This window comes from Methylobacterium sp. Leaf87 (assembly GCF_001422775.1).
GTDB lineage: Bacteria > Pseudomonadota > Alphaproteobacteria > Rhizobiales > Beijerinckiaceae > Methylobacterium.
This window is the reverse complement of record NZ_LMMI01000007.1, coordinates 109,561-164,890: the sequence shown is the minus strand read 5'-3', so window position 1 is coordinate 164,890 and position 55,330 is coordinate 109,561. Positions and strand designations below refer to the sequence as shown.

The window sequence follows — 55,330 nt, the reverse complement described above, 5'->3', positions numbered from 1 at the left end:
ATCCCAGAACAGGAACTCGCCCGCCTCCGAGCGGCCGAAGAAGCAGGCCCGCTCCACCACGGAGGGATCGTCGCCCTCCACCTCGAACCCATGGTCGGGACGATCCGACAGGACGGCGCCGATGCTGTGGGCCATGAGCTCCGCGCCGGTGACGAGGTCCGTCTCCGGAGCGGGACCGGGGATCAGGACGCGAAAATGACCGGCGGCCAGGCCTGCACCCCACCGCAGGCAGAAGTCCCGGTAGGAGGCGGGGAGGGGGAAGCCCAGCTCCGCCTCGGCGCGGGCGAGATCCGCCTCCCCCGAGACCGGTCCGGCCACACCCTGCGCGAACACCGTGTCCCACATGCCGTCGTCTCCGTGTCCATTAACCCTAAGCAAACGTCGCCCTGGCCTTGCCGGCACCGTCCGGTCATAGCATCGTTAACAAGGTGTTAACGTCGTGGGTGGTGCGTATGAACCTGTCCGGAACGAATCCCCCCGCCCCGGTTGCCCGCCGGACGATGCCGTTCCGGCACAAGCTGATGCTGCTCCTGGCCGTTGAGATCGTCGCCTTCGGCTTCCAGCAGGCCGAGCGCAACCCCCACAGGCCCGGCATCTCCGTGGAGGTGCCCGCCCGCGCCGGCCATATGATCGCCTGAGACGGGATCGCCCGGCGTTGCGAGCGCGCGAAGGCGGGTGCTATAGCCCGGCCGTGTTCCGTCGCGGTCGTCAAAGCCCCGGCGCATCCTCCTGGGGGCTCAAGGCAGCATGTCGGTCGACGCAACGACGGTGAGGCGCATCGCGCATCTGGCGCGCATCGCGGTGAGCGAGGACGAGGTCGCGCCGCTCCAGGGCGAGCTGAATGCGATCCTGGCCTTCGTCGAGCAACTCGGCGCCGTCGATGTGACGGGGATCGAGCCGATGACCTCGGTGACCCCCATGGCGATGAAGAAGCGCACCGATACGGTGACGGAGGGCGGCCACGCCGACGACATCGTCTTCAACGCGCCGGAGACCGAGGACCATTACTTCCTCGTTCCGAAGGTGGTCGAGTAGCGCCGCCCCTGTTTTCGTGATGCCTCCTGGCAGGATCGTTCGGCGCCGAGACCGGCGACGGGGTCCGTCGGGATCTTGAGGACCGAACGCCCATGACCACCTTGAACGAACTCACCCTGGCCGACGCCCGCGACGGGCTCAAGGCCAAGGACTTCTCCGCCACCGATCTCGCGAAGGCGCATCTCGCCGCCATGGAGAAGGCGCGCGGCCTCAACGCCTACATCCTGGAGACGCCCGAGCGCGCGCTCGCCATGGCGGAGGTGGCCGACACCAAGATCGCCGCCGGCGCGGCGCGCCCCCTGGAGGGCATTCCGCTGGGCATCAAGGATCTGTTCTGCACCCACGGCGTCGCCACCACCGCCGGGTCCAAGATCCTCGAAGGCTTCCAGCCGCACTACGAATCGGCCGTGACGCACAACCTCTGGCGCGACGGCGCCGTGATGCTGGGCAAGCTCAACCTCGACGAGTTCGCCATGGGCTCGTCCAACGAGACCTCGGCCTACGGCGACACGATCTCGCCCTGGCGGCGCAACGGGTCCGACACCAAGCTGGTGCCGGGCGGCTCGTCGGGCGGCTCCGCCGCGGCCGTCGCCGCCCACCTGTGCCTCGGCGCCACCGCCACGGACACCGGCGGCTCCATCCGCCAGCCCGCCGCCTTCACCGGCACGGTGGGCATCAAGCCGACCTACGGGCGCTGCTCGCGCTGGGGCACGGTGGCCTACGCCTCGTCCCTCGATCAGGCCGGACCCATCGCCCGCACCGTGCGCGACTGCGCCATCCTGCTCGGCTCCATGGCCGGTCAGGACGCGCGGGACACCACCTGCGCCGATCTTCCCGTGCCGGACTTCGAGGCGGCGGTGTCGCGTGGCGTGAAGGGCCTCACCATCGGCATTCCGAAGGAGTACCGGGTCGAGGGCCTCTCCGCCGAGGTCCAGGCCCTGTGGGACCGCGGGGCGGAGATGCTCAAGGACGCGGGCGCCACGGTGCGCGAGATCTCCCTGCCGCACACCCCCTACGCGCTTCCGGCCTACTACATCGTCGCCCCGGCCGAGGCCTCCTCCAATCTCGCCCGCTACGACGGCGTGCGCTACGGCCTGCGGGTGCCCGGCAAGGACATCGCCGGGATGTACGAGAACACCCGCGCGGCGGGCTTCGGCCGCGAGGTCAAGCGCCGGATCATGATCGGCACCTACGTGCTGTCGGCGGGCTATTACGACGCCTATTACGTCCGCGCCCAGAAGATCCGCACCCTGATCAAGCGCGACTTCGAGGAGGCCTACGCGTCGGGCATCGACGCGATCCTCACCCCCGCCACCCCGTCCGCCGCCTTCGGGCTCGGCGAGAAGGGCTCGGGCGACCCCGTCGAGATGTACCTGCAGGACGTGTTCACCATCACGGTGAACATGGCGGGGCTTCCCGGTCTCTCGGTGCCCGCCGGCCTCGATGCGCAGGGGCTGCCGCTGGGCCTCCAGCTCATCGGCCGGCCCTTCGACGAGGAGACCCTGTTCGCCGCCGCCCAGGTGATCGAGACGGCCGCCGGTCGGACCAAACTGCCGGCGGCGTGGTGGGCATGAAAGCGCGGCCATGACCGTCCCGGTTTATGCCTTCAACGAGTGGATCTGGGCCGCGTTCGATCCCGTTCTGATCGCCATCGCGCTGGTCATGGGCTGGAAGTCGGATCAGTTCGTGAAGGTCATCCTCGTGTCGCTGATGGCCTTCTCGGTCTCCGTGCTGGTGTCGTGGGGCGTCACGGCCATCGGCATCCCCTGGCCGGCCCCGGTGAGCCACGACGGACCGACCTTCTTTCCGATCCGCTGGATCGCCGGATTCCTGTGGGGTGCCCTGGGCTTCCTGGCGCACCAGCTCTATCGCCTGCGCGCTTGACCGCGCCGGCCGGCATTTCCACCTTCGATGACTTGCACCCTTCCGGCGCTCACCCGCGCTCCGCAACGCTGAACCTGGGCCATCATGACCGCAGCCGTGAACCCAAAAAAACTCATCAAGGGCGGCCTGCACGATTGGGAGGTCGTGATCGGCATGGAGATCCACGCCCAGGTCACGAGCCGCTCCAAGCTGTTCTCCGGCGCCGCGACGGAATTCGGGGGCGAGCCCAACGACCACGTCTCCCTGGTGGACGCGGCCATGCCGGGGATGCTGCCGGTGATCAACGAGGAATGCGTCGCCCAGGCCGTGCGCACGGGCCTCGGGCTCAAGGCGCAGATCAACCACCGCTCGGTGTTCGACCGGAAGAACTACTTCTACCCGGACCTGCCGCAGGGCTACCAGATCTCCCAGTTCAAGGACCCCATCGTCGGCGAGGGCACGGTGCTGGTCGATCTGCCCGATGGCGAGACGATCACGGTGGGCGTCGAGCGCCTGCACCTCGAGCAGGACGCCGGCAAGTCGCTCCACGACCAGAACCCGACCCAGAGCTTCGTCGATCTCAACCGCTCGGGCGTCGCCCTCATGGAGATCGTCTCGCGCCCCGACCTGCGCTCGTCGGAGGAGGCGCGCGCCTACGTGACCAAGCTGCGCACCATCCTGCGCTACCTCGGCACCTGCGACGGCGACATGGAGAAGGGCTCGCTCCGGGCCGACGTGAACGTGTCCGTGCGCCTGCCCGGCGACCCGCTCGGCACCCGCTGCGAGATCAAGAACGTCAACTCGATCCGCTTCATCGGCCAGGCCATCGAGGTCGAGGCAAGGCGCCAGATCGCCATCATCGAGGATGGCGGCACCATCTCCCAGGAGACCCGGCTGTTCGATCCGAGCAAGGGCGAGACCCGCTCCATGCGCTCCAAGGAAGAGGCGCACGATTACCGCTACTTCCCCGATCCCGACCTGTTGCCGCTGGAGTTCGACCAGGCCTACGTCGATCGGCTCGCCGAGGGCTTGCCCGAACTGCCCGACGCCAAGAAGGCGCGCTTCATCGAGGCCTACGGGCTCAGCCCCTACGACGCCGGGGTGCTCATCGCCGAGCGGTCCTCGGCCGATTATTTCGAGGCGGTGGCCAAGGGGCGCGACGGCAAGGCCGCGGCGAACTGGGTGATCAACGAGCTGTTCGGCCGCCTCAACAAGGAGGGCAAGGGCATCGAGACGAGCCCGGTCTCGGCGGATCAACTCGGTGCCGTGGTGGACCTCATCGGCGAGGGCGTCATCTCCGGCAAGATCGCCAAGGACCTGTTCGAGATCGTCTGGACCGAGGGCGGCGACCCGCGCGCGCTCGTCGAATCGCGCGGCATGAAACAGGTGACCGACACCGGCGCCATCGAGACGGCCATCGACGCGATCATCGCGAAGAACCCCGACAAGGTGCAACAGGCCAAGGAAAAGCCGACGCTCCTCGGCTGGTTCGTCGGCCAGACCATGAAGGCCACGGGCGGCAAGGCCAACCCGGCGGCGGTGAACGCCCTGCTGAAGGCGAAGCTCGGCATCGAGTAGGAGGCGCGCTGCCCTCCCCACGAGGGTAGGGCTGCAGATGGCGCGGGTGGGCGTGAAGGCCCTCGGTGCGCATTCCCTCTCCCCGCCAGCGGCCATTGTATCCACACATCTCAGCGCGATGCGGCCCTCCTCCCCCTGTGGGAAGAGGGCCGCGCCCTGCTTCTGGAAAAACGCAGTCGTGTGAATCCGGTAGCCGCAAGCGGGACGAGACCAGCTTCGTCGCGAGGGAATGACGCGTTGAGCCCGGCATCCGCTTTCACGATCCGCCATCTCGGCCGGCCGATACGCCGGCTTTCCACGCCGTGCGTCTCGATGCCTTACCCGGCACCCGGAGGCGTTCGGCGCGTCAGGGGAGGTGGAATCCAGACAGCCGCTCGCGTGGTTCGCCGTGACCCCTGGAGATCCAAGCCGTATTCGGTGCCTGGAGCGGGGAGGGCGGACCTGGTCGGAGGCGCGGCACTCTACGTGCCCGAGGCGCCCAAGCTCTGCTACCAACGGCACTTTGTGGGGGGCGCTTCGTGGGGCGTCTTCGTCAGCGCGGACGCACGCGGCGTCTGCGTTGGCATGCTGCTCATCGCGGCCGTGACCGCCTATGCGGAGACTTGCGTGGACGATGTGGGGTTGTCCGTGGAGGCCGCCAATCACGGCGCGATCCGGCCCTACGAAGCCGCCGGGTTCGTGCCATACGGCATCGAGCCGCGCGCTGAACATCGCCGACGTCTTCTACGATGAAATCTTGATGAACTTAGATCTCAGCCGCCAAGGCTGAGCAAGAGAAACCGGCGGCGGAAGCGGTCGAGATGGGGCATTTCGCGTGTTCGAAGTCGTGCCGTAAAGGCCGCTTCTGCGCCCCGGTGACCGCTTCCGTCCCGTGATTCGTGTCTTCGCTGCTCGGATCCGGATCGAATTAAGCTCGGATCGTCGCCGCAGCGTGCTGCTGGGGTGGAGTCATGCTCGTCTCCCACTCGGGGTTGGCCGCAATCGAACGTCAAACGTCGCTGCTGGTTACCTCGTTGCTTTGTCTGTGCTTGACTGGCGAAGCACAAGGACAGACTGCGACTGCCGGGGGGAAGCGTCAACCCCCTATTTGCCGGCTTTGTCGAAAGTCTCCGGTCGGAGTGAGGGAGCGCCGCGAAACGTCCTGAACGGTCAACGTCTTGGCGCCCGTCCCCACCCCACCCGCTTCACGGGTTCGGGGTCGGGACCGCCCAGCCCGAGACGCGCTGGCGCAGGGCCGCCCACCAGTTGCGTCCGTGGACGCTCGGCTCCCCCACGGAGACCGTGGCGGTCATGCCGGCCACCAGGGTCACGCCCGCGGGCACGTCCTCGATGCGCACCCGCACGGGCACGCGCTGGGCGAGCCGGACCCAGGTGTAGACGGGATCGACGCTGGGCAGCCCCTGCGTGCTCGGCGCCGCGTTGGCGATGCTGATGCCGAGCGTGATGCTCTCGACCCGGCCGCGGATGATCGGATCGTAACCGAGGAGCTGCGCCGAGACGGTGTCGCCCACATGGATGTGGGCCATCTTCGTCTCCTCGAAGTAGCCGTCGATCCAGAACGAATCGGTGTCGATCACCGCGATGTTGACGGTGCCGGTGGTGGCGTAGTCGCCGACCCGCAGGAGCAGGTTGGTCACCCGGCCGTTCACGGGCGCGCGCACCTCCGTGCGGGTGCGGTTGATCTTGGCCTGGGACAGCTGCGCCTTGGCCGAGGCGAGGGCGGCCTCGGCGATCTTGGCCGTGCCGGCGAATTGCTGCTTCTCCTCGACGGAGGTCGACAGGGTGGTGAGCGCCTCGCGCCGCGCGGCCTGGGTGCGCTTGACCTGGAGGTCGGCCTCGCGGTTGTCCATCTCGGCCTGGGCCGACGCGATGGCGACGTCGAAATCGAACGGATCGATGACGTAGAGCACGTCTCCCTTGTTGACCGCTTGGTTGTCGGTGACGCGCAACTCGACGATCTGGCCCGAGACCTGGGGCGCGACGCTCGCCACCTGCACGCGCACCCGGCCGTCGCGGGTCCACGGCGCGGTGACGTAGAATTGCCAGACCAGGGCCGCCGCCACGAAGGCGCAGGCCAGGATCAGGCCGGTGGCGAACAGGCGCAGGATCCGCCGGGGCCGGCCTACCGTCTTGGGAGCCTTGGCCGGCTGCGCCTTCCGGTCTGCGTCTTGGCGGGCATCTCGGGATTCGTCGGACATCGTCACAGGAACACGATCAGGAGGGCGAGGATGCAGACGTAGAGGCCGGCCTCCGCGAGCGGCGGATTGGCGACGTAGCGGCTGAAGCGGAGACGGTTGAAGGCGACGCGCAGGAGCATCAGGATCGCCAGGGCGCCGGCGGCGTAGGCGACGAAGGGCGAGACGAGAACGCCGCCGAAGTCGAGGTCCGAACGCATCAGGCGCCTTTCAGTCCGAGGCGGCGCAGGAACCGCCCCTGCGTCGCGGCGACGTTGGCGATGGTGGCGAGATCGCTCGCCGCCCGGGCGATGGCGAGGCGCGTGGTCCGCGCGGTCCCCCGCCCGGCGGCCAGCAGCGCGTGCGCCGCCGCCTCGATGGCCCGGCGGTCCACGGCCATGATCGCCTGCCGCGCCGCCCCGGCGGCATCCGCGAGGGCGGGGTCGCTCGCGAGACGCCTGAGCTCCGCATGAGCCCGGGCGGCGGCCGCCTCCATCCGGGCGAGATCGAAGGCCCGGTCGAGGCTTGCCGTCCGCACGGCGCCGCTCTTCGAGCTCCATTGCGCGAACTGGAGGAGGCGATCGCTGTTGAGGCTGGTCCGGGTGGTGGCATCGCCGCCCTCGCCGGCCAGGGCATCGACCAGGGCGCGCCGTGCCGAATCGAGGGCGAAGGCCCGGTGCTGGGAGGGCGAGATCGGCAGCACCACCCGCACGGTGACGAACAGGATGAGGGCCGCCATCACCACCAGCAGGGCGTTCGCGAAGAACGTCTGCGGATCGTAGGTCTGCGGGTTCGAGGGCGAGAGCAGGACGGGGAAGAACACCAGCAGGATGAAGCCGACACCGAAGGTCGGCGGATTGAGGCTGAGGAAGCAGGCCACGAACACCACGGGCGCGATGGCGATGGCGAGCAGCGGAAACCCCTGCACCCCGGCGAGCAGCCCGAACAGGACGAGTCCGGCGCACAGGGCGGCCAGCGGCATGCCGATGAGCACGCCCCGGGCGAACGCCTTCGGGTCCGGCGTGATGGAGGAGAGCGCACAGGTGGCGGCCACTTGGACCAGGGCGAAGGAGGTGGCCGGCCAGCCCGCGAAGATGAGAAGGAGGGCCGTCGTCCCGAACGCGATGCCGACCCGCGCGGCCCCGCGCAGGGCCACGGGGAAATCGCGATGGGTCGGCAGGGGCACGTCGCGCAAGGGACGCTTCCCGGTGTCGAGGGCCTCGGCGCCGTCCTGCGCGAAGGCGGCGTTCCGGGCGAAATCGACGGCGCGCTGCAGGGCCAGGACCTCGCCGAGATCGGCCCCGCGCCCGACGGTGTCGGCGAGACCGTCGCGCAGGCGTTCGGCCGCCCGGAGGGCCGCGTCCCGCGCGCCGTCGCGGGTGAGGTCGAGGCACAGGACACGGGCCTCCGCCACGGCGGGGCCGGGCGCGCGGTCGGCGGCGGTCCCGAAGGCACGGGCGGAGGCCGCCATGGCGTAGAGGGCCGCGATGGCGCTGCGGGCCCCCGCGGCCCGGTTGGGGCCGTCGTCGAGTTCGCCCGCGATGGCACTGGCGTCCCCCCGCATGACCGCGATGCGGCGGATGAGGGCGCCGGCGCGCTCCGATCCGGGATCGCCTGCCGTGAAGGTGTCGCGCGCGAAAGCCCGGGTCGCCTCCAGCGCGCCGTCCAGCGGCGTGCGCAGCGTGCGCCACGTGCTGGGGGAGGCGAGGGCATCGTTGATGAAGGTGATGGCGACGATGCCGATGGCGATCGCCGCCACCCGGTCGACGGCGGCCTCGAACACCGCCTGCGGCGCGTCGATATGCGCGATGGCGATGATCGCCACGGTGTAGCCCGACAGCATCGCCCCGTAGGCCCGGGTGTCCTGCAGGAAGTGGGCGGTGAAGACGCACAGCATCAGCCAGGTCGCGAACGACACCAGCAGCAGCACCCGGTCCTGCGCGAACAGGGCGATGAGCACGATGGCCACCACGGCCCCGACGATCGTACCCACGAACCGGTAGAGCGCCTTCGACAGGGCCTGTCCGCGCTTGGGCTGGGCCAGGATCGCCACGCAGACCATGGCCGAGGAGGCTCCCGAGAGCTGGAGCCAGAACGCCGCGTAGAGGGCCAGCACCATGGCGAGCCAGATCCGCAGGGCGAAGGCCCAGGCGGAGGGCGGCGGCACCACTCGGTCGGCGAAGGCGAGGGTGCGGTCGAGGAGGGAGGGCGCGTCCTGCGTCGCTTCGCTCATGGAACGCGTGACGCCGCCGGAACGAGGGCGTCCGCGGATGATCCGGCGACCCGCGCCTGCCACAGGCACAGGAGCGGGGTCACCACGAGCTCCACGGCGAGCGCCGCCATCATGGTCAGGGACGGCAGGCCGGTCAGCGCCAGGCCGAGGAGCCGGGCTAGGCCGCCCAGCGCCACCACCAGGGTGAGAAAGCGGAACAGGCCGGCCTTGGCCTCGATTCCCGGCACGCAGATCCAGAACAGGATGCCGATGCCCATGTGGAGGCCCGACAGGTAGCGGTAATGGCTGTCGGCGGAGACATCGACGAGGCCGCCCCCGCTACTCAGGCCGAACAGGACGCCGTAGAGGCCCGACACGACGGGCACGAGGGCGACCGCCGCCACCACGCGCTGCAACGCCTGCCGTTCCCGCATCGCCCCGTCCCGTCCCGTACAAGCCGCCCGACGGCCAACAGGGCAGACGGGCAAGCGTTCCCGGGTAAGCGCTACGGTGCCCGACGCACCGGTGTTTGTGGATCAGGCCTTCTGTTCCTTGAGGCGCTTCACGCACTTGCTGAAGTACTGCGGCCATTTCGGGCCCTTGGCGGCCTTGTCGGCGACGGAGAGCGCCCGCCATTCCGCACCGCAGGTCTTCTGGCGCGTGCGCGCCGCACTCTGGCTCACGGTCGGCTCCTTGGCGGCCGTGCCTTTCTCATGGGCGAAGACTGGCTGGGACAGCAGGAGCGGGGCGGCGAGGCAGGCCAGGAGGAGGGAGCGGAACGGCATCGTAACAACTCTCGATTGCGGGGTTGCCCCTATGGGGCGGGCACGGCGCATCACACCCACAACCAGAGCGTTCGGCAAGAGGCTTTTGCGGAGCAATCTCCCCGACGTAAGGCCGGCCCGCGATCCGCCCAGCACCCCGCCCGCAACCATCGGCTGGCGTTGCGGTTTGATCCGGCACAGGAAGCACGACGAACCTTGGCCGGGATGAACCGCATGGCACACGCTCCGGGACGACCCATCGACGTACACACGTGGAGCACGCCCAACGGCTGGAAGATCCCGATCATGCTGGAGGAGTGTGGCCTGCCCTATCGGGTGGTGCCCGTGAACATCGGCCGGGGCGACCAGATGGCGCCGGACTTCCTCGCGCTCTCGCCCAACAACAAGATCCCGGCCATCGTCGACCCCGACGGGCCGGGGGGCGAGCCGATCACAATCTTCGAATCGGGGGCGATCCTACAATACCTCAGCCGAAAGACCGGCTGCTTCCTCCCCGCCGACGAGCGCGCGCGGGTGAAGGTCGAGGAGTGGCTGATCTGGCAGGTGGCGGGCTTCGGGCCGATGCTCGGTCAGGCCCATCATTTCCGCATCTACGCGCAGGAGAAGATTCCCTACGCCATCGAGCGCTTCACCACGGAGGCCCAGAGGCTCTATCGCGTCCTCGACCGGCAACTCGACGGCCGGGACTATGTCGCGGGAGACATTTCCATCGCCGACATCGCGATCCTGCCCTGGGCCAAGTACCACGAGAAGCAGGGCGTCGACCTCGCCGCCCTGCCCAATGTCGAGGCCTGGATCGCCCGGATGCTGGCGCGGCCCGCCGTGCAGCGCGGGTTCGCGGCGATCTGAAAGGGGGGGGACCCTCCCTTCCACACAAGGGGGGCAATGCCCCCCGGGGACCGTTATTCCGCCGGAGCGGCCTTGGCCGCCGGCTTCGGAACCGCCTTCGCGGCGGGCTTCGGCGCCGGGGCGGCGGCCTCGCCGGCCACGTTGGTGGCCTGCTGGTTCACATCTGGCACCCGGGTCCAGGTCTGCGAGCCGCACAGGATCTTCAGGAGGCAGCCCGAGACCGACAGCTCGGAGGCGCTCTCACGCTCCAGGCTCACCTGGTACAGCTTGCCCTCGTCGGCGTTGTAGATCTCGCCGGAGAATTTCGACTCCTCGGGCTTGAGGTTGTCGAGGAGGGTAAGGCCCAAGGCAGGGCGGCTGCGCTTCTTCGGGTCGGGATTCTTGATGTCGGTGCGCGGAGCGCCGTCCTCGGTGGTGGGGGATTTCAGCCAGACCACCTTGCCGCAGATGTTGGCGCCGCCCGGGCCGCACCGGTCGATGCGGACCTTGGCCCGTCCGTCGCCGGTGAGCCAGGTGCCCGACGGGTCCTGGGTGGGAGCGGCGAGGGCCGGCACCACCTGGGCGATGGTGAAGCCGGAAAGAAGGCAGGCGGCAGTCAGGGCGACGCGCATGGGATGGTCTCCGTCGAACGGCGGAAGGGGTCGGTGTCGTTGACACCAGAAAGCCCGCGCAATCGGGCGAATTTCCGGCACTGTTGCGCTCAAGCCATGGCCGAGGGTTTTTCCTCGTGAGGCAAGGGTTTTTACCCTCGGGTTGAGGGGCGGGGGCGCCCCCGCTATAAGCCCGGCGCCGGAGCCTTAAGTTCCGGCCACAGAATCAGAACCGGACGAACCATGGCCACCGAGCGCACCTTCTCCATCCTCAAGCCCGACGCGACGAAGCGGAACCTGACCGGCGCGGTCAATGCCGTGATCGAGAAGGCCGGCCTGCGCATCGTCGGTCAGCGCCGCATCCAGATGAGCCGTGCCCAGGCGGAGAAGTTCTACGAGGTCCACAAGGAGCGCCCGTTCTTCGGCGAGCTCGTCGACTTCATGATCTCCGGCCCCGTGGTCGTGCAGGTGCTCGAGGGCGAGAACGCCATCGCCCGCTACCGTGAGATCATGGGCGCCACGAACCCGGCCAATGCCGACGAGGGTACCATCCGCAAGACCTTCTCCGAGTCGGTGGGCGAGAACACCGTCCACGGGTCCGACAGCGCCGAGAACGCCAAGCTCGAGATCGCGCAGTTCTTCCAGGACTCCGACATCGCCGGCTGAGTGCCTTCGCCGCGCACCGCCGTCCCGAGGGGCGGCGGCGCGCGGCGGTATTTGCCGCCACGCTGTGGCCGCGCTGCCCTTGCGCGGCCACCAGGGCTCCGTGAAACCGGGCTGTTTCCCGAATCGCTTTCACGGACCCCTCACACCATGCGCCTCCTCGCTCCGCGCACCGGCCGGCTTCTGCTCGCCGCAGGCCTCCTCGCTGCGCTCGCCGCCTGCAACGCCAACAAGGCCGGCCCGACGGCCGAGCTCGCCGGCTACACGCCCGATCCGGCCCTCAAGACCGCCACCGCGAGCAACCTCACCGGTCGCGTGCGCCATGCCTGCACGGTGACGCAGGCCCGGCTCCAGAACGTGTCCGAGGTCTCCCTCGCCCGCCCGTGCGGCTGCTACGCCCAGCGCACCCTGGCGAGCCTCGACCAGAACGAACTCGTCGCCTATCGCACCACCGGCTACTTCAACGATTCGGCCCGCGCCAAGGCGCTCTCGGCCCTCGACAGCTGCCAGCTGCCGCGCCCGGCCTGATCGGCATCAGGGCGGGCCCGCCGCGCCGGTCCGCCCTTTTTCTCAACAACCCGTCTCGTCTCGGAGACTGAGCAGGGCGCCGTCCGCCCGGCTCACATCGTCCGAAAAAACCACCCGGTCGCCGTCGAGGCGCGCACGGCCCGAGGCGATGAGCGCCAGGGCCGCCGGATAGAGCCGGTGCTCCTGCACCAGGATGCGGGCGGCCAGCGCGTCGGCATCGTCGCCCGGCAGGACCGGCACGGCGGCCTGGGCGACGATGGGCCCGGCATCGAGCTCCGGCACCACGTAATGCACGGTGCAGCCGTGCAGGCGCACACCTGCGGCCAACGCCTGTTCGTGCGTGTGCACGCCCTTGAACAGGGGCAGCAGGGAGGGGTGGATGTTGATCATCCGCCCGGCCCAGGCCTCGACGAAGCCGGCGGAGAAGATCCGCATGAAGCCGGCGAGGCACACGAGGTCGATGTCCGCGGTCACGAGTTCGGCGTGCAGCGCCGCGTCGAAGGCCGCGCGGCTCGGATAGGCCTTGTGGTCGATGGCGCGCGTCGCGATGCCGGCCGCCGCCGCCGTGGCGAGGCCCCCGGCCTCGGGCCGGTTGGAGGCCACCAGCACGATCTCGGCGGGAAAATCCGGCGCCGCGGCCGCCGCGATGAGCGCGGCCATGTTCGAGCCGCGTCCCGAGATCAGGATCGCGACCCGGGTTTTTTTCGGAGGCGTCATCAGCGCGGCACCGTCAAAACGTGAGCCGGCCTTCGAAGGTCACGGACTCGGGACCCCGCGTCGTGATCCGGCCGAGCCGCACGGGCGAGGCACCGCCGAGATCCAGCGCCTTCGACACCGCGCCGACGCTGTCGGGCGAGACCACCACCACCATGCCGATGCCGCAGTTGAAGGTGCGCAGCATCTCGGATTCGGCGACCTCGCCGATCTCGGCGAGCCAGCCGAACACCGGAGGGGGCATGATCGCGTCGAGGTCGATGGCGATGCCGACCCCGTCGGGCAGCACGCGCGGCAGGTTGTCGGGAAAGCCCCCGCCGGTGATGTGGGCCAGCGCCTTGATCCCGTCCGTGGATTTCAGGGCGGCGAGCAGAGGCTTCACGTAGATGCGGGTCGGCTCGAGAAGGGCTTCACCGAGGGTGCGGATCGGCTCGAACGGCGCCGGATCGTCGTAGGACAGACCGCTCTTCTCGACGATGCGGCGCACCAGGGAGAAGCCGTTAGAATGGACCCCGGAGGAGGGCAGGCCCAGCACCACGTCGCCGGGCACGATGTTGCCGCGCGGCAGCAGGGTGCCGCGCTCGGCCGCCCCCACGCTGAAGCCGGCGAGATCGTAGTCGGCGCCGTCGTAGAGGCCCGGCATCTCGGCGGTCTCGCCGCCGATGAGGGCGCAGCCGGCGAGGCGGCATCCCGCCGCGATCCCGCGCACGATGTCGGTCCCGACGCCGGGCACGAGTTTGGCGGTGGCGAAATAGTCGAGGAAGAACAGCGGCTCGGCGCCCTGGACGATGATGTCGTTGACGCACATGGCGACGAGATCGATGCCGATGGTGTCGTGGCGGTTGGTCTCGATGGCGATCTTCACCTTGGTGCCGACGCCGTCGTTGGCTGCCACCAGGATCGGATCGCGGAACCCCGCCGCCTTGAGGTCGAACAGGCCGCCGAACCCGCCGATCTCGGCATCCGCCCCCGGCCGGCGGGTGGCGCGCACCAGCGGCTTGATCGTCTCGACCATGGCGTTGCCCGCATCGATGTCGACGCCGGCCTCCGCGTAGGTCATTCCGTGTTTGGGCTCGCCGGTCATCCGCGCCGCTCTCTTCCGATCCGCTCTTTCGCGACCTCTAACCATTCCCGCGCGCCTTCGCGAGTCTTCTGCGGCATACCTTGACCGCACCCCACCGGCTTCCCACTCTCGTGAGCGCACGGGCGGCGTGCGGGACGGAGGACGGCCGATGCGCGGCAGGGCGGTGATCGGGTGTCTGGCACTCGGCGGAGCTGTCCTGCTCCTCTATCTCCTGGCCGACGTGATGCTGCCCTTCGTGGCCGGCCTCGCGCTGGCCTACCTCCTCGATCCCATCGCCGACCGTCTCGAACGTCTCGGCCTCGGGCGGCTCACGGCCTCGCTCCTGATCCTGGCGATGTTCGTGGTCGCCCTCGTGGTGGCGCTCCTCATCGTCGTGCCGCTGGCCGCCAACCAGATCGCCGCGTTGGTCGCGACCCTGCCCGGCATGGTCGCGCGGCTGCAGGGAATCCTGACGGAGAGGGCTGGCCCGCTGCTGCAGCGCATGGGCGGCGCGGATGTCCTGACCGACCTGCAATCCTCCGTCGGCACCCTGGTGGGGCAGGGCGGGACGTGGTTCCTCGCCTTCCTGAAATCCCTGTGGTCGGGCAGTCAGGCGCTGATCTCCATCGCCTCGCTCCTCGTGGTGACGCCCGTGGTGGCGTTCTACCTGCTCGTCGACTGGGACCGGATGATCGCGGCCCTCGACGGCTGGGTGCCGCCGCGCCACCGCGCCGTGGTGCGCCGCCTCGGCCGCGAGATCGACGGGGCCGTCACCGGCTTCGTGCGCGGCCAGACCCTGGTCTGTCTGATCCTCGGCACCTTCTACGCCGTCGGGCTGTTCGTGGTCGGGCTGAACTTCGGCGTGCTCATCGGCCTCATCGCGGGCTTCCTCACCTTCATCCCGTATGTGGGGACGCTCACCGGCTTCCTGCTCTCCGTCGGCGTCGCCCTGGCGCAGTTCTGGCCCGATTCCGACTGGCTCCATATCGGGCTCACCGTCGGGGTGTTCGCGGTGGGCCAGTTCCTGGAGGGGAACATCATCTCGCCGAAACTCGTCGGCGAATCGGTGGGCCTCCACCCGGTCTGGCTGATGTTCGCGCTCCTGGCCTTCGGCTCGCTGTTCGGCTTCCTCGGCCTTCTGCTCGCCGTGCCCGTGGCCGCTTCCATCGGCGTGGTGGTGCGCTTCGCCCTGAGCCGTTACCTGCAGAGTCCGCTCTATCACGCGGGCTCCCCGGTGCTGCTCCCCAACCGTGAGACCTGATGGCCATCCGCGAGAATGCGCCCCCCAAGCAACTTGCGTTCGACCTGCCCGCCGACCCCCGCTACGGGCGCGAGGACTTTCTGGTCGGTCCCGCCAACGAGGCGGCCTACGGCCTCGTGGAAGCCTGGCCGAACTGGCCCGACACGGTCTGCGTCCTCACCGGCCCGCCCGGCAGCGGCAAGAGCCACCTCGCCTCGATCTGGGCGACGCGGGCCCATGCCTGGACCGCCTCCGTCGCCGAGGTCCAGGCCGCACGGGTGCCGCACCTCGTCTCCAACGGCGCCCTCGTCATCGAGGACATCGACCGGCCCGAGGGTCGCGACGAGGCGGCCCTGTTCCATCTCCTCAACCTCGCGCGGGAGCATGGCAGCCCTGTCCTCGTCACGGCGGCGCAAGCCGTGGAGGCCATGGGCCTCGCGACGGCGGATCTGCGCTCCCGCCTGCGCCTGGCGCCCGGCGCCACCATCCTCGCTCCCGACGATGCGCTCCTGCGCGCCGTCCTCGTCAAGCTGTTCGTGGATCGCCAACTCGTGGTCGATCTCGCCGTGGTCGAGGCCTTGGCCCTGCGCATCGACCGCTCGTTCGGCCTCGCCCGACAGGTGGTGAGCGAACTCGACCGCGACGCCCTCGGGCGCGGCCGGCGCATCACCCGGCCCCTGGCGCTGGCCGTGCTCGCCCGCCTCGGCCTCGATGCCACCAACGACGAGGCCGACGATTAGAGGCTGCGGACCGGAAACTGTCATCGAACCGTCAAGAACCGCGCCTTCCCGCATGCTAGGAAGCCGCCCCTCAGCTTTCAGGAGACAGACACTTGGCGGACATGGAATCGGACGCGACCGCATCGGAGACCGGACCCGCCGAGGCCGAGACCACACGTGCGGTGGCCCGTCCCCGGGCCACACGGTCCGCGCCGAAACGCGTCGCTCAGGAAAAGCCCGCGATCGGTGCGGACGGGCCCGCGGCCCTCGCGGCGGAGGCCGGGCCGGACGTCGATCTGCCCCTGGTGGAGGCGCCCCTGCCCGAGCCGGCACCCGACTTGCCCGCCGCCGCCGACGTCCGCGGCACCGTGCGCGAGGCCGGCCTCGCGCTGCGCCACTCGCCCGAGCGCTTCGTCAACCGCGAGCTGTCCTGGCTCCAGTTCAACCGAAGGGTTCTGGAGGAGGCCTCGAACCCCAACCACCCGCTGCTCGAACAGCTGCGCTTCCTCTCGATCTCGGCCAACAACCTCGACGAGTTCTTCATGGTGCGTGTCGCCGGCCTGCACGATCAGGTCCGCGCCGGCCTCGTCGCGCCCTCGCAGGACGGCCTGAGCCCGGCCGAGCAGCTCGCGCGCGTCGGTTCGGACGTGTCGCGCCTGGCGCTCGACCAGCAGCAGCGCTGGCGCGAGTTGCGCGGTGAACTCCTCGGCGTCGGCATCGAACTCGTCGAGCCCGCCGGCCTCACGCCGGAGCACAAGGCCTGGCTGGAGGAGTACTTCCTCAGCCACGTCTTCCCGGTGCTGACGCCGCTCGCCATCGATCCGGCCCATCCGTTCCCGTTCATCCCGAACCTCGGGTCGACCGTCGCCCTGATGCTCATGCGTCCGCGGGACGGGCGGGTGCTGCGCGCCCTCATCCGCCTGCCGGCCCTGGTCGACCGCTTCGTGCGCCTGCCCGATGCGGACGGGGACGCCACGGCGCGGTTCATCGCCATCGAGCAGGTCATCGTCCTGTTCACCGGACGCCTGTTCCCGGGCTACTCCCTGCGCGGCCACGGGGCGTTCCGGGTGATCCGCGATTCCGATCTCGAGATCGAGGAGGAGGCCGAGGACCTCGTCCTGCATTTCGAGACGGCCCTGAAGCAGCGCCGCCGCGGCATCGTCATCCGCCTCGAGGTCGAGGCCGGCATGTCGGAGGATCTGCGCGCGTTCGTCGCCGACGAACTCGAGATCGGCCCCGATGCGGTCTTCATGGTCGAGGGCATGCTGGCGCTCAACGAACTGTCGCAGATCGTCGGGATCGACCGGCCGGAGCTCAAGTTCAAGGCCTACAATCCGCGCTTCCCCGAGCGCATCCGCGAGAGCGGCGGCGACGTGTTCGCGGCCATCCGGCAGAAGGACTTCACCGTCCACCACCCCTACGAGTCGTTCGACGCGGTGGTGCAGTTCCTGGCGCAAGCCGCCCGCGACCCCAACGTGGTCGCGATCAAGCAGACCCTCTACCGTACCTCCTCGAACTCGCCCATCGTGGCGGCGCTGGCGGAGGCCGCCGAACTCGGCAAGTCGGTCACCGCCCTCGTCGAGCTCAAGGCCCGCTTCGACGAGGAGGCCAACATCCGCTGGGCGCGCAACCTCGAAAAGGCGGGCGCGCAGGTGGTGTTCGGCTTCGTCGAACTGAAAACCCACGCCAAGCTGTCGATGGTGGTCCGGCGCGAGGGCGACAAGCTCGTGAGCTACTGCCACGTCGGCACCGGCAACTATCACCCGATCACGGCGCGCATCTACACCGACCTGTCGTTCTTCACCGCCGATCCGGTGGTGGCCCGCGACGTGTCGCGCATCTTCAACTACATCACCGGCTACGCCGAGCCCGCGGGCCTCGAGCGCATGGCGGTCTCACCCCTGACCCTGAAGCCCCGCCTCCTCGAGAACATCGAGCAGGAGATCGCCCACGCCAAGGCCGGGCGCCCGGCGGCGATCTGGATCAAGTGCAACTCCCTGGTCGATCAGCAGATCATCGACGCCCTGTACGACGCCAGCGCGGCGGGCGTGCAGATCGATTGCGTGGTCCGCGGCATCTGCTGCCTCCGGCCGGGCATCCCCGGCCTGTCGGAGACCATCCGGGTGAAATCCATCGTCGGGCGCTTCCTGGAGCACGGGCGCATCTACTGCTTCGGCAACGGCGTCGGGCTGCCTCACCCCAAGGCGACGGTGTACATCTCCTCGGCCGATCTCATGAGCCGCAACCTCGATCGCCGGGTCGAGGCGCTCCTGCCCATCACCAATCCCACGGTGCATCAGCAGGTGCTCGATCAGATCATGCTGGCTAACCTCCTCGACAACCGCCAGAGCTGGCGTGTACTGGCGTCTGGCGCGAGTGAACGGATCCAGCCGGCCGAGGGCGAGGAACCGTTCAACGCCCATAAATATTTCATGACGAATCCGAGCCTGTCCGGGCGCGGCAAATCGTCGAAGAAATCGAGCCCGCGCGCCCTGAGCCGCCGTGCCCAGCGCGCCTGAGCGCCTTGCCGAAGGAACATGCATGGGCCTCCACCATGCCGGCCCACCCCGCGGCGAGTCCGGGGCCGACGCGTCGCCGGCCTCGATGCGCCGCGAGCCCGTGGCCATCATCGACATCGGCTCGAACTCCGTGCGGCTCGTCGCCTATGACGGCCTGACGCGGGCGCCGACGCCCCTCTACAACGAGAAGGTCCTGTGCGGGCTCGGCCGCAACGTGCTCACCACCGGTCGCCTCAACGAGGAGGCCGTCCGGCGTGCCCTGATCGCCCTCGCCCGGTTCCGGGTGCTGTGCGAGACCATGCGGGTCGCCCGGGTCTTCGTGCTCGCCACGGCCGCCGCCCGGGACGCGCAGAACGGCGCCGAGTTCCTCGCGGCCGCGCAGGCCGCCTGCGGCCACCCCATCGAGCTCTTGTCGGGGCGGCGCGAGGCCGAGCTGTCGGCGCTTGGCGTCGTATCGAGCTTCCACGCGCCGGACGGCGTGGTCGGCGATCTCGGCGGCGGTTCCCTCGAACTCGTGGACGTGCGCGGCGCCACCGTGGGCACGGGCGTGACCATGCCGCTCGGCGGACTGGCCCTTCAGGACCTCTCGGGCAATTCGCCCAAGAAGGCCATCAAGATCGTGCGCGAGCACCTGAAGAAGGCCGCCCCCCAACTCGAGACCCTGCGCGGACGCAGCTTCTACGCCGTCGGCGGCACCTGGCGGGCCCTGGCCCGCCTGCATCAGGCCGCGCGGGGCTACCCGCTCCACGTCATGCACGGCTACAGCGTCGAGCCCTCGGACGAACTCAACTTCCTCGAAGTGGTGGAGCGCACGGACGCGGCCCTGCTGCAGGACGTCGAGAGCGTCTCCGAGGCCCGCCGGCCACTGCTCGCCTACGGGGCGGTGGTGCTGGAGGAAATCCTCCGGGTCGGGCGCCCGCGCGAACTCGCGGTCTCGGCCGCGGGCGTGCGCGAGGGCCTGCTCTACGAGCAGCTCGACCGGGACGCGCGGCTGGCCGATCCGCTCCTGGTGGCGGCCGCCGAACTCAATGCCCTGCGGGCCCGCTCGCCGGGGCATGCCACGGATCTCATCGCCTGGACCGACCGCTTCATCGCCTCCCTCGACGCGCCCGAGACGGCGGACGAGCGCCGTCTGCGGCACGCCGCCTGCCTGCTCTCGGATATCGGCTGGCGGGCGCACCCGGACTATCGCGGCGAGCAGAGCGTCAACGTGATCACCCACGCGGCCTTCGTCGGCATCGACCATCCCGGTCGGGCCTATCTGGCGCTCGCCGTATACTTCCGCCACGAGGGCGTCGCGCCGGAAAAGGCGAGCCCGATGCTGCGCAACCTCGCCGGGGCCCGCCTGTTCGACCGGGCCCGCCTGCTCGGCGCCCTCCTGCGCCTCGCCTTCCCGCTGACGGCCGGAATGACGGGCAGCCTCGGCAATCTTCCCGTCGCCGTCGTGGAGGGGCGCGTCACCCTGACCATGCCGCCCGATTGCGAGACCCTGGCGGGTGACCGCATCCTCAACCGCGTCCGCGGCGTCGGCCGCGTCATCGGCCTCGACGGCCGCATCGTGATCGCCTGAGTCCGGATCGAGACCCCATGCAAGCCCTCCAGCTCTTCGGCGACCGCGACCTGCGCGTGAGCGAGATCGAGGCCCCGGCTCTCCCCGGCCCCGGCGAGGTCCGGATCCGCGTCCGGGCGGTCGGCCTCAATTTCATCGACGTGTGGGGCTTTCGCGGCATGGCCTTCGCCAAGCGCAAGCTGCCCCTCACCGTGGGCGCCGAAGCTTCGGGCGAGATCGCCTGCGTCGGCGAGGGCGTCGAGGGCCTGGCCGAGGGCGACCGCGTGGCCCTCTACGGCGCCCAGACCTGCGGCCAGTGCAAGGCCTGCCGGGAGGGCCGCGACAATCTCTGCGAGAACGTCGCCGGCGTGATGGGCTTCCACATCGATGGGTTCGCCCGCGAGTTCGTGACCATGCCGGCCCGTCTCGTGGTCCGGGTGCCGGACGGGGTCGGCTTCACCGATGCCGCCTGTGCGCCCATCGCCTTCGGCACCGTGCAGCACATGCTGTTCGACAACGCGAAGCTGGAGCCCGGCGAAAGCATCCTGGTCCATGCCGGCGGCTCCGGCATCGGCACGGCGGCGATCAAGATGGCTAAGGCCATCGGCTGCACGGTGTTCACCACGGTCGGCGACGACGCCAAGGGGGACAAGGCCAAGGCGCTCGGCGCCGACCACGTCATCAACTACCGCGACGAACGCTTCGAGGGCGAGGTCCGCCGGCTGACGAAGCGCAAGGGCGTCGACGTGGTGTTCGAGCATGTCGGGCCCGACACCTGGAACGGCTCGCTCCTGTGCCTCAAGCGCGGCGGGCGCCTCGTCACCTGCGGGTCGACCTCGGGCGTCTCCACCACCATGAACCTGATGCAGCTGTTCCAGCAGCAATACCGCATCACCGGCTCGTTCGGCTGCTCCATGGCCAACATCCGCCAGTCGCTCGCCAAGATGGCCGAGGGCCTCACCCCCGTGGTGGATACGATCCTGCCGCTCGCCGATTTCGCCCAGGGGCTGGAGCGCCTCGAATCCCGCAAGGTGTTCGGCAAGATTCTCGTCACCCTGTGACGGAGCGTCTCGCCGGGGCCGCCCGGCCGTTGGACGCAGACCGGGTGCACCCCCGCGAGAAAATGATCTAAGCGGGGAGGGTGAGCGTCGCCGTGAGCGCTCGTCCGCACGGAAATCGCCTTGCTCCGCCTCGCTCTGGTCCTGAAACGCCACCTACCGCGCCTTGCCGGGCTGGCGATGATCCCCCTGATCCGGACCCTGTTCTGGCTGGCGCGCCGGCTCGGCACCGACCGGGCGAGCCGGATCGGCGGGCGCTTGGTCCGGACCGTCGGCCCGTTCCTGCCGGCCCATCGGACCGCCATGGCCAACCTCGCGGCCGCGTTCCCCGACCTCGATCCGGCCGCCCGGCGGGCGCTGGCGGCGGAGGCTTGGGACAATCTCGGCCGAACGGGCGCCGAATACGCCCACCTCCACACCCTGTTCGATGCCGACGACACCGATCCGTCGAGCCAGCGCATGCAGGTCTCGGGCGAGGGCCATTTCGCGGACCTGCGCGACGACGGGAAGCCGGGGCTGATCTTCTCGGCGCACCTCGCCAACTGGGAATTGCCGGCGATCTGCGCGGCCCGCTACGGCCTCGACGCCACGGCGATCTTCCGGCCGCCCAACGACGCGGCCTCCGCGCGGCTCGTGCAGGAGGTGCGCCGCCAGACCATGGGCGGCCTGGCGGCGGCCGGGCAGGGCGCCGTCTTCGCCATGCAGGGCGTGGTGGAGCGCGGCGGACACCTCGGCCAGCTCATCGACCAGCATTTCACCCGGGGCGTCGTGGTCGAGTTCTTCGGCCGCCCCGTCCTCGTCAACCCCCTGCTCGGCAAGCTCGCCCGACACTATGAATGCCCGGTCCACGGCGTGCGCGTGGTGCGGCGGGAGGGCGCGCGCTTCGCCCTCGAACTCACCCCACCCCTCGATCTGCCGCGCGACGCCAAGGGCGAGATCGACGTCCAGGGCGCCATGCAGGCCATGACCCGGGTGGTCGAGGACTGGATCCGCGAGAATCCCGGACAATGGCTCTGGATGCACCGGCGCTGGCGCCCGGCCATGCTGCCGAAGCCGAAGGCGCCGGCGACATCCGCCACCGAGGCGGCTGCGCCCGCCACCTGATCCGGGTTCGAAGGGCCAAGCCCTTCGCGGGTCCAGGGCAGCGCCCTGGGTTCTTCGTCGGGCTCCGCCCGACACCCGCCGATGGGCGGGCCCTTCGGAATCCCGGAACTGCGCTCAGTCGATCCACTCGCCGGCGCGCATCACCGGGATCGCCCGGCCCTCCGCCGTGAGGCCATCGACGTCGACCGCGGCCGAACCGATCATCCAGTCGATGTGGATCAGGCTGCGGTTGGCCCCGCGCGCCACCAGATCCGCCTCGCTGAAATCCGCGCCGCCGTTGAGGAAGCACTTGCTGTAGGCTTGGCCGAGCGCGATGTGGCTCGCGGCATTCTCGTCGTAGAGGGTGTTGTAGAACAGCAGCCCCGAGGCCGAGATCGCCGAGGAGGCCGGCACCAGGGCGACCTCGCCGAGTTGGCGCGCACCCGCGTCGGTCTCCAGGACCTTGGCGAGCACCGCGCCACCCGTGCGCGCCTCGGCCTCGACGATGCGGCCCGCCTCGAACCGCACCCGGATGCCGTCGATGAGGGTGCCCTGATAGGACAGGGGCTTGGTGCTCGTGACGAACCCGTCGACCCGATCCTTGTGGGGTGTGGTGAACACCTCCTCGGTGGGGATGTTGGCGTTGCAGGTGATGCCGCTGCGCGAGACCGAGGCGCCGCCGCACCATTCGTGGTCGTCGGCGAGCCCCACCGTGAGGTCCGTGCCCGGACCCTGGAAGCGCAGGGCCGCGAAGCGATGGGCGTTGAGGGTGCCCATGCGGGCGTGGAGCGCGGCGTTGTGCGCCTCCCAGGCGCCGATGGGGTCCGGCCCGTCGACCCGCGAGGCTGCGAAGATCGCGTCCCACAGGCGGGCCACGGCTCCGTCCTCGGGGAGATCGGGGAACACCGTGCGGGCCCACGGCACGGTGGCGGCCGAGACGATGGTCCAGTTCGTGGCGAAGTTGGCGATGAGTTCGAGGGCCGGCACGTAGGCCTGCGAGCGGGCGCGGTTGGCGCGCGACACCCGCGCCGTGTCCTGGCCGGCGAGCAGCGCGGGGTCGTCACCCGCCACGGCGAGGCGCGCGGCGCCGTTGCGGTAGGCTTCCGCCATGCCGGAATAGAGCCATCCGGCGGCCGTGTCGAAGGCCTCCTCCGGGGCGTAGGCGAAGCGCGCCAGGGTGGCGGCGTCGTCGGAGTAGAACGTGGTGACCAGGGAGGCGCCGGCCTTGTACGCCTCGACCGTGATCGCCCGCACGAGGGCGACGGTCTCCAGGGGCGCCGTGATCACGAGTTCCTGGCCGGGCCGCAGCCCGAGGCCGACCTTGACGGCCACTTCCGCGAGGCGTTCCAGGCGTGTGGCATGGGCGGATGGAGCCGAGCCCGCTCCGCCGGCCTGACCGTGCGTATCCATCCCTTGATCTCCCTCGAACCTGCTGTGAGCGTTCGCTCAAGATCAGGTCCCGGGAGATCAGGTCAAGCGGCGCGCGACCAAGTGATCTCGCCGAGGTTCTCGCGGAAGGCAAAGCGCAGGAGGTGATCGGAGACCACGTTCTCGAGGCGGGTCAGGGCCGCGGGATCGGGCGTCGCCACCCGCATCAGGAGGGCGTCGGCCTCGGCCTCGAAGGTGCAGACCCGATCCTCGCCGAACGGCACGCGGCCGGCGTCATCGGTGGCCTCGACGGGGAACTTGTGGCTCCAGTGCCGGCAGAGCTGCTTCAGGTAGCGGCTCGCCTCGGCCGTGGGGACTCTCGCCTGAGAGGTCGGCATCGTCGGATCTCCATCGCTGCCCCAGAGGGGCGGGGTCGCGCCACGGCGCAATCGAATCTTCGGGGCGGAATCTTCGGACCGATTGAAGGGGGTGACGGTTAAGGCGGGGTAACCTGCCGCACCGCACTGTCCGAAAAACCGCCGTCTCCTCACATCCTTGGGGCCATTGACGCCGATTCTATGGCGCGGCGCGAAACGCAGTCTGAACGGGATTGGTGCGTTGCACAATGACAATCCGGCAATGCGCGTTCGGGTTCCGGCAAAAGAGCGCGTGGACTCCCCGGCTCAGAGGAGGGCGGCCGGCCCGGTGCCCCCGGGCTCCGCGTGCGCGCCCGGTGGAGCCTGCTCCGGGACCACCTTGCCGGGGTTCAGGATTCCGTGCGGATCGAGGGCCGTCTTGAGGCGGCGCATGAGGTCGAGGGCGACGGGGTCGCCGTAGCGGGCGAGTTCGTCGCGCTTGATCAGACCGACGCCGTGTTCGGCGGCGATGGAACCGCCGAGGCTCTCCACCACGTCGTGGACGATGCGGTTGAAGCGCCCCCATTGGTCGAGGAACGCCGCCCGGTCCATGCAGATGGGCTGGCTCAGGTTGAAGTGGATGTTGCCGTCGCCGAAATGGCCGAAGGCGCAGACGCGCAGGCCCGGCATCGCCGCTTCGCAGGCCCGGGTCGCCCGATCGAGGAACGCGGGAAGCGCCGTCAGCGGTACCGAGACGTCGTGCTTGATCGAGCCGCCCTCGCGCCGCTGCACCTCCGACAGGTTCTCGCGCAGGGTCCACAGGGCCTGGTTCTGGGCCTCGCTGGCGCCCAGGGTCGCATCCTCCACGAGGCCGGCCTCGATGGCCTCGCCGAGCGCCATTTCGAGGGCTTCCGTGGCCGGCGCGTCGGGCCGGGTCGAGGAGAATTCGATGAGCGCGTAGGTGCCGTGCCGGCCCGCCAGGGGGGGCGTCGCGCCCGGCGCATGGCGCAGGACGATCTCCAGCCCGAAGGGCGGGATCACCTCGAAGGCGGTGAGGTCGCGCCCCGCCCGGGTGCGCAGGTGGGCGAACAGGGCGAGCGCGGCGGCCGGATCGGCGAGGCCGACGAAACCGACGCCCCGGCTCACGGGCTTGGGAAACAGCTTCAGGACGGCGGCGGTGATGATGCCCAGCGTCCCCTCCGAGCCGACGAAGAGGTGCTTCAGGTCGTAGCCGGCGTTGTCCTTCCGCAAACCCTTGAGTCCGTTCCAGATCCGGCCGTCCGCCAGCACCACTTCGAGCCCGAGGACGAGGTCGCGGGCGTTGCCGTAGGCCAGCACCGCCGTGCCGCCGGCGTTGGTCGAGAGATTGCCGCCGATGCGGCACGAGCCCTCCGAGGCCAGCGACAGGGGGAACAGCATTCCGGCCGCCTCCGCCGCCGCCTGGACGTCCGCCAGGGTGACGCCGGCCTCGACGGTGATGGTGGCGTTGGTGGGATCGACGGACCGCACCCGGGCGAGGCGGGCCAGCGACAGGACGATCCCGCCCTGGGGCACGCCGCCGCCGACGAGGCCGGTGTTGCCGCCCTGAGCCACCACGGGCACTCCGGCGGCGGCGCACCGCTCCACCACGAAGGCCGCCTCGGCCGCGTCGGCCGGGCGCGCCACCGCGAGGGCTCGGCCGCGGTGCAGCCCGCGCGTCTCGACGAGGTAGGGCTCGAGATCCTCGGATGCGGTGAGCACGTGAGCCGCGCCGAGACGGCCGGTCAGGGCGGCCAGCAAGTCGCGGCTCAGGACGTCCTGAATGGGCGAGTTTTGGGCGGGCGAGTTTTGGGCGGGCGAGTTTTGGGCGGGCAAGTCGGGAGAAGGAGGCACGGGAGGATCTCGCGGGGCGATCGTCGAAGGCGCGCGTCGCCGGGATGGCGTGGCCGGGCGCTCTCCCTATGATAGGGGGCGCGCGGCCTCTGTGCAGGGCGGGGGGCCGCGCGTCCGATCCCCGGGAGACCTCAACGATGCTGTCCGTGATCCCCAACCCGCCGCGTATCGCGCTGCCCATCGTCGGCAGCGCGGACCTGTTTCCCGTCCGGCGCGTCTACTGCGTCGGGCGCAACTATGCGGCCCATGCCCGTGAGATGGGCAAGGACCCCGAGCGCGAGCCGCCGTTCTTCTTCATGAAGCCCGCCGACGCCCTGCAGATCGTGGCCGGCCCGCACGCGGTGGAGCACCCCTATCCGCCCCGCACGGAGAATTATCATTTCGAAGTCGAGATGGTGGTGGCCCTGTCCACCGGGGGCGCCGACATCGCCGTCGCATCCGCCCTCGACCACGTCTACGGCTACGCGGTCGGGCTCGACATGACCCGGCGCGATGTCCAGGACGAGGCCAAGCGCCTCGCGCGGCCATGGGACCTCGCCAAGGCGGCCGATGCCTCCGGGCCCATCGGCCCGCTCCATCCCGTCTCGGCCATCGGGCATCCGGACCACGGCGCCATCACCCTCGACGTCGACGGCACCGAGCGCCAGCGCGGTGACCTGTCGGAGATGCTGTGGTCCGTCTCGGAGCAGATCGCCTACCTGTCGGCCTACTTCACCCTGCAGCCGGGCGACCTCATCTTCACCGGGACGCCCTCCGGCGTCGGGGCGGTGGCGCGGGGCCAGACCCTGCGCGCGGCCATCGACGGCCTCGGTGCGATCGAACTGCGCGTGGTGTGAGGATGCCCTCGACGCTGGGGCTTCTGGACCGGCCGCTGCTGCGCCGCCTGTTCCATCTGGGCGCCCTGGCCACGCGCGGGATGACGCTCGGGGTACGCGGCGCGGCCATCGACGGGCAGGGCCGCGTCTGCCTCGTACGCCACACCTATGTGGCCGGGTGGCACCTGCCAGGCGGCGGGGTCGAGGTGGGGGAGAATGCTGTCGCGGCGATGATCCGCGAGTTCCGCGAGGAGGCCGGGATCGTGGTCGATCCGGGGGAGACCCTTCGGCTGCACGGGTTCTACCACCACGCGACGGGAGCGGGCCGCGATCACGTCGCCCTCTACCTCGCCCCGGCCTTCACCGTGCCGGCCGCCAAGCGTCCCGATCGGGAGATCGCCGAAAGTGGGTTCTTCCGCCTTGATGCGCTCCCCGAGGCGACGACGTCCGCCACCCGCGCGCGCCTGCGCGAGATCCGCGAAGGCCTGCCGCCGGCGGCGCAGTGGTGAGGTGCGATCGCCCCGGGGCCCGCTGAATTCCACGAAACGCGCCGGCTACGGGAATCGGCCGGACGGCCCTTGCAACGCTCGGCGGAATGGTGTTTAGAGACGCCGTCCGGGGCCGCCGGCGGTTCTTTCCACCAGCGGCGCGGTTGTGAGCGGGTGTAGCTCAGGGGTAGAGCACAACCTTGCCAAGGTTGGGGTCGAGGGTTCGAATCCCTTCGCCCGCTCCAATTCGACCAAGACGACGCGACGCCGCGGCCCACCCAGGCCTGGTGGCTTCGTGAAGAAGACGATCCCGATCGCCAGCCCCGTGCCGGCATCGTGGCGTGAGCGGGTGTAGCTCAGGGGTAGAGCACAACCTTGCCAAGGTTGGGGTCGAGGGTTCGAATCCCTTCGCCCGCTCCAATTTAAATTTACCAAAGTTTCGGCGCAGTCAGGACGGTCCTTTGGGGCCGTTTTTGCGTTTCAGGGCCATGGCTGCGACTCGCCGGTCGCCCCGCCCCGCCCGAAGGGTCGATCCCGACGGCAACGGCGAAGCACCGCGAACAATTCTCGGAACCGCACGTTGGGACCGGCGATGACCTGTGATGGCGTGTCGGCGGGCAGGATGTGCCCGCTCGCGTGCAATCCGGTTCATCGCCTCCATCCCTCGGCCGCCGGGTCGAGCCGACATCCCACCGCGCACCACCCCGGCCGTTCCAATCCGAATCGCCGTCTTCAGATCCTCGGGAGTTCATCTTGGCCGTTACACCCACACGCACGCCCATCGCATCGTCAGCCGCCATCGAGCCGCGCAGCCCGCTCCTGCTGCATCAGGTCTCGTGGGGCGCGATCTTCGCCGGCGCAGTCATCGCTCTCGTGGCACAGATGATCCTCAACATGGTCGGCCTCGGCATCGGCCTCGCGACCCTGAACCCCACGGGCAACGACACGCCCACCGCCGCCAGCCTGTCGACGGGCGCCGGGATCTGGTGGGTCGCCTCGGGCATCGTCGCCTCGCTCATCGGCGGCTTCCTCGCCGGACGCCTGTCGGGCAAGCCCTCGGCCGGCACCAGCGGCTACCACGGCCTCGTGTCGTGGGCGGTGACCACCCTGGTCATCGTCTACCTGCTCACGTCGGCGGTCGGCGGCCTCATCGGCGGCGCGTTCGGCGGCCTCACCAGCGTCCTCGGCGGCGCGGGTTCGGCCATCGGCGGTGCCACCCAGACGGCGGCCCAGGCTGCGGCCCCCTCGCTCACCAAGCTGACCAACCCCCTCGACGGCATCGAGAACAAGGTCCGTCAGACCTCGGGTGGCCAGGACCCCGCCGCCCTGCGCGACACCGCCGCCCAGGCCGTGCGGGCCTACCTCTCGGGTGATGCGGCCCAGCAGGCCGAGGCCGAGGCCCGCGCCACCGATGCCCTCGCCAAGGCGCAGGGCATCTCGCCCGACGAGGCCAAGGCTCAGGTCCAGAACTACCGCAAGCAGTACGAGCAGGCCGCAGCGGACGCCAAGCAGAAGGCCGCCGCCGCCGCCGAGGCGACCCGCAGCGCTGCGACGCAGGGTGCGCTCTACGCGTCCCTGGCCCTGGTTCTCGGTGCCCTCGCGGCCTTCCTGGGTGGCCGCTTCGGCGCCGTCGATCCGGCCTTGGCGTACGGCACCCGTCGCGACTGATCCGAACCGCCCGCCGGCTCCCGGCCGGCGGGACAGTGCCGAACATGGAAAAGGCCCCCGGATCGCTCCGGGGGCCTTTTCGCGTTTCGGTCCGATGGATGGGAGAGGCGACTATTCGGCGGTCGGCGCCGCGCCCTTTTCGGCGAGAGCCGTGATCGCGGCGACATCGCCGGCCTGGGCCTCGACCACGGCGGCGGCGGTGATGTTGACGATGCCGCGGGCCGTCACCGAGGGTGAGAGAATGTGGGCGGGCTTGGCCGGGCCGATGAGGAGCGGCCCGACCGGAAGGGCGTCGGCGAGCACCTTGGCGAACTGGAACGCGATGTTGGCCGCGTCGAGGTTGGGCAGAATCAGCACGTTGGCCGCACCCTTGAGGTACGAATCCGGCATCACCCGGTCGCGGATGAGTTCCGAGAGGGCGGTGTCGGCCTGCATCTCGCCGTCCACCTGCAAGGCGGGTTCCCGGGACCGGATCAGGCCGAGGGCCGAGCGCATCTTCAGGGACGAGCGCGAATCCGATTGTCCGAAATCCGAGTGGCTGAGCAGGGCGATCTTCGGGGTGAGGCCGAAGCGGCGCACGTGCTCGGCGCAGGCCACCGCCACGTCGGCGATCTCCTCGGCACTCGGATCCTGGCGCACATGGGTGTCGGCGAGGAAGTAGGCACCCTTCTTCGTGACGATGAGGCTCATGGCGGCGAAATCGAGGACGCCCGGCGCCATGCCGATGACGTCGCGGATCACCCGCAGCCGCGTCTCGAACCGGCCCTCCAGGCCGCAGATCAGCGCGTCGGCCTCGCCCCGGCGTACGGCGATGGCGCCGATCACCGTGTTGTTGGTGCGCACCAGGGTGCGGGCGGCGTCCGGCGTGATGCCGCGCCGGCCGGCGACTTCGAGATAGGTGGCGACGTAGTCGCGGTAGCGCGGATCGTCCTCGGGATCGATGAGGTCGAAATGCTCGCCCTGGCGCAACGTCAGGCCGAAGCGCTTGATCCGGGTCTCGATCACTCGCGGGCGCCCGACCAGGATGGGCCGCGCCACCCCGTCCTCGACGATGGCCTGGGCGGCGCGCAGGACGCGCTCGTCCTCGCCCTCGGCGTAGATGACGCGCTTGGGGTTCTCCTTCGCCTTCGTGAAGATCGGCTTCATGATGAAGCCCGAGCGGTGGACGAAGCGGTCGAGGCTGTCGGCGTAGGCCTGGAGATTCTCCAACGGCCGGCCGGCGACGCCGGATTCCATCGCCGCCTGCGCGACCGCGGGAGCGATGCGCAGGATCAGGCGCGGGTCGAACGGGCTCGGGATGAGCGAGTGCCGGCCGAAGGGGCGGGCCTCGCCGCCATAGGCGCGGGCGACCACGTCGGAGGGGGTCTCGCGGGCGAGCGCCGCGATGGCCTTCACGGCGGCCTTCTTCATCTCCTCGTTGATCGAGGTGGCGCCGACATCGAGGGCGCCGCGGAAGATGTAGGGGAAGCACAGGACGTTGTTGACCTGGTTCGGGAAGTCCGAACGCCCGGTGCAGATCATCGCGTCGGGGCGCTTCTCCTGCGCGAGATCGGGCATGATCTCCGGATAGGGGTTGGCCAGCGCCATGATCAGGGGCTTCTCGGCCATCTTCTCGAGGTATTCGGGCTTGAGCACCCCGCCGGCCGAGAGGCCGATGAACACGTCCGCCCCGGGGATCACTTCGGCCAGCGTCCGGGCCTCGGTCTCCTGCGCGTAGATGTCCTTCCACCGGTCCATCAACTCGGGGCGGCCCTTGTAGACCACGCCCTTGATGTCCGTGACGGTGATGTTCTGGACCTTCGCGCCGAGGGACACGAGGAGGTTGAGGCAGGCGAGGGCCGCCGCCCCCGCGCCCGAGGTGACGATGCGGACATCGCCGAGCTGCTTGCCGGACAGTTCGAGGGCGTTGAGGACGGCGGCCGCCACGATGATCGCGGTGCCGTGCTGGTCGTCGTGGAAGACCGGGATGTTCATCCGGGCGCGACAGCGCTCCTCGACCTCGAAGCACTCGGGGGCCTTGATGTCCTCGAGGTTGATGCCGCCGAAGGTCGGCTCCAGGGCGCAGACCACGTCGACGAGCTTGTCGACATCGTTCTGGTCGACCTCGATGTCGAACACGTCGATGCCGGCGAACTTCTTGAACAGGACCGCCTTGCCTTCCATCACGGGCTTCGAGGCGAGGGGGCCGATGTTGCCGAGGCCCAACACCGCCGTGCCGTTGGTGAGAACGGCGACGAGGTTCTGGCGGATGGTGAGGGTGGCGGCCTCCTGCGGATCGGCCGCGATGGCCTCGCAGGCGGCGGCGACGCCGGGGGAATAGGCGAGCGCCAGGTCGCGCTGGTTGCCTAGCGGCTTGGTGGCCTGGATCTCGAGCTTTCCGGGACGCGGCAGGCGGTGGTAGACGAGCGCTCCGGACTTGAGATCGTCGGACATGTTGTCGCCCATGAGCCTCACTCCCAGGAACCTGCGCCGTGCGCGTTGTGGAGCACCGTTCCGGTCGGGTCCGGGGTGCTTCGGTTGAGGACCCTGTTGCACCGCCTGCGGAGTGGGCGCAACCCGAACAACGAGACCCGGATTCACCTCGCCCGCCTCGCCGCGCGCTACGGTTTCTCCATCGGCGCCTACTCTTACGGGCGCCCGAAGGTCCGGTTTCCCGAATCGGGGCGGAGCCTGACGATCGGCCGGTTTTGTTCCATCGCCGACAAGGTCGAGATCCTGCTCGGCGGCGGCCACCGCCTCGACTGGGTCTCGACCTATCCGTTCGCCGCCCTGCCGGGTCTGTGGCCGGGCCTCGACGCGCCGGGCGATTACCATGTCTCGCGCGGCGACGTCGTGATCGGCTCCGACGTCTGGCTCGGCTCGGGCTGCCTCGTCCTGTCGGGCGTCACCATCGGCCACGGCGCCGTGGTGGCGGCCCACGCCGTGGTGAGCCGGGACGTGCCGCCCTACGCGGTGGTCGCCGGCAACCCGGCCCGGGTGGTGCGCCACCGCTTCGATCCCGCCACCGTCGCGGCGCTCCTCGAGTCCGCGTGGTGGGACCTGCCGCACTCGGCGGTGGCGGGCCTCGTGCCGCTGCTCCAGAGCGGGCGCACGGCCGACCTCATCGCGGCGGCCAAAGCCCTGAACGTTGCGGGCCGCGCCTGAATCCCTTACCCGCTTCTCCTCGAAACCGATCGACAAGGCCGCCCGACGATGTCCGACACGCCCCCCGACCGCCTCGCCGTGAACCCCAACAGCCCGTTCTACGATGAGAAGATCCTCGAGCGCGGCATCGGCATCCGCTTCAAGGGCGTCGAGAAGACCAACGTCGAGGAATACTGTGTCAGCGAGGGCTGGGTCCGCCTCTCGGCCGGCAAGACCCTCGACCGGGCCGGCAACCCGATGACGGTGAAGCTGAAGGGCGCGGTCGAGCCGTATTTTCGCGATGATGCGGTGGTCGAGGGCTGAGGGCGTTCAGGTCGGCGCCCGCTCCAGGGGAAACGGCGTCGGCTCCCAGTAGCGCTCGAGCTTCGCGGTGCGGATGTTTTCGGATTCCAAGCCGTGGAGGATCGCCGCCAGCGCCGGCCGGTCGTCGGCCAGGAGCGGCTCGGCGACGGGCAGGATCAGGCTGCGCATGTATTGGTACATCGGTTGATCCGGATGCTTGTTCTCCCGGAAATGCGGGAGGAGTTTGGCGAGCTGCGCGTGCGCGGCCGGCAGGTTGCCCAGGGCGATGTCGAGGATGAGCCGCTCGTGCGGGAAGCCCTTCAGGGCGATCGGGAACGTTTCGCGGTAATAGGTCGCCCACGACTCCAGGCCATCGAACGACCGCAGGTGCGGCAGGGCTTCGGCTTCGATTATGGGGATTGCGGCACTTATCGCGGCGGGGTCGGACCACTCCCAGTATGCGAACTGATCCTGATCGAACGGGTAAAGCTTGCCTGCGCAGTTTCCGATTGTCCCAGGCAGGCTATGCTCGGGAATGAACGTTGCGAGGATGGCCCACCCAATTTGGAATGAGCCTGAATCGGAGGTGCGATCAATGAAGACGCGCGACACCGTGTGGCGAATAGGCGTGAGCCAAAGGCTGCGCCCGCCGGTATAGGCGAAGTCGGGGTTACGCTTGGCAAGCGGACGGAAGATGGTTCTGGCTTGGCGTGCGGTCGTCATCGGAGTGGTCTCACCTTCGTCGCGGGTGACGTGTCCGTGGTGCTGAACTTCCTTCAGGTCGATGACCGTTCCAGTGGAAACGGCGTCGGCTCCCAATAGGGCTCGAGCTTCGTGCCCCGGATGTTGTCGGCCTCCCAACCGTGGAGGATCGTTGCGAGCGTTACGCGGTCTCCGACGCGGAGGGGCTCGGCGACGGCCAGGAACTTTCTGCGTCGGTTCTGGACCCAGATGTCGTTCGGAAACGAGTCCCCTCGCAGCTCCGGTTCCAGGGTTTCGCAAATGGCGCGCGCTGCGTCGATGTCGCCGAGCGCGATGAGGCAGATCATGCGGTCTTCTGGCCATTGCTGTGCGAAGATGTGATCGCTGCCGTCATAAATAGTCCAGAACGCTTCAAGCGAATCGATCGCGCGGAGTCGTGGTAACCCCTCCGTCTCTATAGAGGAAACGAGATCCGCGATCATTTCGGGATCGGACCAGTACCAGTGCTGATGTGAAAGCGAAGGGCGATCCAATTGAATGGAATATCCAATGCTTGTCTGAGGTTGGACGTCTGGAATAAATGTGTTCAGCATCGTGAGTTGCGGCTTGCATAGATTCTTATCGGATGTTCTATCAATCAGAATGCGGAGCGCGACGTGGCGAATAGGGGATATGTAGAGCCAATGGCTGCCGATTTGGGTAAGATCGGCGTGCCGATTGATCAATGGTTTAAAGATATGCTTGATTTGCTTGGCGCTCGTCATCTGGTCGGCCTCATTTCTGTAACGATGATCCGCTGCGTGTCTGGAAAGTTCCTCGCAATCATTTCGGCGATGGTCGTGGCGCGAACTGCACTGATCTGACTCTCTCCGGTCTTGTGATCGTGGATGCAGACCGTGCGTGGGACGCTTCGTTCGAGTACGTCGAGACGAAGTGAAGACCGAATGCCATATGGCTGGGCTGCTGATTTGCCAGGAACGTATGAGACTTCCGCGACAAGGTTCGGATCTTTGAGATTGGTAATCTTGCGAGCAGCCACCGCATGGACCTTGTTGCCAAAATCTTGTGCGTCCTTGAAGCCGCCGCTTGCTCGCACTTCATCGACGGCCTCATCGAGAATCACCTGAACCTCGCCGCGACGCGGGCAGGCGGCCCTCAGTTCCTGCTCCTCGACCAAACCAACCCAAACCACTGGCTTGTCCGGGCCCTGCCGGCGCTCGTACAGGCTGGCTGGCGCCTCAAAGATCGCTGAACCGTCTCGGCTTTTTCGGACGGAGAGCGCAGCGAGCAATGCTGCACCGGCATTGTAGAGGGCTCTGGAACTTGCCCGGGCAAGGGTCGAAGCCCCCGTTTGCTGAACGAAGGCCTCTGGCTCCGCCCGGCCGTTGACCAGAGTGCTGCGAGCCAGGATCGTCCCGGTTTCGCCGTCGCGGATGGTCTGGGTCCGGCCCGCCATTTCGAAGATGGTGCGCGTGCCGTCGGAGGCGATGACGGTGTGCTGCTCGTCCCAGTCCTGATGGGGCTGGCTGCGGATGCGCAGGGACAGGACCCGCGACCCGTCCTCGGTGACGGTCTCCTCCGCACCCGACGAACTCTGTCCGGATGTGCCCTGACCGCCGCCGTTCGAGGCCCAGCGTCCGCCGCCGGGGCCTCCCGCGGGCTCTCGGGGCTGATCCGGATCGTACTTGCGGGACAGCGCCCGCTGCAGGCGCACGAAGCCGAGGGTGACGGACAGGCCGGCGATCGTGGAACGCAGGCGGAGGAGCTTGGTGCGGTGATCGGGGGAAAGCGACATCGATGGGGCTCCGCAAGCGAATCCAACCATCGGTTGTGTATCAAGGCATCATCTAAATATCAATAAAAACCTATCTTAGGCGCGGTGTCATGATGTGGTCGGGATGCGAAGGCCCCCGATTCCCGCTCAGTCGACGGTCGGAAGCGCCTCGCGGCTCCGGCGGGCACCGGCGAAATTCCGCAGGGCTTCCGTCACGAGGGCGTCGACGCCGCGCTCCGTCTGCGGGGTGCGGATGACGAGGCTCGCGATGGCGTCGGGGTGGTTCTTGCGCTGCTTCGGGGTGCGGGCGTGGTTGGAGATCCGCAGGGCGAAGGCGCAGCCCTCGGGCTTGAGGTAGACGCTGTCCCCCCGGGTGTTGCGGGCCACGATGGCAAAGCCGTGGGCGATCACGCCGGCCACCGCCCGGGCGAGGGCCGCCTGCGGGGCGAGGAGACTCACGACACCACCGCCCGGGGCGCCCGTCCCGCCAGGGCCCGTGCCTTGAGCCGCAGGGCCGGCTTCTCGACGGCGACCCACGACGCGGCCGCCACGAGGCCGGTGAGCGCCATGGACGGGAGCAGCAGCAGCCACGGTGAAGCGCTGGGCACCAGGGCGTGCAGGCTCTGCTGGATCGGCCAGCCGTAGAGGTAGATCCCGTAGGAGAGGTCGGCCCGCGGCGCGAAGGCCGGGCGGGCCAGCGCCGGGCACAGGGCCAGCCAGATGGCGCCGTAGGCCTCCGTGAGGAACAGGAGGCTCCGATACAGCGGCGTGCCCTGTAGGAGGGCGGTCGCCAGGGCGAGGAGCGCCAGGGGCCACGCCCGGTGGCCAAGCCGGTCGCGCCAGAGGTAGAGGGCGGAGCCCGAGGCGAACAGCAGCGGCAGGCGAAAGCGCGTCTCCGCGCCCTCGGACAGGCCGGGATGGAGGAACGCCGCCGCCGCCAGACCGAGGGCGAGGGCCGCCACGAGGGCCAGCGCCGGCCCGCGCCGCAGGAGGCCCGCGAGCCCGGCGGCCAGTAGCCCGAGGTAGCACAGCACCTCGTATTTCAGGGTCCAGACCGTGCCCAGCGGCGAACGGTAGGGGTTGTCGGCAAACACCCCCGGCAGGCTCGCGTTGCTCTTGAACGTCGTCAGGGTGTCGCGGATGAAAAGCCACGGGCCGGGGGCCTGGAGGTATTCGGCCAGGGGCAGGCGGGTCAGGGCGGGGCCGAGGACCAGGGTCACGATGAGGGTCGCCACGACCACGCCCGGCAGGATGCGCAGGGCGCGGGCCAGCACGTAGTCGCTGGCGCCCCGCCGCTCCAGGCTCATGGCGACGAGAAACCCCGAGACGGCGAAGAAGCCGTTGACCGCATGCGCCCCGAGCGAGAAGCCCGTCATCCGCGCCAGGGGCTCGTCGAGGGGCTGTCCGCTCGTGACGCTGAAGGCGTGGGACACCACCACGGCGGTGGCCAGCGCGAGGCGCAGGACGGAGAAGCCATTGTGCGGCCGGGCCAGGGCCTGCCCGAAGGTTTTCGCGGTCACACGGACTCCTCGCGGTCCAGTCCTTCGTGATCGAGGGCGCTGCGGCCGCGCAGGGCGGCCAGCGCCCCGGCCGTCGAGCCGCCGTAGCGCTCCCATAGGGCGCGGTGCCCGACGAGGCGGGCGAGCGCCGCCTTGGGTGCGTTGACGGCGAGCATCCCCGGGCTCGGGTCGGGCAGGCCGTATTTGCGGGAGACGTAGGCACGGGACCACGCCTGATGCCAGCGGGTGCGGAACACCCGGCCGGGCTCCGGCGCCGAGGAGCGCCCGCGCCCGTGCAGGGCTTGCGCACCGTGGACGTGCACGAGGGCGCGGCCCGCATCGGCCACGCGCCGGCACAGGTCGTCGTCCTCGTAGAACAGGAACAGGTTCGGGTCGAAGCCGCCGAGATCGAGAAACAGGTCGCGCCGGATCATCAGGCAGGCGCCGGACAGGAACGGCGCGCAGGCATCGCCCTCGGGCGGGGCGCGCTTGCCCTTGCGATTGGTCAGGTACGGCGCGAGCAGCGAGCGCGGCTGGTAGAAGAACCGCCCGTCCGGCTCCACGAGGCGGGGGGCCAGGAGCCCCGCATCCGGGTAGGCGCGGGCGGCGGCCAGCAGGGCGTCGACGGCCCCGGACCCGAGGGTCACGTCGGGGTTGAGGATGAGGACGCGCTCGGCCTGGACGGCCGCACGGACCCCGCGATTGTTGGCCCGGCCGTAGCCCTCGTTGCGGGCGTTGCGCACCACCTGCGCGCCCGCCGCTTCGGCGAGGGCCACGGACGCGTCCCGGCTGGCATTGTCCACCACAAGCGCCGGCACGTGCTCGGCGGCGAGTGCGGCGAGGCAGCCCGGCAGGGCGTGCGCGCTGTCATGGGTGACGACGATGGCGACGAGGCTCGGCACGGCAACGTCTCCTGTCCAGCGTCATCCGATGAACGGCGAGGCCGGACAATCCGACCTGCCTGTCGATCGGGTCTTTCGTTCCCCCCACGCGACCTCATCCTGAGATGCCGCGAAGCGGCCTCGAAGGAGGCCTCCAGGGATGCGGTGATATCTGGAGCCCTCCTTCGAGGCCTCCGCTGCGCTCCGGCACCTCAGGATGAGGTGTGTGGGGGGCCGTCCCCCACACATCCTTCAGGACAAAGCGCGGGGGAGGGCGCGCCTCAGGCGCTCTTCTCGGGCAGGTTGAGGCGGATGTGCAACTCGCGCAGCTGCTTCGGCGTCGCCTCGGCGGGGGCGCCCATCATCAGGTCCTCGGCGCGCTGGTTCATGGGGAACAGCACCACCTCGCGCAGGTTCTGCTCGCCGCAGAGCAGCATGACGATGCGGTCGATGCCCGGCGCGATGCCGCCGTGCGGCGGGGCGCCGAGCTTCAGCGCGTTGAGCATGCCGCCGAATTTTTCTTCGAGCACGTCCTGGCCGTAGCCGGCGAGACCGAAGGCCTTCTCCATCACCTCGGGGCGATGGTTGCGGATGGCCCCCGACGAGAGTTCGGTGCCGTTGCAGACGATGTCGTACTGGAACGCCTTGATGCCGAGGATCGTCTTCTCGTCCGAAGGGTCGAGGGCGAGGAACGCCTCGCGGTCGAAGTTCGGCATCGAGAACGGGTTGTGGGAGAAGTCGACTTTCTTGTCGTCCTCGTTCCACTCGTACATCGGGAAGTCGGTGATCCAGCAGAACGCGAACTGGTCCTTGTCGGACAGGTTCAGTTCGTCGGCGATCCGGATGCGGGCCTTGCCGGCGAGGGCGGCCGCCTTGGCCTCGGTGCCGGCGGAGAAGAACACCGCGTCGCCGGCCTTGGTGCCGGTGGTGTCGGCGATCAGGGCCTGGACCTCGGCCGGGATGAACTTCGCGATGGGACCCTTACCCGTGAGCACGCCGTCGACATCCTCGAACACGATGTAGCCGAGGCCCGGCGCACCCTCGGCGCGGGCGAAGTCGTTGAGCTTGTCGAAGAACGAGCGCGGCTGCGTCGCGGCGCCCGTGGCCGGGATGGCGCGGACCACGCCGCCGGACGCGATCACGCCCTTGAACGCCTTGAACGCCACGTCCTCGCGGGCGAACGCCTCCGTCACGTCGGCGATGATCAGCGGGTTGCGCAGGTCCGGCTTGTCGACGCCGTATTTCAGCATCGACTCGGCGTAGGGAATGCGCGGGAAGGTCTCGGTGACGCGCTTGCCGTCGGCGAATTCGAGGAAGACGTCCCGCAGCACGGGCTCGACGGACTGGAACACGTCCTCCTGGGTGACGAAGCTCATCTCAATGTCGAGCTGATAGAATTCGCCCGGCGAGCGGTCGGCGCGGGCGTCCTCGTCGCGAAAGCACGGGGCGATCTGGAAGTAACGGTCGAAGCCGGCGATCATCGTCAGCTGCTTGAACTGCTGCGGCGCCTGCGGCAGCGCGTAGAATTTTCCGGGATGGACGCGGGACGGCACGAGGTAGTCGCGCGCACCTTCGGGGGACGAAGCGGTGAGGATCGGGGTCTGGAACTCGAAGAACCCGCCCTCGCGCATACGGCGGCGCAGCGAATCGATGATCGCGCCGCGCTTCATGATGTTGGCGTGCAGCTTGTCGCGGCGGAGATCGAGGAAGCGGTACTTCAGCCGCGTCTCCTCCGGGTAGTCCTGGTCGCCGAACACCGGCACCGGCAGCTCGCCCGCGGGCCCGAGCACTTCGAGGTCGTCGATGTAGACCTCGATGGTGCCGGTGGGCAGGTCGGGATTCTCGGTGCCGGCCGGGCGGGTCCGCACGCGGCCGTCGATGCGGATCACCCATTCGGAACGGGCGAGGTTCGCGCCCTGGAATGCCTTCGAGTCCGAATCCACCACGCATTGCGTGCGGCCGTAATGATCGCGCAGGTCGATGAACAGCACGCCGCCATGGTCGCGGATGCGGTGGCACCAGCCCGAGAGGCGAACGGTCTGGCCGACGTCCGAGGGGCGGAGCGCCCCGCAGGTGTGGGTACGATAACGGTGCATGGCGGGCTCTATCGAATGAGCCCGGCACCATTCACGCGGGGGCGTTCAAGTCAAGGCGAGCGCGGCTTCGAGGGGAGCGTGGCATCGAGGCGGACGGGTCGCCGCGACGATGCCCCGTCGTTGCCCCCTGATGGGGGCCGGACGCAGCGGGGATGACGTCGGCAAAGCGCGTGGGGGCCTTTCGGAGAAGGCACTCGATCCCCATATCAGGTCCATGAATTCAAACGCTTTTTTCGATATTCTGAATGTGGCGTCCGTCGCCGCTTCGGGGCGCGGAACCGGTGCCGGCCAAGCCACGCATCAGGCCGGCGCATGGCAGGTTCTGCCGCTCGATGGCCGCTTCGAGATCACCTACGAGGATTCCCGCGGAATCTGGAGCCGCCGCGTTCTCGACGCGCGGGAATTACGGCTCGGGCCGGGCCGGACCCTGCTGGGCGGCATCGACCGGGCGCGTGGCGGCTATCGCGGCTTCCGGGTCGACCGCATCCGGCGCCTCACGGAGGAGGGCGGGACGCGGATCGAGACGGGAATCCTCGACTGGCTCCTCGCCCGTGCCGAGGCGCAGCGGCGTCAGCGCGCCGATCTGGTGCGGCGCCTCGCCCGCCGGAACCGCTCCGGCCAGCGCGCCGCGTAACGGGATCGCGGGGGCGGTAAGAGAATCTCGGCGGGGGCCTTCGGTTGAGCTGCGTCGGCTCGCCGGTATTAGGGGGATAGGCGAGCGCGGCGCGGGATACGATCTCGCCTGAGGCGTCAACCTCCGATATAGCCGAATTCCATGGACCTGATCTCGACCACGCACGCCCTCGCCGAGGCCTGCGACCGCTTTGCCGCGCATCCCTTCGTGACCGTCGACACGGAGTTCATGCGCGAGACCACCTACTACCCGAAGCTCTGCCTCATCCAGATGGCGGGGCCGGACGGTTCGGGGGTGCTCGTCGATCCGCTCTCGCCCGACCTCGACCTCGCGCCGTTCTTCGCGCTGATGGCCGACGAGGGCGTGGTCAAGGTGTTCCACTCGGCCCGGCAGGACCTCGAGATCATCTGGTTGCTCGGAGGCCTGCTGCCACAGCCGTTCTTCGACACGCAAGTGGCCGCCATGGTGTGTGGCTACGGCGATTCGGTCTCCTACGAACAGCTCGTCAACGATGTGGCCAAGGCCAAGATCGACAAGTCCTCGCGCTTCACCGACTGGTCGCGGCGCCCGCTTTCCGACGCGCAGTCGAGCTACGCCCTCTCGGACGTCACCCACCTCGTGAAGGTCTACGAGGTGCTCGCCGGGCAGCTCCTCTCCACGGACCGGGGCGAGTGGCTCGACGAGGAGATGAGCGTCCTCACCTCGCCGGAGACCTACAAGGCCGACCCGTCGCAGGCGTGGCGCCGCCTCGCGGGGCGCATGCGCAAGCCGCGCGAGATCGCCGTGCTCATCGAGGTCGCGGCCTGGCGCGAGCGCGAGGCGCAGAGCCGCAACGTGCCGCGCGGGCGCATCCTCAAGGACGAGGCCGTGATCGACGTCGCGTCCTCGGCCCCCCGCAGCGTCGAGGCCCTCGGCCGCCTGCGCTCCATCCCCGCCGGGTTCGAGCGCTCGCGCACGGGTACGGACATCCTGGCGGCGGTGGAGCGGGGCTTCGCCCGCGATCTCACCGACATCGCCCTGCCCGAGCGCAGCCGCGGCCGCGGCGGCAACGGGGCCCTTGTCGAACTCCTCAAGGTTCTGCTGAAGGCCGTGTGCGAGACCGAAGGCGTCGCCCCGAAGATCATCGCCTCCGTGGACGATCTCGAAGCCATCGCCGACGACGACGCAGCCGACGTGCCGGTGCTGCACGGCTGGCGCCGGGCGCTGTTCGGCGAGAAGGCCCTCGCCCTCAAGGCCGGCCGCCTCGCCCTCTCGGCCGAGCGCGGGCGCGTGGTGGTGCGCGAACTGGATTGATCATCGCCGAGGAGCGCGCGGTGGAGCTGAAATGGCTGGAGGATTTCCTCAGCCTCGCCGAGACCCGCAGCTTCTCCCGCTCGGCCGAGGCGCGCCACGTCACCCAATCGGCCTTCAGCCGCCGGATCCAGGCCCTGGAACTCTGGCTCGGCGTCGGCCTGATCGACCGCAGCACCTATCCCACCACCCTGACGCCGGCGGGCCGGCGCTTCCGCGAGACCGCGGAGGAGACCGTGCGGATGCTCCAGGCGAGCCGCGTCGATCTGCGCGCCGGCACGGGATCGGGCGGTCCGGTGGTGAGTGTCGCCGCCCTGCACACCCTGTCGCTCGCCTTCTTCCCCGCCTGGTTCCGGGCCATCGAGGCGCGCACCGGTCCCATCGGGACACGGCTTCTGCCGGACGATTTTCACAACTGCCTCCAGGCCATCGCCGAGGGCGGCTACGACTTCCTGCTCACCTTCCACCACCCCAGCGTGCCGATCCTCCTCGATCCGGAGTTCTATCCCCACCGCGTGGTCGGGGCGGATGCGCTGGTGGCGGTGCATGGGCCGACCCTGCCGGTGCCGAGCGCGGATGCGCCGACGCCGCTGCTGGCCTATGCCGCCGACTCCTTTCTCGGCCGCGTGAGCCTGTTCGCGCAGGCGCAGGGGACGGCGCAGGGGGAGGTGCCGCCGGGGCGTGTCGCGCACACCAACGCCAACGCCATGGCGGAGGCGTTGAAGGCCATGGCGCTGGAGGGCCACGGCCTCGCCTGGGTGCCGCGCAGCCTCGTCACCCGCGAACTGGCCGAAGGCCGCCTGATCGCCACCGGGGCGGCGGTCCCCCTGGAGATCCGGCTCTACCGTGATCGTGCCCGAACCCGCGCCGCCGTCGAGGCGGTGTGGGCAGCGGCCGAGGCCGATGCGCGGACCGCTCAAGACGAGCCGGCACTTTAGCACCGCGCATCGGGCCGCGTGCGGTGCGGCTCAGTTCGCCTTGGCGTCGATGGTCAGACGGTCGAGGACGGCGGCCGGGGTCGGGCTGGCGCTGAACTCCAGCATGCCGATGCCGGTTCCGTTCCGGGGGCGGACGCTCAGGGACAGGGTGCCGGGCTTGGCCACGAACTGGCCCATGGCCGCGCCGATGGCCTTGGCGCCGGCCGAATTGCCCAGGATCGCCGGCACGCCGTAGAGGCTCGCCGTGACGTATTCCTGCTTCAGTTCCTCGGGCTTGAGGCTGAGGACCTTGGACTGGGCCGCGATGAAGCGCTCGAACAGGCCGGTGTTCTCGATGGTGAGATCGATGGCCTTGGCGGTGGCCGACAGCATGGCGAAGCCCGACACGCCGGCATCGGGGTCGAACACCTCGGGGCCGATGCCGCCGAGCATGCCGTTGACCCGCACCGTGCCCATGTCCTTGCCCGAGATCGAGATCTCGCCGAGCTTGAGTTCCTTGGCCGCAGCATCCCAGGCGGTGTCGGCCACCACGGTGAGATCGAGGTCGCGGTAGCCGTAGAGGCCGAGGGACCCGAGGCCGGGCACGCCCGCCACGGCGGAGGCCGGCAGGGTCAGGCCCGCGAGGTCGATGCGCCCGGCCGTGGGGACGCCGTCGCGGGGTGGCCCGAAATTGAACGTCGCCGCGCGCAGGCCCACATGCAACGGCTCGGTCTTCACCACCGGATCCTGGGCCTTCGCACCCGGATCGCCGGACAGGTCGAGGCTGAGGTCGCTGAGGGCGAGGGTCCCGATCACCGGAGTCAGCCGGCGCAGGTCCTCGTCCGTGGCGTCGGGCGTCGCTGCGAGCTTGCGCAGGGCCGCGATGGTGGGGGCGATGGAGAAACCGTTCAGCGACAGGCGCGCGGCCTTCGCATCGAGCCCGTTGCTCGCCAGGGTGATGCCCTCGAGGCTCGCATCCGAGCCGCCGACCTGGATGCGGTCGATGGCGAGGTTCAGCGGCGTCGGCCCCGTGGTGTGCTGGACGCTGAGTCCGGTGGCCTCGAAGCCGCCGAGCGTCACCGCTTCGGCGAGGTCCGCGGCGTTGGCCGACAGCTTGGCGCGGGTGGCGGGCGGCGCTTCGGCGAGACCGGGGGCGGTCAGCGCCGCCAAGGCCCCGGCCCATGTGCCCGGCACCGGCCGGGCGCTGAGGTCGCGACCCTGGATGCGGGCGAATTTCACCGCCATGCCCTTGGCGTCGACGAAGGCGATGTCCGCCACGGCGAACGTGCCGTAGATCCGCTGCAGGGCACCCTTGCCGTCACCCGGTTCGGCATAGAGCCGGGCCAGGGCCGCCAGATCGAGGTCGGTGGCCTGGAGCGGACCGTAGGACCCGGCACCCTTGCGCTCGCCCTCCACGGTGAGGACCGCCCCCGTGGAGGTGAGCTCGGCGATCCGTCCGGCGCGCACGTCCTTGGCGACGACGTTGCCGTAGGTCACCGTCTCCCGCACGCCCTTGGACCCACCCTCGATGCGCAGGTCCGGGATCACGAGGCTCGCCGCATCGAGGCGGGCGAGGCGCGACGCCACGGGCTCGGGGCCGGGGCGGAGCAGGGCGAGGAGTTCGTCCTTCGACAGGCGCGTGCCGCTGACCGTGACGCGCGCGGCCTTCAGCACCGCGTCGCCCAGCGGCAGAGTCACGTCCGTCAGGTTCACGTCCTGAACGGCGGAGGCGGCCTCCTGGGCCCAGGCGGGCCCGGGTCCCACCGGCAGGCCGGCGCCGAGGAGGACGAGGACGCAGGCCGAGGCGCCGGTCGCCCAGCGCAGGAGGGGGCGGCCTTTCGAGCAGGTCATGGGGTTTTCCGGATCGCTGGCAAACGGCGCTTCAGGGGAGGGCGCGCCGCGGGGGCGCCATGGACGACGCATCCGTGCCGCAGTTCGCGGGATGTGGCAATTGCCGGGGGCGTCCGGATCGACGGACGTGCGGGCGAAACCCTACAGGGAGAACGACGTGCCGCAACCGCAGGACGCGGTGGCCAGCGGGTTCTCGATCTTGAACGACTGGCCGATGAGGTCGTTGACGAAGTCGATGACCGAGCCACTCATGTATTCGAGCGACATGGGGTCGACGAGCACCGTGGCACCGTCGCGCTCGATGGCCACGTCGTCGGCGGCCCGTGCCCGCTCGATGTCGAAGGCGTAGGAGAAGCCCGAGCAGCCGCCGCCGTTCACGCTGATCCGCAGGGACGCGCCCGGGGGCTCGGCGCCCATGATCTCGTTGATGCGCTTCGCCGCGCGCGGGGTCAGGGTGATGTCGGCCATCGTGATGCTCGGGTCTCGTCGATTGCCAGATGCGCTCAAGCGCACAAGATAGGCTCGGCAAGCACGCGCTGCAACGCGGCGCGACGGGGGGATGACGTGCGGCACAACGGTGAGCGCTGGAGGGCGCCCTATGCGACGGACCCGGCCACGACGCGCGGGCGGCTGATTCCCGAAGCGTCCTCGCCGACGCGCAGCGACTTCCAGCGCGACCGCGACCGCATCATCCACTCCTCCGCCTTCCGGCGCCTCAAGCACAAGACCCAGGTCTTCGTGCACCACGAGGGCGACCACTATCGCACCCGCCTCACCCATACCCTGGAGGTGAGCCAGATCGCCCGCGCGCTCGCCCGGGCGCTCGGCCTCGACGAGGATCTCGCCGAGGCCCTCGCCCTCAGCCACGACCTCGGCCACACCTGCTTCGGCCACACCGGCGAGGATGCCCTGGACGCGCTGATGCGTGGGCACGGTGGCTTCGACCACAACGCCCAGGCCCTTCGCATCGTCACCCGGCTGGAGCGGCGCTACGCCGGCTTCGACGGACTCAACCTCGCCTGGGAGACCCTGGAGGGCCTGGTCAAGCACAACGGTCCCCTGCTGGAGGCGGACGGGACGCCGACCCCGCGCTGGGCGACGCGCGGCATTCCGGCGGCGATCCTCGAATACGATCGCCTGAACGATCTCGAACTCGCGCGCTTCGCCGGGCCGGAAGCGCAGGCGGCGGCGCTCGCCGACGACATCGCCTACGACAGCCACGACCTCGACGACGGCCTGCGCGCCGGCCTGTTCGATCTCGCCGACCTCGACGCCGTGCCGTTCCTCGCCGAGATCCTGGCGGAAATCGACGGGCTCTATCCGACCCTCGACCCATCGCGAAAGATTCACGAACTGGCGCGGCGGGTGATCACCCGCTTCGTCGAGGACGTCATCGCCGAGAGCGGGCGCCGCATCGCCGCCCTGGCGCCCGGCGACGTCGCCGCCATCCGGGCGGCGTCCGCCCCCGTCGTCGCGTTCTCGCCCGCCATCGCGGCGGCGGATGCGGCGATCAAGACCTTCCTGTTCGCCCGCATGTACCGCCATCCCGGCGTGCTGGCCGTGCGCGCCAAGGCGGACATCATCGTCGCCGACCTGTTTTCGCGGTTCACCGCCGAGCCCCGCGCCATGCCGGAGGAATGGTCGGACGGGCTGGAGGGCGCGAGCGCGGGTCGCGTCGCCCGCCGGGTGGCCGACTACATCGCCGGCATGACCGACACCTACGCGGTGCTCGCCCACAAGCGCCTTTTCACGGCGACGCCCGACCTGCATTGGAGCCCGGAGAGCAAGGGCCTGCCGCTGGCCGAGCCGTGACACCCGTGCGCCCGGTTGGTATGCCCCCCACTTGAGGCGTGGGCCGTCGTGACGCGGCGGCCGTCGCGAGCGGAAACCGATCACCGATGAACATCTTCGCCACCTTCGAGACACGCGTGCGCGCGGCCGTTCAGGGCCTGATCCGGGCCGGACAGCTGCCCGAGGGGCTCGACCTGTCGCGCGTGGTGGTGGAGCCGCCCCGCGACGCGAGCCACGGGGATCTCGCCACCAACGCCGCCCTTGTGCTGGCCAAGGAGGCGAAGACCAACCCGAAGGCGCTGGGCGAGGCCCTGGCGGCGGAGCTGCGCAAGGACCCGGACGTGGTCGAGGCGAGCGTCGCCGGTCCCGGCTTCATCAACCTGCGGCTGGCGCCGGACCTGTTCCACGCCGTGGTGCGGGCGGCCCTGAGCGAGGGCGATGCCTACGGGCGTGGCGTCAGGCAGGCGGCACACGGCTCCGCGGGCAGGGTCAACATCGAGTACGTCTCGGCCAATCCCACCGGGCCGATGCATGTCGGCCATGGGCGCGGTGCGGTGTTCGGCGATGCGCTCGCCAACCTCCTCGTCGCCTCGGGCCGCGACGTGACGCGCGAATACTACATCAACGATGCGGGCGCGCAGGTCGACGTGCTCGCCCGCTCCGCCTTCCTCCGGTACCGCGAGGCCCTCGGCGAAGATGTCGGGCCGGTCCCCGAGGGCCTCTATCCAGGCGACTACCTCGTGCCCGTGGGCCGGGCGCTGGCCGAGACGCATGGGCGGGCCCTCCTGGACCAACCGGAAGCCGAATGGCTTCCCACCGTGCGGGCCTTTTCCATCGACGCGATGATGGATCTGATCCGGGGCGATCTGGCCCGGCTCGGCATCCACCACGACGTGTTCTTCTCCGAAGCCACCCTCGCGCAGGCGGTGCCGGTCCTCCTCGCGGAACTCCGTGAGAAGGGCCTCGTCTACGAAGGCCGCCTGCCGCCGCCCAAGGGCCAGCTGCCCGAGGATTGGGAGGACCGCGAGCAGACCCTGTTCCGCACGGTGGAGTTCGGCGACGACGTCGACCGGCCGCTCCTGAAGTCGGACGGCTCGTTCACCTACTTCGCCTCCGACATCGCCTACCACCGGACCAAGATCGAGCGCGGCGCCACCGACCTCATCGACGTGCTCGGGGCCGATCACGGCGGCTACGTCAAGCGCATGCAGGCGGCGGTGAAGGCGGTGAGCGGGGGGCACGCCACCCTCGACGTCAAGCTGTGCCAGCTCGTGCGGCTGTTGCGGGCGGGCGAGCCCGTGAAGATGTCGAAGCGCGCCGGCGAATTCATCACCCTGGCCGAGGTCGTCGACGAGGTCGGGCGCGACGCGATCCGTTTCATGATGCTCTACCGCAAGAACGACGCGACCCTCGATTTCGACCTCGCCAAGGTGGTCGAGCAATCCAAGGACAACCCGGTCTTCTACGTGCAGTACGCCCATGCGCGCTGCTTCTCGGTGTTCCGCCAGGCCCGGGAGGCGATGCCGACGGAGGACTTTTCGCGGGATGGCCTGCTTCGCGACGCCGACCTCGGGCTGCTCACCGATTCCGGCGAGGCCGAGATCATGCGGCTCATCGCCCAGTATCCGCGCGTGATCGAGGCGGCGGCCGGGGCACACGAGCCGCACCGCGTGGCCTTCTACCTCTACGAGCTCGCCAGTTCGCTGCATGGTTTCTGGAACAAGGGCAAAGACTTGCCGCAATTACGGTTTGTTAATCCAACCGACCGAAACTCAACCCGGGCCCGATTGGCCCTCGTGGAGGCATTGCGGGGCGTGATCGCCTCCGGCCTCGCGGTGTTGGGCGTCACTGCGCCGGACGAAATGCGGTGAGGTGACCGCGGCGTGAAGGGGAATGCTGCCATGACGACGAACGCTTCGCGAGCGACGGTCGATTTCGACGCCTTCGCGCGTGATCTGCAGCAGCCCCAAGGGCCCGCTTCGCATGGGCTTGCTTCGCAAGGGCCCGCTTCACAGGGAGCCGGCCCTCAAGGACAGCCCGTCCGCGCGCCGCAGGCCCATGCCAAATCCGATCCCCTGGCCGAGCTCGCCCGCATCGTCGGCCAGGACGATCCGTTCCGCGCCATTTTGGAAGCCCGCGACGGACGGTCCGACCCGGCCTCGGGCCGGCGCATCGAACCGAGCTTCGTCGATGCGCCCGTGGCGCCCGGCCGCCCGGCCCAACCGCAGGCCCCGGCCCATCAAACGCCCGCCGCGTCCTCGCCGACGGATGCCTTCGACCAGTATCTCGCGTCCGTGGAGCAGGATCCCTATCAGAGCCAAGGAGCCGATTCTGCGCCTCAGGCCGAGCAGGATGCGTTCGCCTCCGGCGAGCGCGCCACCCTGGGCCGGCCGCGTCAGCGCAGCCGCCTCGTCTCCGTCGGCGCCGGTCTCGGCGTGCTGGCAGTCTGCATCACCGGCGGCCTCGCCTGGCGCGGCCTGCATGCGGGCGGCGGCGCCAGCGGCGGCGTGCCCACCATCCTGGCCGACACGGCGCCCCTCAAGATCGCGCCGCAGAAGGCCGACGGCGTCGAGATCCCCGACCAGAACAAGCAGATCTACGACCGCACCGCCAAGGACGGGCAGATCCGCATCGTCAACCGCGAGGAACAGCCCCTCGACGTGGCGCAGGCGGCCCGCTCGGCCCAGCGTACGGGCGAAGGCGGCGCCACCCCCGGCAGTTCCAGCCCGCAGCAGACCGGGACCCTGACCGAATCCCTCGGGGAGCCGCGCCGGGTCCGGACCGTCTCGGTCAAGCCGGACACGCCGGTTCCGCCATCGCAGCCCGAGGCCGCCGAGGCTGCGCCGGCATCCGTGATCCCGACCATGACCCTGCCGGGCGCTCCGGCCGAGGGCAGCACCGCCGCCGGTTCCCTGCGGCCGCGCAGCGCCCGGGTCACCGCGCCCGTGTCGGTTCCGACCACGACGCCCGTGGCCGAGGCGCCCGCACCCGAGCCGGTCGTTCCGGCCCCCGCTCCCGTACCGCGCGTCAAGGCGCCCCAGCGCGTCGCGGCCGTGGCACCGGAGACCACAGCCGCCGTGAGCCCAACGGCTGCGGCCGTCGCCGAATCCCCCGCGCCCGCCGCCGGCTCCTTCTCGGTCCAGCTCGGCGTGCGCGCCAGCGCCGCCGAGGCCCAGGCCGCCTTCAAGCAGCTGCAGGGCAAGTTCATTCAACTCGCCGGCCAGCCGGCCCTGATCCGTCAGGCCGAGGTCAACGGGAAGTCCCTCTACCGCGTGCGAGTCGGGCCGCTGGGCAAGAACGAAGCGACGAGCCTGTGCACCCAGCTCCAGGGTGCCGGCGGCCAGTGCTTCGTCGCGAAAAACTGAGGCCTAGAACCACCGCCCGGAGAAGAACCGAGGTTCTCGCTCCCTGCGGAGCGGTGCCGGCCGAGGCTTTCGGCTTGCGTCCGCCCGCCGTTCCGTCGCGCAGCCGGCCCGGCCCATGTGGCCCGGGCGCGCCACCGAGTCCCGAGGACGCCGCGTTCATGACCACCCGTGCCCTGATCCTCGGTTGCGCCGGCAAGTCCCTCTCGGCGGAGGAGGCCGCGTTCTTTCGCGACGTGGCGCCCTGGGGCTTCATTCTGTTCAAGCGCAACATCGGCACGCCCGACGAGGTGCTGGCGCTGACCCGGGCCTTGCGCGACACCGTGGGCCGCGCCGACGCGCCGATCCTCATCGATCAGGAGGGCGGCCGGGTGCAGCGCATGGGGCCGCCGCACTGGCCGGCCTATCCGGCCGGCGGGCGTTTCGGGCGCCTCGACGGCTCGGCCGTCGCCATGGCCGAGCTCGGCGCCCGTCTCATGGCGCACGATCTGGCAAACGTCGGCATCAACGTCGACTGCGCCCCCGTCCTCGACGTGCCCGTGGCCGGTGCCCACGACGTCATCGGCGACCGGGCCTACGGCACCACCCCCGAGCGCGTCGCCGAGATCGGCCGGGCCGTGGCGCTGGGCTTGATGCAGGGCGGCGTGCTGCCGGTGATGAAGCACATCCCCGGCCATGGCCGCGCCGGATGCGACAGCCACAAGGGCCTGCCCGTGGTGGACGCCGACCTCGCGAGCCTCACGGCGCAGGATTTCGCACCGTTCCGTGCCCTGGCCGACCTACCCATGGCCATGAGCGCCCACGTGGTCTTCACCGCCCTCGATCCCGACCATCCGGCGACGCAGTCGGCCCTCGTCATCGAGCGGGTGATTCGCGGGATCATCGGCTTCGACGGTCTCCTGATGACCGACGACCTGTCCATGCACGCGCTCCAGGGCGGGTTTCGCCCGCGCACCGAGGCCGCGTTCGCGGCGGGGATCGATGTCGGTCTGCATTGCAACGGCGATCTCACGGAGATGCGCGGGGTGGCCGAGGGCGCGCCGGCCCTGGCCGGAGCGTCCCTGCGCCGGGCGCACGACGCCCTCGCTCGCCTGCCCGCCGGACCGCCGGCCTTCGACGTGCGCGAGGCGCGCGCCCGGTTCGAGGCCGCCTTGGCGATGGCTGCCTGAGCCGGCCGACCCCCGGAGCCGGTGCGGCATTCCGCCTCGCTCCCGCCCGGGAACGGGCCTCGTCGTTCGCTCACGCGAGCGCACTGGTTTCCAAGCGGTTCTTGTGCTGGGCGGGCGCGATCCTTAGGTTCGCCGGAACTGGATCACACGCGTGGGTGCCGTGCGGGCTTCGAGCCCCCCGGCGCGGGAGGTTGCCATGGGCAGCATGAGTATCTGGCACTGGATCATCGTCGCCGGCATCGTGATGCTGCTGTTCGGGCGCGGCAAGATCTCCGACCTGATGGGCGACGTCGCCAAGGGCATCAAGGCGTTCAAGAAGGGGATGGCCGAGGACGAGGCGCCCACGGCCGTGCCGCCGCCGAGCACGGGCGAGCCCGTGCGGACCTTGCCGCACCAGGGCGAGCCGGCGACCGCCAACACCGTCACGGCCGACCGCAAGGTCGTCTGAGCGCGCGGCGTTTCGCGTGACGGTGGGGCCCGGCTTCGGCCGGCCGGCGCCGGGGTCTGGCGGAACCCCGCGCGACCTGCGATAGGCACCCCGCCGTCACCGGCATCGCGCGAGCGCGGGACAGTCCACGAATGTTCGACATGAGTTGGGGCGAGGTGATGCTGATCGGCGGCGTCGCCCTCATCGTCATCGGTCCAAAGGACCTGCCCAAGGCCCTGCGCACGGTCGGGCAGATCACGACCAAGATGCGCCGCATGGCAGGCGAGTTCCAATCGCAGTTCAACGAAGCGGTGCGTGAGGCGGAGTTCGACGAAATCCGCCGTGAGGTCGACGGGGTCCGCAAGGCCGCCGGGACCATGGGGCCGGTGTTCAATCCGGTCCAGACCATCCGCGACGAGATCAAGGGCGCCGTGGACGGTCAAACCAAGACAACGCCGTCGCCGACCCAGCCGCTCGCCAACGTCGCCGCCCAGCTCGCCCAGAGCGATCCGGCGCCCGCCCCCGAGCCGGCTTCGATCGACCCCGCTCCCTCCGCCGATCCCCTCGCTTCCCCGCCGCCGGCCGAGACGCCGGACCGTCCGGTCGTGGCCAGGAATTCCCCGGCCAACTCGCAGCCCGATCAAGCCCGATGACCAACGCCACGGATGACGCCGACATCGAGGCGTCGCGGGCCCCGCTCCTCGACCACCTCATCGAATTGCGATCGCGGCTCATCAAGTCGCTCGCCGCCTTCGTGGTGATGTTCTTCGCCTGCTTCTTCGTCTCGCGGCATATCTACAACATCCTCGTCTGGCCCTACGTCTCCATCGTGGGGGCCGAGAACGCCAAGCTCATCGCCACGCATTTCCTCGAGCAGGTGTTCACCAACATCAAGCTCAGCGTGTTCGGGGCCGGGTTCCTGGCGTTTCCGGTGATCGCGACGCAGATCTACGCCTTCGTGGCGCCGGGCCTCTACCGCAACGAGCGCCAGGCCTTCCTGCCCTACCTCGTGGCGACGCCGGTGTTCTTCATCCTCGGCGCCCTGGTGGTGTTCTTCCTGGCGATGCCGCTGCTCATCCAGTTCTCGGTGTCGCTGCAGCAGATCGGGCAGCCGGGGGAGGCGACCATCGCCCTCCTGCCGAAGGTGGACGAGTATCTCTCGCTCATCATGACGCTGATCTTCGCCTTCGGGATCGCGTTCCAGCTACCGGTGATCCTGACCCTGCTCGGCCAGATCGGCATCATCGACACGGCGTTCCTCCGCGAAAAGCGCCGCTACGCCATCGTGCTCGTCTTCGTGGTCGCCGCCGTGCTGACGCCCCCGGACGTGATCTCCCAGCTCTCCCTCGCGATCCCGATGATCCTGCTCTACGAAGCCTCGATCTTCTCCGTGGGCCGCGTCGAGCGGAGGCGCGCGGCCAAGCGCAAGGCCGAGGGGCTGGAGCCGTAGGCACGGGGTGAGGGTGGGATCGGCTCGGGAGCCGCCCGCCCTTGTCGCGCTGGCGTCGATGCTGCAAAGCCTCGTCGTCTATCCAGAAAGCCTGCGCCCGAGCGACCCCATGCACGACATCCGCGTCATCCGCGAGAATCCGGACGCTTTCGACGACGCACTGCGCCGTCGTGGGCTGGCGCCGCTCGCGGCCGAGCTGATCGCCCTGGACGACGCGCGCAAGGGCGCTACCTCGGCAGCGCAGGCCAATCAGGAGCGGCGCAACGCGCTCGCCAAGGAGATCGGTGGGGCCAAGAAGTCCAAGGACGAGGCCCGCGCCGCCGAACTCATGGAAGAGGTCGCCCGCCTCAAGGACGAGGCGCCCGTGCTGGAGACGGCCCAGGCCGAGGCCGGCAGGACCCTGGACGAGAAGCTCGCCGCGATCCCGAATCGCCCGAACCTCGACGTACCCGAGGGCGCCGACGAGCACGGCAACGTCGAGTACCGCCGGTTCGCGGCGACCCGCCCGCAGCTCGCCACGGGCAAGCAGCATTTCGAGATCGGCGAGGCCTCGGGGCTGATGGATTTCGAGGCGGCCTCGCGGATGTCGGGCGCGCGCTTCGTGGTGCTCAAGGGCCAGCTCGCCCGGCTGGAGCGGGCACTCGGTCAGTTCATGCTCGATCTGCACACGGGCGAGCACGGCTACACCGAGGTGGCGCCGCCGCTCATGGTGCGGGACGAAGCGATGTTCGGCACCGCCCAGTTGCCGAAGTTCCGGGACGACCAGTTCGCGGTCCGTGAGCATTGGCTCATCCCCACGGCCGAAGTCCCGCTGACCAACCTCGTGCGCGAGAGCATTCTGCGCGAGGAAGAACTCCCCTTACGCTTCACCGCCCTGACCCCGTGCTTCCGCGCCGAGGCCGGCTCGGCGGGCCGGGACACGCGCGGCATGCTGCGCCAGCACCAGTTCAACAAGGTCGAGCTCGTCTCGATCACCACGCCGGACCAGTCGGCCGCCGAGCACGAGCGCATGCTGGGGTCGGCGGAAGCGGTGCTGAAGAAGCTCGATCTGCCCTACCGGATCATGACGCTGTGCACCGGCGACATGGGGTTCGCCAGCCAGAAGACCTACGACATCGAGGTCTGGATGCCGGGCCAGGAGACCTTTCGCGAGATCTCGTCCTGCTCGGTCTGCGGCGACTTCCAGGCGCGGCGCATGAACGCGCGCTTCCGGGCGGGCAAGGCGGTGAATTACGTCCACACCCTCAACGGCTCGGGGGTGGCGGTGGGCCGCGCCCTCATCGCCGTGATGGAAAACTACCAGAACCCCGACGGCAGCGTCACGGTGCCCTCGGCACTGAAGGCCTACATGGGCGGGATCGACCGGATCGAGGGACACAAAGTCTGATGCGCATTCTCGTCACCAACGACGACGGCATCCACGCGCCGGGGCTCGAAGCCCTTGAGGGGATCGCCCGGGCCATCTCCGACGACGTCTGGGTGGTGGCGCCCGAGACCGACCAGTCGGGCGTCTCGCACTCCCTGTCGCTCAACGATCCGTTGCGCCTGCGTCAGGTGTCGGAGAAGCGCTTCGCCGTGAAGGGCACGCCGTCCGATTGCGTGATCATGGGGGTGCGCCACATTCTCAAGGATCATGGGCCGGACCTCGTCCTGTCGGGGGTCAACCGCGGCCAGAACGTCGCCGAGGACGTGACCTATTCGGGCACCATCGCGGCGGCCATGGAGGGGACGATCCTCAACGTGAAGTCCATCGCGCTGAGCCAGGCCTACGGGGCCGGCGGCCGGGGCGCGATCAAGTGGCAATGCGCGGCCGAGCACGGCCCGGGGGTGGTGCGCAAGATCCTGGAGATCGGGATCGAGCCCGGCATCGTCGTCAATGTGAACTTTCCCGATTGCGAGCCGGGGGAGGTCCAGGGCACGTCGGTGACCGCGCAGGGGTTCCGCAATCAGGCGCTGCTCGCCATCGACGCGCGCCAGGACGGGCGCGGCAATCCGTATTTCTGGCTGGCCTTCGCCAAGGCGACGTTCCAGCCGGGGAACGGCACCGACCTCAAGGCGATCGCCGAGAAGCGCATCTCGGTGACCCCCCTGCGCCTCGACCTCACGGACGAGCCGAGCCTGACCCGATTCGCGCAGGGCTTTTCCGGCTGAGGCCGAGCGTCCCATGACGACGGACGGCTCCATCGAGGCGGCGGCCTTCGTCATGGCCCTGCGGGGGCGGGGGGTGCGCGACACCGACACCCTGCGCGCCCTGGAGCGGGTGCCGCGCGAGCGCTTCGCTCCGGGCGCCCATCGCGACCTCGCCCGGCGCGACCTCGCCCTGCCGCTGCCCTGCGGGCAAACCATGACGGCGCCGAGCGCCATCGCGGCCATGCTGACGGCACTCGGCGCGCGCCCCGGCATGCGCCTCCTCGAAATCGGCACCGGCTCGGGCTACGTGACCACCTTGCTGCTGCGGCTCGGGGCAGCCCACGTCCACAGCGTCGAGCGCTACGCGCTTCTCGCCGAGGATGCCCGCGTCGCACTCCTGCCCGAGGACCGGGTGCGGGCCACCATCGCGGTGGGTGACGGGCTCGACGTTGGCAGCGTGCCCGAGGGGCGCTTCGACCGCATCCTCCTCAACGGCACCGTAGCCGCCCTGCCGCCCCACCTTTTCGGATTTCTGGCGCCGGGGGGACGTCTCGTCGGAGCACTGGGCTCGGTCGAAACGGCGCGTCTCGTCGTTCTCGCAATGGGGGCCGACGGCGTCGTTCAGGAGCGTATCGGCGGTGGGTTGCGGCTCGCACCGCTGACCCCGGGACGCGCCCGCGTCCTGTAATGGAGCAACGCGCAGGGTTTCCGATCGACGCGAACGTGGTGAATCGGAACGGTTGTTTAACCTGAATCCCGTTTGAATGACGTCATCAAGTTGCGTCAGGTCAGACAGGTGCGTCGATGCGGGTTCGCGGGACTGGTCGAGGGTTGAAGACGCTGTCGCGCTTCGCACTCATCGGAGTGATTGGAGGCGGCGCGGCCGCCTGTTCGTCGGATGCGTCGCGCCTCGGCGACCCCTTCGGCAATCCGTTCGCTTCCAATATGGCGAGCGAGCCGGTCGCCACGGGGAGCCTTCCGGACGGGGAGATCGCCCCGGCTCCGGTGGTGCGCACGAGCCGCATCCAGTCCCAGGCGCTCGGCGCCCCCGGGGTGGCGATGTCGCCCCGGCCCATGGCCGCGGTGCCGCCGGCCCCCCGGGCGCAGACGAGCCGCGTCGCCTCGACGGAGCCCGTCTCCGG

At 69.8% G+C, this 55,330-nt stretch carries 56 protein-coding genes and 2 tRNA genes (2 of these 58 running past the window's edge); 36 read left to right on the top strand and 22 right to left on the bottom strand.

Annotated features, from left to right (window positions below; translation table 11 throughout):
• Positions 1–345, bottom strand: partial view of an SMI1/KNR4 family protein gene (locus ASF22_RS06710; protein ID WP_056168335.1) — the 5' portion only. 195 nt of this gene lie to the left of the window's left edge; the window shows 345 of its 540 coding nt (coding positions 1–345); it begins with the start codon at positions 343–345; its stop codon lies off the left edge, out of view.
• Positions 346–452: 107 nt separating this feature from the next.
• On the opposite strand from ASF22_RS06710, the gene ASF22_RS23640 reads away from it, so the two are divergent.
• The 6 genes from ASF22_RS23640 (at position 453) to ASF22_RS23635 (ending at position 5,208) form a co-directional block, all read left to right on the top strand.
• The gene (locus ASF22_RS23640) at positions 453–638 is read left to right on the top strand and encodes a hypothetical protein (protein WP_156368890.1); all 186 of its coding nucleotides are present in this window, start codon (positions 453–455) and stop codon (positions 636–638) included.
• A 109-nt stretch (positions 639–747) separates the two neighbouring features.
• Positions 748–1,035, top strand: a complete 288-nt coding sequence (gene gatC / locus ASF22_RS06705; protein ID WP_056168332.1) for an Asp-tRNA(Asn)/Glu-tRNA(Gln) amidotransferase subunit GatC — start codon at positions 748–750, stop codon at positions 1,033–1,035.
• A 92-nt stretch (positions 1,036–1,127) separates the two neighbouring features.
• Positions 1,128–2,609, top strand: coding sequence for an Asp-tRNA(Asn)/Glu-tRNA(Gln) amidotransferase subunit GatA (gene gatA, locus ASF22_RS06700; RefSeq protein WP_056168329.1), 1,482 nt, complete (start codon positions 1,128–1,130; stop codon positions 2,607–2,609).
• A 10-nt stretch (positions 2,610–2,619) separates the two neighbouring features.
• Positions 2,620–2,919: a hypothetical protein gene (locus ASF22_RS06695; protein WP_056168326.1), complete on the top strand. Its 300-nt coding sequence runs from the start codon at positions 2,620–2,622 to the stop codon at positions 2,917–2,919.
• Between the two features lie 84 nt (positions 2,920–3,003).
• The gene (gene gatB, locus ASF22_RS06690; protein ID WP_056262643.1) at positions 3,004–4,476 is read left to right on the top strand and encodes an Asp-tRNA(Asn)/Glu-tRNA(Gln) amidotransferase subunit GatB; all 1,473 of its coding nucleotides are present in this window, start codon (positions 3,004–3,006) and stop codon (positions 4,474–4,476) included.
• 564 nt (positions 4,477–5,040) lie between these two features.
• Positions 5,041–5,208, top strand: coding sequence for a hypothetical protein (locus ASF22_RS23635; protein WP_156647623.1), 168 nt, complete (start codon positions 5,041–5,043; stop codon positions 5,206–5,208).
• A 452-nt stretch (positions 5,209–5,660) separates the two neighbouring features.
• Here the strand turns inward: ASF22_RS23635 and ASF22_RS06680 are convergent, their stop codons facing one another.
• The 5 genes from ASF22_RS06680 to ASF22_RS06660 form a co-directional block, all read right to left on the bottom strand.
• Complete coding sequence (locus tag ASF22_RS06680) at positions 5,661–6,674, bottom strand: efflux RND transporter periplasmic adaptor subunit (RefSeq protein WP_056262638.1); 1,014 nt, start codon at positions 6,672–6,674, stop codon at positions 5,661–5,663.
• Positions 6,675–6,676: 2 nt separating this feature from the next.
• Positions 6,677–6,871 (bottom strand): DUF1656 domain-containing protein, encoded by a 195-nt coding sequence (locus ASF22_RS06675; protein ID WP_056168314.1) that lies wholly within the window; start codon positions 6,869–6,871, stop codon positions 6,677–6,679.
• Positions 6,871–8,883 carry an FUSC family protein gene (locus tag ASF22_RS06670; protein ID WP_056262635.1) on the bottom strand — a complete coding sequence of 671 codons (2,013 nt, stop codon included), beginning with the start codon at positions 8,881–8,883 and terminating at the stop codon, positions 6,871–6,873. The genes ASF22_RS06675 and ASF22_RS06670 overlap by 1 nt, the downstream gene beginning before the upstream one ends.
• A complete protein-coding gene (locus tag ASF22_RS06665; RefSeq protein ID WP_056168308.1) occupies positions 8,880–9,296 on the bottom strand; it encodes a DUF4345 domain-containing protein in 417 nt (138 codons plus the stop codon). The genes ASF22_RS06670 and ASF22_RS06665 overlap by 4 nt, the downstream gene beginning before the upstream one ends.
• Before the next feature lie 102 nt (positions 9,297–9,398).
• Entirely contained in the window at positions 9,399–9,647 is a 249-nt protein-coding gene (locus tag ASF22_RS06660; RefSeq protein ID WP_056262633.1) for a hypothetical protein, read from the bottom strand.
• A gap of 213 nt (positions 9,648–9,860) precedes the next feature.
• Here ASF22_RS06660 and ASF22_RS06655 point away from each other — a divergent pair, with 213 nt between their 5' ends.
• Positions 9,861–10,496 carry a glutathione S-transferase N-terminal domain-containing protein gene (locus ASF22_RS06655; protein ID WP_056168415.1) on the top strand — a complete coding sequence of 212 codons (636 nt, stop codon included), beginning with the start codon at positions 9,861–9,863 and terminating at the stop codon, positions 10,494–10,496.
• Positions 10,497–10,549: 53 nt separating this feature from the next.
• Here the strand turns inward: ASF22_RS06655 and ASF22_RS06650 are convergent, their stop codons facing one another.
• Positions 10,550–11,107: a DUF2147 domain-containing protein gene (locus tag ASF22_RS06650; RefSeq protein ID WP_056168303.1), complete on the bottom strand. Its 558-nt coding sequence runs from the start codon at positions 11,105–11,107 to the stop codon at positions 10,550–10,552.
• A 222-nt stretch (positions 11,108–11,329) separates the two neighbouring features.
• On the opposite strand from ASF22_RS06650, the gene ndk reads away from it, so the two are divergent.
• Together ndk and ASF22_RS06640 are read left to right on the top strand one after the other, a co-directional pair.
• Positions 11,330–11,752 (top strand): nucleoside-diphosphate kinase, encoded by a 423-nt coding sequence (gene ndk / locus ASF22_RS06645; RefSeq protein WP_056168300.1) that lies wholly within the window; start codon positions 11,330–11,332, stop codon positions 11,750–11,752.
• 147 nt (positions 11,753–11,899) lie between these two features.
• Positions 11,900–12,277, top strand: a complete 378-nt coding sequence (locus ASF22_RS06640; RefSeq protein WP_056168297.1) for a hypothetical protein — start codon at positions 11,900–11,902, stop codon at positions 12,275–12,277.
• A 42-nt stretch (positions 12,278–12,319) separates the two neighbouring features.
• Here ASF22_RS06640 and purN read toward each other — a convergent pair whose 3' ends face one another.
• Entirely contained in the window at positions 12,320–12,994 is a 675-nt protein-coding gene (gene purN, locus ASF22_RS06635; protein ID WP_056262630.1) for a phosphoribosylglycinamide formyltransferase, read from the bottom strand.
• A 13-nt stretch (positions 12,995–13,007) separates the two neighbouring features.
• A complete protein-coding gene (purM, locus tag ASF22_RS06630) occupies positions 13,008–14,075 on the bottom strand; it encodes a phosphoribosylformylglycinamidine cyclo-ligase (protein ID WP_056262627.1) in 1,068 nt (355 codons plus the stop codon).
• Positions 14,076–14,223: 148 nt separating this feature from the next.
• Between purM and ASF22_RS06625 the strand changes: the two genes are divergently transcribed.
• The 6 genes from ASF22_RS06625 to ASF22_RS06600 all read left to right on the top strand — a co-directional run bounded on the left by ASF22_RS06625 (position 14,224) and on the right by ASF22_RS06600 (position 22,243).
• Positions 14,224–15,315, top strand: coding sequence for an AI-2E family transporter (locus tag ASF22_RS06625; protein WP_056168278.1), 1,092 nt, complete (start codon positions 14,224–14,226; stop codon positions 15,313–15,315).
• Between the two features lie 5 nt (positions 15,316–15,320).
• Complete coding sequence (locus ASF22_RS06620) at positions 15,321–16,034, top strand: hypothetical protein (RefSeq protein ID WP_056262732.1); 714 nt, start codon at positions 15,321–15,323, stop codon at positions 16,032–16,034.
• A gap of 101 nt (positions 16,035–16,135) precedes the next feature.
• Positions 16,136–18,532, top strand: a complete 2,397-nt coding sequence (locus tag ASF22_RS06615; RefSeq protein ID WP_244474215.1) for an RNA degradosome polyphosphate kinase — start codon at positions 16,136–16,138, stop codon at positions 18,530–18,532.
• Between the two features lie 85 nt (positions 18,533–18,617).
• Positions 18,618–20,102 carry an exopolyphosphatase gene (ppx, locus tag ASF22_RS06610; RefSeq protein ID WP_056262729.1) on the top strand — a complete coding sequence of 495 codons (1,485 nt, stop codon included), beginning with the start codon at positions 18,618–18,620 and terminating at the stop codon, positions 20,100–20,102.
• 17 nt (positions 20,103–20,119) lie between these two features.
• Positions 20,120–21,142, top strand: a complete 1,023-nt coding sequence (locus tag ASF22_RS06605; protein ID WP_056262622.1) for a zinc-binding dehydrogenase — start codon at positions 20,120–20,122, stop codon at positions 21,140–21,142.
• A gap of 120 nt (positions 21,143–21,262) precedes the next feature.
• Positions 21,263–22,243, top strand: coding sequence for a lipid A biosynthesis lauroyl acyltransferase (locus ASF22_RS06600; protein WP_056262619.1), 981 nt, complete (start codon positions 21,263–21,265; stop codon positions 22,241–22,243).
• A 114-nt stretch (positions 22,244–22,357) separates the two neighbouring features.
• On the opposite strand, the gene ASF22_RS06595 is transcribed toward ASF22_RS06600, so the two are convergent.
• From ASF22_RS06595 to ASF22_RS06585, 3 genes are all read right to left on the bottom strand, one after another.
• A complete protein-coding gene (locus ASF22_RS06595) occupies positions 22,358–23,632 on the bottom strand; it encodes an aminopeptidase (RefSeq protein WP_056262616.1) in 1,275 nt (424 codons plus the stop codon).
• A gap of 62 nt (positions 23,633–23,694) precedes the next feature.
• The gene (locus ASF22_RS06590; protein WP_056168259.1) at positions 23,695–23,988 is read right to left on the bottom strand and encodes a DUF2218 domain-containing protein; all 294 of its coding nucleotides are present in this window, start codon (positions 23,986–23,988) and stop codon (positions 23,695–23,697) included.
• Between the two features lie 285 nt (positions 23,989–24,273).
• A complete protein-coding gene (locus ASF22_RS06585) occupies positions 24,274–25,749 on the bottom strand; it encodes an FAD-binding oxidoreductase (protein WP_056262726.1) in 1,476 nt (491 codons plus the stop codon).
• 206 nt (positions 25,750–25,955) lie between these two features.
• On the opposite strand from ASF22_RS06585, the gene ASF22_RS06580 reads away from it, so the two are divergent.
• The 5 genes from ASF22_RS06580 (at position 25,956) to ASF22_RS06560 (ending at position 28,789) form a co-directional block, all read left to right on the top strand.
• A complete protein-coding gene (locus ASF22_RS06580) occupies positions 25,956–26,654 on the top strand; it encodes a fumarylacetoacetate hydrolase family protein (RefSeq protein WP_056262613.1) in 699 nt (232 codons plus the stop codon).
• Between the two features lie 2 nt (positions 26,655–26,656).
• Positions 26,657–27,142, top strand: a complete 486-nt coding sequence (locus ASF22_RS06575; protein ID WP_056168254.1) for an NUDIX domain-containing protein — start codon at positions 26,657–26,659, stop codon at positions 27,140–27,142.
• Positions 27,143–27,291: 149 nt separating this feature from the next.
• A tRNA-Gly gene (locus tag ASF22_RS06570) sits at positions 27,292–27,366 on the top strand.
• Positions 27,367–27,466: 100 nt separating this feature from the next.
• A tRNA-Gly gene (locus tag ASF22_RS06565) sits at positions 27,467–27,541 on the top strand.
• Positions 27,542–27,874: 333 nt separating this feature from the next.
• Positions 27,875–28,789 carry a hypothetical protein gene (locus ASF22_RS06560; protein ID WP_056262609.1) on the top strand — a complete coding sequence of 305 codons (915 nt, stop codon included), beginning with the start codon at positions 27,875–27,877 and terminating at the stop codon, positions 28,787–28,789.
• Between the two features lie 111 nt (positions 28,790–28,900).
• Here ASF22_RS06560 and ASF22_RS06555 read toward each other — a convergent pair whose 3' ends face one another.
• Complete coding sequence (locus ASF22_RS06555) at positions 28,901–31,234, bottom strand: NADP-dependent malic enzyme (protein ID WP_056168249.1); 2,334 nt, start codon at positions 31,232–31,234, stop codon at positions 28,901–28,903.
• Between the two features lie 84 nt (positions 31,235–31,318).
• Here ASF22_RS06555 and ASF22_RS06550 point away from each other — a divergent pair, with 84 nt between their 5' ends.
• Complete coding sequence (locus ASF22_RS06550; RefSeq protein ID WP_056262606.1) at positions 31,319–31,933, top strand: CatB-related O-acetyltransferase; 615 nt, start codon at positions 31,319–31,321, stop codon at positions 31,931–31,933.
• Positions 31,934–31,981: 48 nt separating this feature from the next.
• The gene (locus tag ASF22_RS06545; RefSeq protein ID WP_056168242.1) at positions 31,982–32,236 is read left to right on the top strand and encodes a DUF3297 family protein; all 255 of its coding nucleotides are present in this window, start codon (positions 31,982–31,984) and stop codon (positions 32,234–32,236) included.
• Positions 32,237–32,242: 6 nt separating this feature from the next.
• Here ASF22_RS06545 and ASF22_RS06540 read toward each other — a convergent pair whose 3' ends face one another.
• The 7 genes from ASF22_RS06540 to aspS form a co-directional block, all read right to left on the bottom strand.
• Complete coding sequence (locus ASF22_RS06540) at positions 32,243–32,938, bottom strand: hypothetical protein (protein ID WP_056262603.1); 696 nt, start codon at positions 32,936–32,938, stop codon at positions 32,243–32,245.
• Between the two features lie 53 nt (positions 32,939–32,991).
• A complete protein-coding gene (locus ASF22_RS23630; RefSeq protein WP_156647622.1) occupies positions 32,992–33,681 on the bottom strand; it encodes a hypothetical protein in 690 nt (229 codons plus the stop codon).
• The gene (locus tag ASF22_RS06530) at positions 33,678–34,712 is read right to left on the bottom strand and encodes a hypothetical protein (RefSeq protein ID WP_056262596.1); all 1,035 of its coding nucleotides are present in this window, start codon (positions 34,710–34,712) and stop codon (positions 33,678–33,680) included. The genes ASF22_RS23630 and ASF22_RS06530 overlap by 4 nt, the downstream gene beginning before the upstream one ends.
• 126 nt (positions 34,713–34,838) lie before the next feature.
• Entirely contained in the window at positions 34,839–35,150 is a 312-nt protein-coding gene (locus tag ASF22_RS06525; RefSeq protein WP_056262593.1) for a hypothetical protein, read from the bottom strand.
• Complete coding sequence (locus ASF22_RS06520) at positions 35,147–36,211, bottom strand: acyltransferase (protein ID WP_056262590.1); 1,065 nt, start codon at positions 36,209–36,211, stop codon at positions 35,147–35,149. The genes ASF22_RS06525 and ASF22_RS06520 overlap by 4 nt, the downstream gene beginning before the upstream one ends.
• On the bottom strand, positions 36,208–37,092 hold the full coding sequence (locus tag ASF22_RS06515; protein ID WP_056262587.1) for a glycosyltransferase family 2 protein: 885 nt from the start codon (positions 37,090–37,092) through the stop codon (positions 36,208–36,210). Before ASF22_RS06515 ends, ASF22_RS06520 begins: the two co-directional genes overlap by 4 nt.
• Before the next feature lie 260 nt (positions 37,093–37,352).
• On the bottom strand, positions 37,353–39,167 hold the full coding sequence (gene aspS / locus ASF22_RS06510) for an aspartate--tRNA ligase (RefSeq protein WP_056262584.1): 1,815 nt from the start codon (positions 39,165–39,167) through the stop codon (positions 37,353–37,355).
• Between the two features lie 214 nt (positions 39,168–39,381).
• Here aspS and ASF22_RS06505 point away from each other — a divergent pair, with 214 nt between their 5' ends.
• The 3 genes from ASF22_RS06505 to ASF22_RS06495 all read left to right on the top strand — a co-directional run bounded on the left by ASF22_RS06505 (position 39,382) and on the right by ASF22_RS06495 (position 42,029).
• Entirely contained in the window at positions 39,382–39,801 is a 420-nt protein-coding gene (locus ASF22_RS06505) for a hypothetical protein (protein WP_244474213.1), read from the top strand.
• A gap of 141 nt (positions 39,802–39,942) precedes the next feature.
• Entirely contained in the window at positions 39,943–41,094 is a 1,152-nt protein-coding gene (gene rnd / locus ASF22_RS06500) for a ribonuclease D (RefSeq protein WP_056168216.1), read from the top strand.
• Positions 41,095–41,114: 20 nt separating this feature from the next.
• On the top strand, positions 41,115–42,029 hold the full coding sequence (locus ASF22_RS06495) for a LysR family transcriptional regulator (protein ID WP_056262721.1): 915 nt from the start codon (positions 41,115–41,117) through the stop codon (positions 42,027–42,029).
• Between the two features lie 30 nt (positions 42,030–42,059).
• Here the strand turns inward: ASF22_RS06495 and ASF22_RS06490 are convergent, their stop codons facing one another.
• Positions 42,060–43,859: a hypothetical protein gene (locus tag ASF22_RS06490; protein ID WP_056262583.1), complete on the bottom strand. Its 1,800-nt coding sequence runs from the start codon at positions 43,857–43,859 to the stop codon at positions 42,060–42,062.
• Positions 43,860–44,000: 141 nt separating this feature from the next.
• Complete coding sequence (locus ASF22_RS06485) at positions 44,001–44,327, bottom strand: iron-sulfur cluster assembly accessory protein (protein WP_056168210.1); 327 nt, start codon at positions 44,325–44,327, stop codon at positions 44,001–44,003.
• Positions 44,328–44,423: 96 nt separating this feature from the next.
• Here ASF22_RS06485 and ASF22_RS06480 point away from each other — a divergent pair, with 96 nt between their 5' ends.
• From ASF22_RS06480 to ASF22_RS06430, 11 genes are all read left to right on the top strand, one after another.
• Positions 44,424–45,671, top strand: a complete 1,248-nt coding sequence (locus tag ASF22_RS06480; RefSeq protein ID WP_056168207.1) for a deoxyguanosinetriphosphate triphosphohydrolase — start codon at positions 44,424–44,426, stop codon at positions 45,669–45,671.
• Positions 45,672–45,757: 86 nt separating this feature from the next.
• Complete coding sequence (gene argS / locus ASF22_RS06475; RefSeq protein ID WP_056262580.1) at positions 45,758–47,521, top strand: arginine--tRNA ligase; 1,764 nt, start codon at positions 45,758–45,760, stop codon at positions 47,519–47,521.
• Positions 47,522–47,551: 30 nt separating this feature from the next.
• Entirely contained in the window at positions 47,552–49,015 is a 1,464-nt protein-coding gene (locus ASF22_RS06470) for an SPOR domain-containing protein (protein WP_056262576.1), read from the top strand.
• A 158-nt stretch (positions 49,016–49,173) separates the two neighbouring features.
• The gene (gene nagZ / locus ASF22_RS06465) at positions 49,174–50,181 is read left to right on the top strand and encodes a beta-N-acetylhexosaminidase (protein ID WP_056262573.1); all 1,008 of its coding nucleotides are present in this window, start codon (positions 49,174–49,176) and stop codon (positions 50,179–50,181) included.
• 196 nt (positions 50,182–50,377) lie between these two features.
• Entirely contained in the window at positions 50,378–50,629 is a 252-nt protein-coding gene (locus ASF22_RS06460; protein ID WP_056168191.1) for a twin-arginine translocase TatA/TatE family subunit, read from the top strand.
• 131 nt (positions 50,630–50,760) lie between these two features.
• Positions 50,761–51,261: a Sec-independent protein translocase protein TatB gene (gene tatB, locus ASF22_RS06455; RefSeq protein ID WP_056262570.1), complete on the top strand. Its 501-nt coding sequence runs from the start codon at positions 50,761–50,763 to the stop codon at positions 51,259–51,261.
• Entirely contained in the window at positions 51,258–52,058 is an 801-nt protein-coding gene (tatC, locus tag ASF22_RS06450; protein ID WP_056168184.1) for a twin-arginine translocase subunit TatC, read from the top strand. The genes tatB and tatC overlap by 4 nt, the downstream gene beginning before the upstream one ends.
• Before the next feature lie 109 nt (positions 52,059–52,167).
• Positions 52,168–53,445, top strand: a complete 1,278-nt coding sequence (gene serS, locus ASF22_RS06445) for a serine--tRNA ligase (protein WP_056262718.1) — start codon at positions 52,168–52,170, stop codon at positions 53,443–53,445.
• Complete coding sequence (gene surE / locus ASF22_RS06440) at positions 53,445–54,209, top strand: 5'/3'-nucleotidase SurE (RefSeq protein ID WP_056262568.1); 765 nt, start codon at positions 53,445–53,447, stop codon at positions 54,207–54,209. Before serS ends, surE begins: the two co-directional genes overlap by 1 nt.
• Positions 54,210–54,222: 13 nt before the next feature.
• On the top strand, positions 54,223–54,876 hold the full coding sequence (locus ASF22_RS06435; RefSeq protein WP_056262565.1) for a protein-L-isoaspartate O-methyltransferase: 654 nt from the start codon (positions 54,223–54,225) through the stop codon (positions 54,874–54,876).
• A gap of 116 nt (positions 54,877–54,992) precedes the next feature.
• A protein-coding gene (locus ASF22_RS06430) for a M23 family metallopeptidase (RefSeq protein WP_056262562.1) crosses the window boundary here: on the top strand, positions 54,993–55,330 show its 5' portion. 1,021 nt of this gene lie beyond the right edge of the window; 338 of the gene's 1,359 nt are visible here — the first part of the coding sequence; its start codon is at positions 54,993–54,995; its stop codon lies beyond the right edge, outside the window.

Bases quoted from the DNA above. Each gene is read 5' to 3' on its own strand.
- ASF22_RS06545 (WP_056168242.1), top strand. From the start codon at position 31,982: ATGTCCGACACGCCCCCCGACCGCCTCGCCGTGAACCCCAACAGCCCG.
- aspS (WP_056262584.1), bottom strand. From the start codon at position 39,167: ATGCACCGTTATCGTACCCACACCTGCGGGGCGCTCCGCCCCTCGGAC.
- gatC (WP_056168332.1), top strand. From the start codon at position 748: ATGTCGGTCGACGCAACGACGGTGAGGCGCATCGCGCATCTGGCGCGC.
- ASF22_RS06615 (WP_244474215.1), top strand. From the start codon at position 16,136: ATGGAATCGGACGCGACCGCATCGGAGACCGGACCCGCCGAGGCCGAG.
- ASF22_RS06555 (WP_056168249.1), bottom strand. From the start codon at position 31,234: ATGGGCGACAACATGTCCGACGATCTCAAGTCCGGAGCGCTCGTCTAC.
- ASF22_RS06580 (WP_056262613.1), top strand. From the start codon at position 25,956: ATGCTGTCCGTGATCCCCAACCCGCCGCGTATCGCGCTGCCCATCGTC.
- ASF22_RS06650 (WP_056168303.1), bottom strand. From the start codon at position 11,107: ATGCGCGTCGCCCTGACTGCCGCCTGCCTTCTTTCCGGCTTCACCATC.
- gatA (WP_056168329.1), top strand. From the start codon at position 1,128: ATGACCACCTTGAACGAACTCACCCTGGCCGACGCCCGCGACGGGCTC.
- ppx (WP_056262729.1), top strand. From the start codon at position 18,618: ATGCGCCGCGAGCCCGTGGCCATCATCGACATCGGCTCGAACTCCGTG.
- ASF22_RS06640 (WP_056168297.1), top strand. From the start codon at position 11,900: ATGCGCCTCCTCGCTCCGCGCACCGGCCGGCTTCTGCTCGCCGCAGGC.
- ASF22_RS06460 (WP_056168191.1), top strand. From the start codon at position 50,378: ATGGGCAGCATGAGTATCTGGCACTGGATCATCGTCGCCGGCATCGTG.
- ASF22_RS06655 (WP_056168415.1), top strand. From the start codon at position 9,861: ATGGCACACGCTCCGGGACGACCCATCGACGTACACACGTGGAGCACG.
- ASF22_RS06575 (WP_056168254.1), top strand. From the start codon at position 26,657: ATGCCCTCGACGCTGGGGCTTCTGGACCGGCCGCTGCTGCGCCGCCTG.
- ASF22_RS23630 (WP_156647622.1), bottom strand. From the start codon at position 33,681: ATGACGAGCGCCAAGCAAATCAAGCATATCTTTAAACCATTGATCAAT.
- ASF22_RS06675 (WP_056168314.1), bottom strand. From the start codon at position 6,871: ATGCGTTCGGACCTCGACTTCGGCGGCGTTCTCGTCTCGCCCTTCGTC.
- tatC (WP_056168184.1), top strand. From the start codon at position 51,258: ATGACCAACGCCACGGATGACGCCGACATCGAGGCGTCGCGGGCCCCG.
- purM (WP_056262627.1), bottom strand. From the start codon at position 14,075: ATGACCGGCGAGCCCAAACACGGAATGACCTACGCGGAGGCCGGCGTC.
- ASF22_RS06490 (WP_056262583.1), bottom strand. From the start codon at position 43,859: ATGACCTGCTCGAAAGGCCGCCCCCTCCTGCGCTGGGCGACCGGCGCC.
- ASF22_RS06665 (WP_056168308.1), bottom strand. From the start codon at position 9,296: ATGCGGGAACGGCAGGCGTTGCAGCGCGTGGTGGCGGCGGTCGCCCTC.
- ASF22_RS06625 (WP_056168278.1), top strand. From the start codon at position 14,224: ATGCGCGGCAGGGCGGTGATCGGGTGTCTGGCACTCGGCGGAGCTGTC.
- ASF22_RS06470 (WP_056262576.1), top strand. From the start codon at position 47,552: ATGACGACGAACGCTTCGCGAGCGACGGTCGATTTCGACGCCTTCGCG.
- gatB (WP_056262643.1), top strand. From the start codon at position 3,004: ATGACCGCAGCCGTGAACCCAAAAAAACTCATCAAGGGCGGCCTGCAC.
- serS (WP_056262718.1), top strand. From the start codon at position 52,168: ATGCACGACATCCGCGTCATCCGCGAGAATCCGGACGCTTTCGACGAC.
- ASF22_RS06540 (WP_056262603.1), bottom strand. From the start codon at position 32,938: ATGACGACCGCACGCCAAGCCAGAACCATCTTCCGTCCGCTTGCCAAG.
- ASF22_RS06505 (WP_244474213.1), top strand. From the start codon at position 39,382: ATGAATTCAAACGCTTTTTTCGATATTCTGAATGTGGCGTCCGTCGCC.
- tatB (WP_056262570.1), top strand. From the start codon at position 50,761: ATGTTCGACATGAGTTGGGGCGAGGTGATGCTGATCGGCGGCGTCGCC.
- nagZ (WP_056262573.1), top strand. From the start codon at position 49,174: ATGACCACCCGTGCCCTGATCCTCGGTTGCGCCGGCAAGTCCCTCTCG.
- ASF22_RS23635 (WP_156647623.1), top strand. From the start codon at position 5,041: ATGCTGCTCATCGCGGCCGTGACCGCCTATGCGGAGACTTGCGTGGAC.
- rnd (WP_056168216.1), top strand. From the start codon at position 39,943: ATGGACCTGATCTCGACCACGCACGCCCTCGCCGAGGCCTGCGACCGC.
- ASF22_RS23640 (WP_156368890.1), top strand. From the start codon at position 453: ATGAACCTGTCCGGAACGAATCCCCCCGCCCCGGTTGCCCGCCGGACG.
- ASF22_RS06590 (WP_056168259.1), bottom strand. From the start codon at position 23,988: ATGCCGACCTCTCAGGCGAGAGTCCCCACGGCCGAGGCGAGCCGCTAC.
- ASF22_RS06435 (WP_056262565.1), top strand. From the start codon at position 54,223: ATGACGACGGACGGCTCCATCGAGGCGGCGGCCTTCGTCATGGCCCTG.
- ASF22_RS06660 (WP_056262633.1), bottom strand. From the start codon at position 9,647: ATGCCGTTCCGCTCCCTCCTCCTGGCCTGCCTCGCCGCCCCGCTCCTG.
- ASF22_RS06485 (WP_056168210.1), bottom strand. From the start codon at position 44,327: ATGGCCGACATCACCCTGACCCCGCGCGCGGCGAAGCGCATCAACGAG.
- ASF22_RS06595 (WP_056262616.1), bottom strand. From the start codon at position 23,632: ATGGATACGCACGGTCAGGCCGGCGGAGCGGGCTCGGCTCCATCCGCC.
- ASF22_RS06695 (WP_056168326.1), top strand. From the start codon at position 2,620: ATGACCGTCCCGGTTTATGCCTTCAACGAGTGGATCTGGGCCGCGTTC.
- ASF22_RS06680 (WP_056262638.1), bottom strand. From the start codon at position 6,674: ATGTCCGACGAATCCCGAGATGCCCGCCAAGACGCAGACCGGAAGGCG.
- surE (WP_056262568.1), top strand. From the start codon at position 53,445: ATGCGCATTCTCGTCACCAACGACGACGGCATCCACGCGCCGGGGCTC.
- ASF22_RS06605 (WP_056262622.1), top strand. From the start codon at position 20,120: ATGCAAGCCCTCCAGCTCTTCGGCGACCGCGACCTGCGCGTGAGCGAG.
- ASF22_RS06670 (WP_056262635.1), bottom strand. From the start codon at position 8,883: ATGAGCGAAGCGACGCAGGACGCGCCCTCCCTCCTCGACCGCACCCTC.
- ASF22_RS06530 (WP_056262596.1), bottom strand. From the start codon at position 34,712: ATGTCGCTTTCCCCCGATCACCGCACCAAGCTCCTCCGCCTGCGTTCC.
- argS (WP_056262580.1), top strand. From the start codon at position 45,758: ATGAACATCTTCGCCACCTTCGAGACACGCGTGCGCGCGGCCGTTCAG.
- purN (WP_056262630.1), bottom strand. From the start codon at position 12,994: ATGACGCCTCCGAAAAAAACCCGGGTCGCGATCCTGATCTCGGGACGC.
- ndk (WP_056168300.1), top strand. From the start codon at position 11,330: ATGGCCACCGAGCGCACCTTCTCCATCCTCAAGCCCGACGCGACGAAG.